Genomic DNA, 54,814 nt, shown 5'->3' on the forward strand with positions numbered 1-54,814 from the left:
CGGCGAGGGCGCGTCCGAACGGATCAGCAGCAGCCCGCTGTCCGGGTCCGCGAGCAGCAGCCGGTCGTCGCTCGCCTCGGTGATCTGGAGCAGCGGCGACACCTCGCCGCCCCGCTCCAGGTCCACCGCCACCGTCTTCACCGGCCCGTCGCCGAGCCGCCGGTCCAGGGCCAGCATCCGCCCCGTACGGTCGAGCCAGACCCCGCCCGCGCAGTGGCCCGGGAGCTCGGCGACCCGCTCGGGGCCGAAGGCGCCGCCCGCCACCAGCCAGAGCGTGGTGGACTCCGGGCCGATGTGGCGCGCGTAGGCGCAGATGCCGTCCGGGGACGGCGGCAGCAGTTCCACCGGGCCGTCGCCGGGCGCCTCCACCGAGCCGAGCCGCAGCTCGCCGGTGCCGGGGCCGGTCGGGTACAGCAGCGAGAAGGTGTGCCGCCGCCCGTCCACCCGGCGGCACACCAGGACCCGCCCGTCGGCGAGCGGCAGCAGCCGCGCGTCGCGCTCCTCGGGCTGGTCCAGGGGGAGCGGCACGGCGTACGGCTCCGGGCCGTCGAGGGTCCAGCGCTCCGCGTACAGGGCGTCCCCGGAACCCGCGAGCCGGGCCGCGTACGCGCCGTTCGCGGTGATCGTGAAGCCCGCCGGGGGGTGGACGGCCGTCCCCTCGTGGTCGCCGTCCCCGGCCGTGGTCTCGATGGCCAAGGCTGTCATCGACTCGTCACCTCCGGCCACGAAGCTAGTTTTCGCACTTCCAGCCGAACAACACGAGCCCACGCACTTCACACATATGGATGGCGGTGTGCCGGTTCGATTGAGCGGAAGGGGCCGGTTGTGCTGACGGGGCCGGGGGTACGTAAGGTAAGGCCAACCTAAGCGGACCCTGTGGCTCCGCTGGGGAACGTCCGTACGCGTCGCCCCACCTCGACGTCCGCCATCGAAGAGGAGCCCCTCGATGTCCCTCCGCCGCCGCGGCACCGCCGCCGCCGTCGCCCTCGCCGCCGCGCTCTCCCTCGCGGCCTGCGGAGGCGGCGACGACTCCGCCGCCGCCAAGAAGGAGGACACGGCGAAGAAGAAGGACGTCGCCACCGGCGGCAAGGACTTCGGCGACGCGGCCGCCAAGACCGCGGCCCTGGGCACCGACGCCAAGCCCGGCCAGTTCCCCCGCACCCTCACCCACGCCATGGGCACCAGCGAGCTGAAGGCCGCCCCGAAGCGCGTCGTCGTCCTCGACGTCGGCGAGCTCGACAACGTCGTCTCCCTCGGCGTCCAGCCCGTCGGCTACGCCCCCTCCGAGGGCGACGACGGCATCCCCGGCTACCTCGCCAAGGACGCCGGCGCCCCCAAGTCCGTCGGCACCATCAACAACCTCAACCTGGAGGCCATCGCCAACCTCCAGCCCGACCTCATCCTCGGCAGCCAGCTGCGCGCCGCCGACAAGTACGACGAGCTGTCGAAGATCGCGCCGACCGTCTTCTCCATCCGCCCGGGCTTCACCTGGAAGGAGAACTACCTCCTCAACGCCGCCGCGCTCGACAAGACCGCCGAGGCGAAGGAGAAGCTCGCCGCGTACGAGACGAAGGCGAAGCAGCTCGGCATGGACATCGGCCCGAACAAGCCGACCATCTCCATGGTCCGCTACCTCCCGGGCAAGATCCGCCTCTACGCGAAGGCGTCGTTCATCGGCACCATCCTGGAGGACACCGGCCTGCCGCGGCCGACGAACCAGCAGGTGAACGACCTCGCCGTCGAGGTCAGCCCGGAGAAGATCGACCAGGCCGACGCCGACTGGATCTTCACCGGCGTCTACGGCGACGCCAAGGCGACCAAGAAGGACGCCGCCCAGGGCAACCCGCTCTGGAAGAACCTCAAGGCCGTCAAGGCGGGCCAGGCCAAGGACGTCCCGGACGAGACCTGGTACCTGGGCCTCGGCGTGACCGCGGCGAACAGCGTCCTCGACGACCTGCGCGCCGACCTGGTGAAGAAGTAGGGGCCCGACCCCCGGGTCGTCGACGGGCCAGGACGGCGGGGGACGGAGGACAGGTAGCCTTTCCTCCGTGCCCCGTCTGTCTGAAGTCATCGCCGAGCTCGACGCCCTCTGGCCGCCCCAGCGGGCGGAGCAGTGGGACGCCGTCGGCACCGTCTGCGGCGACCCCGACGCCGGGGTGACCCGCGTCCTCTTCGCCGTCGACCCCGTCCAGGAGATCGCGGACGAGGCCGTCGCCCTCGGCGCCGACCTGATCGTCACCCACCACCCGCTCTACCTGCGCGGGACGACGACGGTCGCGGCCGGCCACTTCAAGGGCCGCGTCGTGCACACGCTGATCAAGCACGACATCGCGCTGCACGTCGCCCACACCAACGCGGACACCGCGGACCCCGGCGTCTCCGACGCCCTCGCGGGCGCCCTCGACCTCCGCGTCACCGGGCCGCTCGTCCCCGAGAACAACCTCGGCCGGATCTGCGAGCTCGACCAGCCGGAGACCCTCGCCGCGTTCGCGGCCCGCGCCGCGAAGCGGCTGCCCGCCACCGCGCAGGGCATCCGGGTCGCCGGCGACCCGGACATGACCGTCCGCCGCGTCGCCGTCAGCGGCGGCTCCGGCGACAGCCTCTTCGACGCGGTGCGCGCCGCCGGGGTGGACGCCTTCCTCACCGCGGACCTCCGCCACCACCCCGTCTCCGAGGCCACCCAGCACTCTCCGCTGGGCCTCGTCGACGCCGCCCACTGGGCCACCGAATGGCCCTGGTGCGAGCTGGCCGCCGCCCAGCTCGACGAGATCTCCGACCGCCACGGCTGGGACCTCCGCGTCCACGTCTCGAAGACGGTCACCGACCCCTGGTCCTCCCACCACACTTCCTCTGGAGCCCCCAACTGAACGCCGCGCCCGCCGACCAGATCCGCCTCCTCGACGTCCAGGCCCTGGACGTCCGCCTCCAGCAGCTCGCCCACAAGCGCAAGGCGCTGCCCGAGCACGCGGAGATCGAGGCGCTGACCAAGGACCTCACCCAGCTGCGCGACCTGCTCGTCGCCGCGCAGACCGAGGAGAGCGACTGCGCCCGCGAGCAGACCAAGGCCGAGCAGGACGTCGACCAGGTCCGCCAGCGCGCCGCCCGCGACCAGCAGCGGCTCGACTCCGGCGCCGTCTCCTCCCCGAAGGACCTGGAGAACCTCCAGCGCGAGATCACCTCGCTCGCCAAGCGCCAGGGCGACCTGGAGGAGATCGTCCTGGAGGTCATGGAGCGCCGCGAGTCCGCGCAGGAGCGCGTCGCCGAGCTGACGCGGCGCGTCGAGGCCGTCCAGGCCAAGGTCGACGACGCCACCACCCGCCGCGACACCGCCCAGGCCGGTCTCGACGAGGAGGCCACGGGCGTCGCCAAGGAGCGCGAGGTCGTCGCGGGCACCGTCCCCGCCGACCTCCTCAAGCTGTACGACAAGCTCCGCGAGCAGCAGGGCGGCGTCGGCGCGGCCCGCCTCTACCAGCGCAAGTGCGAGGGCTGCCACATCGAGCTCAACATCACCGAGCTGAACGACGTCCGGACCGCCGCGAAGGACGCGGTCGTGCGCTGCGAGAACTGCCGCCGGATCCTGGTCCGCACGGCGGAGTCCGGCCTGTAATGCGCGAGCTCGTGGTCGAGGCGGACGGCGGCTCCCGGGGCAACCCCGGGCCCGCCGGTTACGGGGCCGTCGTCCTCGACCCGGCCACGGGCGAGATCCTCGCGGAGGCCGCCGAGTACATCGGCGTCGCGACCAACAACGTCGCCGAGTACAAGGGCCTCATCGCGGGCCTCCGCGCCGTCCTGGACCTGGCGCCCGACGCCACGGTCCGGGTCAGGATGGACTCCAAGCTCGTCGTCGAGCAGATGTCCGGCCGCTGGAAGATCAAGCACCCGGACATGAAGCCGCTCGCGGCCGAGGCGTCCCGCGCCTTCCCGCGCGACCGCGTCAGCTACGAGTGGATCCCCCGCGAGCGCAACAAGCACGCCGACCGCCTGGCCAACGAGGCCATGGACGCGGGCAAGCGCGGCGAGCAGTGGGCCCCCCGCGACACCTCCGCGGCCCGGGTGGCGGCCGCCCTGCCCCCGTCCGGCCCCCCGGGCGACGCGGCAGCCGGCGCGGCCCGCGCCCGGGCGGCCTTGTCGGCGGCGACCGTCGCGTCCGGCACCGTCGCGTCCGGCACCGTCGCGGCTGCCGTGTCCGAATCGTCGCCCGCCGCGCCCGCCGCCCCCGCGCAGGGCCCCGTGCCGGCCGTCGCGGGCCCCGTGCCCGACATGGCCGCCCCCGCCACCTTCGTGCTCCTCCGGCACGGGGAGACCGCGCTCACGCCCGAGAAGCGGTTCTCGGGGAGCGGGGGGTCCGACCCGGAGCTCTCCGAGGCGGGGCGCCGTCAGGCCGCCGCCGTCGCCGAGGCGCTCGCCGCCCGCGGCACGATCCAGCACATCGTCAGCTCCCCCCTCACCCGCTGCCGCCAGACCGCCGACGCCGTCGCCGCCCGCCTCGGCCTCGACGTCGTGATCGAACAGGGCCTGCGCGAGACCGACTTCGGCGCCTGGGAGGGCCTCACCTTCGCGGAGGTCCGCGCGCGGTACCCGGAGGACATGGACGCCTGGCTCGCCTCCCCGGCCGCCGCCCCCACCGGCGGCGGCGAGAGCTTCGCCTCCGTGACCCGCCGCGTCGCCGCCGCCCGGGACCGCCTGGCCGCCGCCCACGCGGGCCGCACGGTCCTCGTCGTGAGTCACGTCACGCCCATCAAGACCCTGGTCCGGCTTGCCCTCGGCGCCCCGCCGCCGTCCCTGTTCAAGTTCGACCTGTCGGCCGCCTCCCTCTCCGCCGTCGCCTACTACGCCGACGGCAACGCCTCCGTACGCCTCCTCAACGACACCTCCCACCTCCGCCGCTAGCGGCGGCCAATTCACTCGCGCCACCCGCCGTCGACCCGTCACCATCCGGGTATGAGCTGGCACTTCACCACCGATCTCCGCGCGTTCCTGGACGCCGCGGGCCCGCACCTCGCCGCCGAACCGGCCCGCAACACCGCCGTGCTGACCACGATGGAGGGAGCGGAGCTCCTCGGCTGGTGGACCGGCCCGGACGGGACCACCGCGACCGGCGTCCTCGTCGCGGCCCCGCTCGCCGACCTCACCTTCGGCGTGGTGCCCGTGGAGGCCGCCGCCGCGCTGGTCCTCCCGGCCGGCGCGGCACCGGCCACGCTGCGCGGCGAGCGGGCGGCGGTGGAGGCGTACCTCGCCGCCTCCGGGCTGCCCTGGGAGCCCGTCATGGACATCCGGCTCTTCCGCCTCGACGCGCTCACCCCGCGGGACCCGGCACCGGCCGGCCGCGCCCGCCCCGCGCGCGCGGCGGACCTCCCGCTGCTCGGGCCCTGGACCGCCGACTTCGCCGTCGTCCACCGCTACGCACCGCAGGACGACTACACCGACTTCCTCACCGAGCGGATCACCGAGGACCGCCTCCACGTCTGGGAGGCCCCCGACGGCCGTCCCGTGGCGATGGCCGCCCGCTCCCGCACGGTCGAGGGCCAGTCCCGCGTCCACCTCGTCTACACCGCGCCCGCCGAACGCGGCCACGGATACGCCGCCGGCGTCACCGCCGCGATCAGCCGCGCGGCCGCCGCCTCCGGCGCGACGGAGGTCGTCCTCTTCACGGACCTCGCCAACTCCACCAGCAACGCCCTGTACCAGCGCCTCGGCTACCGCCCGGTCTCCGACCACCTGGGCGTCCGCTTCACGGAAGGCGCGGCCTAGCGGGCGAGCTGCGCCGCCTCCCGCGCCAGGGCCTCCACCCGGCCCCAGTCGCGGGCGGCGAGGGCGTCCGGCGGCAGCATCCAGGTGCCGCCGACGCAGGCGACGTTGGGGAGGGAGAGGTAGGAGGGGGCCGAGGCGGCCGAGATGCCGCCGGTCGGGCAGAAACGGGCCTGCGGCAGCGGGCCCGCCAGGGACTTCAGGTACGGGACGCCGCCCGCCGCCTCCGCCGGGAAGAACTTCAGCTCCGTGACGCCCTCCTCCAGGAGGGACAGCACCTCGGAGGCGGTCGAGACGCCCGGCAGGAACGGCACGCCCGACTCCCGCAGCGCCCCGAGCAGCCGCCCCGAGCACCCCGGGCTCACCAGGAACCGCGCCCCGGCCCGTACCGCGTCCGCCGCGCCGGCCGCCGAGACGACCGTGCCCGCCCCGACCACCGCCTCCGGCACCTCGGCCGCGACCGCCCGCACCGCGTCGAGCGCGGCGGGGGTGCGCAGGGTGATCTCGATCAGCGGCAGCCCGCCGGCCACCAGCGCCCGCGCCAGCGGCACGGCGTCGGCGGCGTCCTCGACGACGACGACCGGGACGACGGGGACGTGCGGGGCGAGCGCGAAGAGACCGGGCATGGCCTCATCCTGACCGGCACCGCCACCCCACGCAACGACCGTTGCGGAGAATGCAACGGACCTCAGTGGATCTCGTCCACCAGCACGTCCAGGCCCCCCGCCTTGGCCCCCGTCTCCACCACGTACCCGAGGTCCCGCACCGCCTCGACCAGCTCCTCCGGCGTGCCGGGCGCCGCGCCCGACTCCAGCAGGCTCCGGACGATCCGGCCCTTGGTCGCCTTGTTGAAGTGGCTGACCACCTTCCGGGTCGGCGCGTGCAGCACCCGTACCGTCGCGGTCCGCGCCGCCACCTCGCCCTTCGGCTTCCACGCCGACGCGTACGCCGACGAGCGCAGGTCGAGCACGAGCCCGTCCCCGGCCGCCTCCGGCAGCACCGAGGCCATCGCGCCCCGCCAGTGCGCCCCCAGCGCGCCGAGCCCCGGCAGCTTCACCCCCATCGAGCAGCGGTACGACGGGATCCGGTCCGTCACCCGCACCGCGCCCCACAGTCCGGAGAAGACGAGCAGCGCGTCCCCGGCCCGCTTCCGGGCCGCCGCGTCCAGCGTCGCCAGGCCCAGCGCGTCGTACAGGACGCCGGTGTAGATCTCCCCGGCCGGGCGGGCGCCCGCCGTGCGCAGCCCGACGTTCTTCGCGACCTCGCCCCGCAGCCCCTCGCTCAGCCCGAGCACCTCGCGCGCCTTCTCCTCGTCGGCGGCGCACAGCTCGACCAGCTCGTCCAGGACCGCCGCCCGCGCCTCCGCGAGTCCCGGCAGCGAGAGCGACTCCGGCTTGAGCGGCGTCCCGGACCCGGAGGGCGCCTTGCCTTCGGAGGGCGGCAGCAGCACGAGCACGGTGGTTCTCCTTACGTACGTACGCGAACGGGGATGCGGCCCCGACAAGCCAGCGTACGAGGTGCCGGGCCCCCTCCCGCCCCCTACGCTCGGTTGCATGCCCCGACGCCACATCCACGTGACCGGCGCGGCGGAGGCTCCGCTGCGGGCCGCGCTGCGCGCACTGCGCACCGAACTCGGGGTGCCGGAGGGGTTTCCGGCCGCCGTGCTCGCCGAGGCGGAGGCCGCCGCGAAGAACCCCCGCCTCCCCGCGTACGACGCCACCGACCTGCCGTTCCTCACCATCGACCCGCCCACCTCCACCGACCTCGACCAGGCCATGCACCTGGCGCGGCGGGCGGACGGCGGCTACCGCGTGCACTACGCCATCGCCGACGTCGCCGCCTTCGTCGCCCCCGGCGGGGCGATCGACGCCGAGGCGCACCGGCGGGTGCTCACCCTCTACTTCCCCGACGGCAAGGTCCCCCTCCATCCGCCGGTCCTCTCCGAGGGCGCCGCGAGCCTGCTGCCGGGCGAGCCGCGCCCCGCGCTGCTCTGGCGGATCGACCTCGACGCCGAGGGCCGGCGCGTCGCCACCGACCTCCGCCGGGCCCTCGTCCGCAGCCGCGCCAAGCTCGACTACGCCACCGTGCAGCGGCGGATCGACTCCGGCACCGCCGAGGAACCCCTCGCCCTGCTCCGCGACATCGGCCGGCTCCGCGAGGAGCGCGAGATCGAGCGCGGCGGGATCTCCCTCGACGTCCCCGAACAGGAGATCGTCGAGGTCCCCGGCGACCACACCTACACGCTCGCCTACCGGGCGCCCCTGCCCGCCGAGAGCTGGAACGCGCAGATCTCCCTGCTCACCGGCATGGCCGCCGCCGACCTGATGACCGCCGCCGGCACCGGCGTCCTGCGCACCCTGCCGGTCGCCCCCGACGGGGCCGTCGCCCGGCTGCGCCGCTCCGCCGAGGCGCTCGGCGTCGCCTGGCCGCACCACGTGCCGTACGCGGAGGTGGTCAGGAACGCCGACCCCACCGATCCGCGCCAGGCCGCCTTCCTCCAGGAGTGCACCACCCTGCTCCGCGGCGCCAGCTACACCGTCTTCACCGACGGCCGGCTGCCCGACCCCGCCGTGCACGCGGCCGTCGCCGACGAGTACACCCACTGCACGGCGCCGCTGCGCCGGCTCGTCGACCGGTACGCCTCCGAGCTGTGCGTCGCCGCGGTGGCCGGGACCGAGCCGCCGGAGTGGGTGCGGGCCGCGCTGCCCGGCCTGCCCGACACGATGGCCGCCGGTTCGCGCCGCGCCAACACGGTGGAGCGGGAGTCCGTCGACATCGTGGAGGCGGCGCTGCTCGGCGACCGGGTCGGCGAGCTCTTCGACGCGTACGTGATCGACGTCAAGGAGCGCGAGCCGTCCGTCGGCACCGTCCACCTCGACGACCCGGCCGTCGTGGCCCGGGTCGAGGGCGGCACGGCCCCGCTGCCGCTGGGGGAGTGGCTGCGGGTCAGGCTGTCGGCAGCGGATCCCGGCCGGGCGAAGGTGCTGTTCGCGCCCGCGTGACCGCGTCCCTGAGCGCCTCGTACAGCGCCTTGGGGTCGTCCGCGTGCAGCCGTACGGTCGTCACCGGCCGGACCCCGCCCAGCAGCCCGACCACCTCCACCGGCTCGCTCAGCTCCAGGGTCACCGAGGTCTGCGAGCCGACGGCGAGGTTCAGCTCGCCGTCCTTCTTCTCGTGGGTGAAGCGGTTCTCCCGGCGGACGGCCGCGATCCGCTCCAGCGGCACGTCCACGTCCACGTGGGCCGCCTGCCGGGCCCGCAGCCGTCCGCCGCCCAGCACGTGCGGCCGGGTCACGGAGGCGGCGTGCAGCCCGAGCACGAAGAGGACCGTGTACACGTCGAGGACGAGGACGACCGCGTGGACGACGGGCCACCCGGCAAGCAGCCACGACATGCCGACGCACTCGACCAGGCAGACGAAGGCGAAGCCGTACATGAGCGCGGCCTGGTCCCGCGCGTGCGGGAAGGCGCCCTCCGCGCCGGCCGTCCCGTGCGGCCGCCGCGCCACCCACCGCCCCAGGCTCGCCATCAGCGCCAGCTCGTGCCCGATCAGCCGCAGCACCCGCTCCGGTACGAGCTCCGCCAGCGCCTCCCGCCGCGTCAGCCCCCGCCGCCGCAGCCGCAGCCACACGACCGCCTCGGCGGCGAGCAGCACGGCCATCACCAGCTCCGCCCCGCCGAGCACGGCCCCCGGTATCCGCACCCCGCCGAGCAGCAGCACGAAGACCACCAGCTCGGCGGGGAGCGCGGCGTACGCCACCGCGCGCAGCGCCCGCAGCACGGGCCCCCGCTCACTCCCCGCCATGCCCCTCACCTCCCTCGGAAACTCCCTCGAAGCGTTCCGCCACCAGTTCCAGGCCCCGGCGCACGGCGGCGGACTGCGCGGGCGCCAGATCGGCGAAGAAGACGTCGGCGAGCCCGCCGGACCCCTCCGCGGGCAGCTCGAAGCGGCCGATCCCGTCCGGCAGCACCCCGGCGAGCGCCCGTGCGGCCTCCTCGACCCGGGGGTCGTCCACCGGGGCGTCGGCCAGCGCGTCGAGCAGCCCGTACACCTCCGCGGCGCTCCCGGAGACCTCGTGCATCAGCCCCATCAGCCGCGCCCGCTTCTCCGGGGGCACGACCGTGTCGAGCAGGGCGAGGATCTCCCGGTCCTTCACCGCCATCGGCGAGTCCGGCAGCTCGCCGACGCCGGCGAGCAGCGCGGCCAGCTCCGGCGACACGGGCCCCTCGGCGGTGAGCCGTCCGCCCCGGGCCTCCGCGAGGAGTCCGGAGAGCCGCGCCCGCCGCTCCCGGATGACGGCCTCCTGCCGGGCGAGGTCGTCGTCGAGCTCCTCCAGGACCTCCACGAGCTCCCGGCCCGCGTCGTCGGCGAGCACGTCCCGCACCTCGTCGAGGCCGAGCCCCAGCTCGGTCAGCCGCCGCACCCGCGCGAGCAGCACGGCGTCCCGGATGCCGTACTCCCGGTAGCCGTTGGGCAGCCGCGCGGGCTCGGGCAGCAGCCCCAGACGGTGGTAGTGCCGCACCGCCCGGGGCGTGACCCCGACGAGCGCGGCGATCTCGCCGATACGCATGACCTCAGTAGAAACCCTGACGCTACGACAAGGTCAAGCGGCGTCCGTTCCGGCGGGTAGCATGGTCGGCACGGCAGACGAGCCGGGCGGGCGGCCGCGTGGAGATCCCCGGATCTCCCCGAGGAACGTCCGGGCTCCACAGAGCAGGGTGGTGGCTAACGGCCACCCGGGGTGACCCGCGGGACAGTGCCACAGAGAACAGACCGCCGGGAGCTTCGGCCCTCGGTAAGGGTGAAACGGTGGTGTAAGAGACCACCAGCGCCTGAGGTGACTCAGGCGGCTAGGTAAACCCCACCCGGAGCAAGGTCAAGAGGGGACACCCCGGTGTCCCTGCGCGAATGATCGAGGGCTGCTCGCCCGAGTTCGCGGGTAGACCGCACGAGGCCGGTGGCAACGCCGGCCCTAGATGGATGGCCGTCACCCCGACGACCGCGAGGTCCCGGGGTACAGAACCCGGCGTACAGCCCGACTCGTCTGCCCCCCAGGCCCCCGGCCTGCAATACTGCAGGCCAGGGGCCTTTTCTCATGGAATCGTGGGCGTCACCTCACCCCGTTCCGTACCGGCTCTCACCGGACCTCGCGGCTATGAGGGTGAAGTCGGAGGCTTCCGATGTCTGCCGGTCCCGGGGCCGAGCTTCGGTGTTGCCTCACGGGTGGAGGCGACCTCGGTGTGGGGAAACAGGATGCGTCGTGCTTCCGCGAGGTTCGCCGCGAAGCCGTACGGTTCCCACAGATGGCCGTTCCACCGCTGGATCGCACGGGGAGCGTCGGGGTTCAGATGCGATGCCCTCGGGCCGTCGCCGGTGACGAGGGGTACGGCGCGGAGCTGCCCGATCCTCGCGTCGCGACGCTCGGCCCACTGGGAGAGCGGTTCGTCGTCCATGTCCGGAGCGTAGTGGGTCAGGTGATCCGGTGTTCCCAGCGTAGGGAGGGCGCCTGGTCGATCCAGTACCGGTGGGACGTGGGCGTCACGTGGAGCCGTACGGAGTCGATCTCCGGTGCCCCGGCGCCCTGCCAGGCGACGAGGGAACGTTCCACGTCGTCCCACAGGGCCACCGGACCGCCTTGGCGGACGGTCCAGTGCTCGCCGTCGGCGAGGAACTCGGCGAACGACTCCTTCTCCGGATCGAACAGGTACCGCAAGGGCGAGCCGTCACCGCCCGTCGCGCGGACGAACTGAACGCCGGGCGCCGCCAACTGCGCGAGGAAGGCGGGCATCCACTCCTCCAGGACAAGAGGAGACACCCGAGTGCGCCGCTCACCGTCCGCGTACGCGGTCCGGGCGGAGAGATCGCCGGCCGCGGGGGCCACGGCCTGGGCGCGCGCCTGCATGAAGGAGGAACGCCCGACGAACGAGCGCACTCGGACTGGCCGGCCGGTCGAATTCGGGATTCATCGGCAAGAAGCTGGACGGGCTTCGGGGGCGTCTTGCCCCGCTCATGTCCGATGACCGAGTCTCGACTCTTGATCACCGAATCGCAGCGCTTCCGCGCATCGCATGACGAGAGGGACACACGCATGAATGACGGCCGGATCTTCCGCGAGGCGTGGATCGACGGTGTGAACAAGCATTACCCCGGCGAGCCCAAGCCTGGCTACGTCACGCCGTGGGACGACACGCCCGCGTGGGAGCGCGAAGCGGCCACCGCCGTGTACGGGCAGGTGCGCGACTTCATCGAGGTCAGCGGCGGGCATGCGGCGAGGCTCACCCGCGAGCAGAAGGGCCGATTCGTCGCGATCTGCTGGACCGCCCAGATGTTCAGGCACTTCGAAGACCCGAAGCCCGGATATGTCGCCGACTGGTCCGACCTGCCGGACTGGCAGCGGGAGACGGACGCGGACATCTTCGAACGCATCGAAGGGACCGTCTGAATCTCAGGAGCGACGACGTCCCCGTCGCTGCCCCTCGTCAGGGCCCCCACGGGGGCCCTTTCGCATGGGCCGGGGCCGGGTCTCAGATCAGGATCTCCAGCGTCCAGTGGGGCGCGCGGTCGTCGGTGCGGACGACGATGGGCTTCGGGGCGGGGGACGGGTCCTCGAAGAGGTCGCGGCCGAGGGCGAGGCCGTTCTGCGAGATGACGTAGGTGCCGGTGCCGAGGGCGGCGAGACCGGTGACGGTGGCGGTGCCGTCGGGGGTGACGCGCTGGAGGCGCCAGACCGAGGCGGCGGAGTCGTCGGGGCGGACCAGGGCGGGAGCGCGGTCGGTGCCGGGGGCGGTGACGCGGTCCTCGGTGCCCTTGACGGTGAGGCGGAAGCCGCCGTCGGCCTCGCCGACCGCCCACTCGGCGGTGCGGTGCTCGTCGACCAGGAAGCCGACCAGCCTCCCGTCCAGGACCCCGACCGGGGCCCCCTTCGCGTACAGCTTGACGATCCGGTCCTGCTCCGACATCGCTCCTCCAGCGGGAAGGCGGGCTTGGGGTCCCCCCGATACTGCCCGGGGCGCGCCCCGGGGAGCCGGAGGCTGCCGCGGGGCTCGCCCGACTGGCCCATCCCGGGCGCCGGAGCGGGGCGGGCCGCCGTCCGGCGGGTACGGGTGGGCCATGACCATTCCCGTGGACCGGCTCACCGAGCCCGCCGTGCGCGCCTTCGTCGCCGCGCTGAACGCCAACGACCGTGCCGCCTTCGACGCCGCCCTCGCGCCCGGCGCGACCATGTCCGACGACGGGTCCGAGCGGAACCTGCGGGAGTGGACCGAGCGGGAGGTGTTCTCCTCGAACGGCCGCATGGAGGTGGAGAGCGAGGAGGAGGGCGGGCTCGCCCTCGCCGCCACCTACAGCAACGACACCTGGGGCGCCATGCGCACCGTCTGGCGGTTCACCGTCGAGGACGGGAAGGTGGCGCGGTTCGAGACCGGCCAGGCCCCCGTGGAGTGAGCGGGGCCGGGTGAGCGGGGCCGGGTGAGCGGGGCGGCGCGAGCCGTCAGCCGCGGCCGATGTAGGGCATCGTCGTGGCCATGACCGTGGCGAACTGGACGTTCGCCTCCAGGGGCAGGGCCGCCATGTGGACGACCGTCGCGGCCACGTCCGCCGCGTCCATGACCGGCTCCGCCGCCAGTTCGCCGCCGGCCTGGAGGATGCCGGTCTGCATGCGGGCGGTCATCTCGGTGGCCGCGTTGCCGATGTCGATCTGGCCGCAGGCGATCCGGTACGGGCGGCCGTCGAGCGACAGCGACTTCGTCAGGCCCGTCATGGCGTGCTTCGTCGCCGTGTACGCGATCGAGTGCGGGCGCGGCACGTGCGCCGAGATCGAACCGTTGTTGATGATGCGGCCGCCCCGCGGGGACTGCTCCTTCATGGCCCGGAAGGCGGCCTGCGCGCAGAGGAACGCGCCCGTCAGGTTGACGTCGACCACCGACCGCCAGGTGTCGTAGGACAGCTCCTCCACCGGCGTGCCGCCGCCCGCGAACGTCCCCGCGTTGTTGAAGAGCAGGTCGACGCGGCCGAAGTGGTCCCGTACGGCGTCGAAGAGGGCCGTCACCGCCTCCGGTGACGTCACGTCCGTCGGGACGCACACCGTCCGGCCGGAGGGCAGGCCCTCCGCCGTCTCCTCCAGGGGCGCGAGCCGGCGGCCCGCCAGCGCCACGGACCAGCCCGCCTCCGCGAGGGCCCGCGCCACGCTCCGGCCGATGCCCGAACCCGCTCCCGTCACCACTGCGACGCCCATGCCGAACCACAACCTTCCAGCTTCGTGTCGCCCCCGGCCGGGCAGCGTACGCCAGACGCGTGCCCCATGAACTCATCCGTCCGACACGTGGATGACCTGTCCCCGACAAGGGGATGTCGCCCCGCCCCCCTCGAATACCGACGGACACCAACCGTCAGGGGAGGGGCACATGACACCCGCACAGCAGCACAGTGACGAACTGCGCGCCGCCGCGCGCCACTTCGGCCGCCGCCGGTTCCTCACCACGGCCGGCGCCGCCGCGGCGCTCGCCTTCGCCGTCCAGCTGCCCGCCGCCGGCACGGCCGCCGCCGCCGAACTGGACGCGCGCCGCATCACCGAGGACCCGTTCACCCTCGGTGTCGCCTCCGGCGACCCGCTGCCCGGCTCCGTCCTGCTGTGGACCCGGCTCGCCCCGCGCCCCTTCGAGCCCGGCGGCGGCCTCCCGGCCGAACGCGTCTCCGTCCACTGGGAGCTCGCCCGCGACGAGCGCTTCACCCGCACCGTCCGGCGCGGACGCGCCACCGCGCACCCGGAGTTCTCCCACACCGTGCACGTCGAGGTCGAACACCTGGAGCCGGGGCGGGAGTTCTTCTACCGCTTCCGCGCCGGGGACTGGGTGAGCCCGGTCGGGCGGACCCGCACCGCGCCCGCGCCCTGGGCACGCCCCGCGCGGCTGCGGCTCGGCGCCGTCTCCTGCCAGGCGTACCACGACGGGTACTTCACCGCCTACCGGCACCTCGCCGACGAGGACCTCGACGTCGTCCTCCACCTCGGCGACTACCTCTACGAGTACGCCGTCAACGCCACCGGCGGCGCCCGCGCCCACACCGACCGCACCCTCCCCGCCGTCTTCAACCGCGAGACGGTCACCCTGGAGGACTACCGGCTCCGCTACGGCCTCTACAAGACCGACCCGGACCTGAGGGCCGCGCACGCCGCGCACCCCTTCGTCGTCACCTGGGACGACCACGAGACCGAGAACAACTACGCGGGCGGCATCCCCGAGAACTCCGTCCCGTCGGAGGAGTTCCTGCTCCGCCGCGCCGCCGCCTACCGCGCCTACTGGGAGCACCAGCCCCTGCGCGCGCCCCAGCGGCCCGAGGGCCCGGACATGAGGCTGTACCGGCGGCTGGGCTTCGGGCGGCTCGCCCAGTTCGACATCCTCGACACCCGCCAGTACCGCTCCGACCAGGCGTACGGCGACGGCTGGCAGGTCCCGGGCCCGCTCTCCGAGGACCCGGCCCGCACCATGACCGGCGCCGCCCAGGAGCGGTGGCTCCTCGACGGCTGGCGCGCCTCCGACGCCCGCTGGAACGTACTGCCCCAGCAGGTCGTCTTCGCCGAGCGCCGCGACCGCTCCGCCGCCGACTTCAAGGTCTCCATGGACTCCTGGGACGGCTACCCGGCCTCCCGCGCACGGCTCCTGGCGGGCGCCGAGGCCGCCGGGGTGGAGAACCTGATGGTGCTGACGGGCGATGTCCACGTCTCGTACGGCCTCGACATCAAGGCCGATTTCCGCGACCCGGGCTCCCGGACCCTCGGCACCGAGATCGTCACCACCTCGATCTCCAGCGGCAAGGACGGCGCCGACCGCCCCGCCACCTACGACAAGCTCATGCAGGCCAATCCGCACCTGCGGTTCTTCAACGGCCGGCGCGGCTACACCACCGTGACGCTCGGCGAGGAGAGCGCCCGCGCCGACTTCCGTACGGTCCCGTACGTGACGACGCCGGGCGCCCCGGTCACCACCGCCGCCTCCTTCGTCACGGAGGCCGGCCGTCCGGGTCTCACACCCGCGTGAGCTCCGCCTCCTGCGGATAGCGGACGCCGACGCGGTCCCGTACCGCGTCGAGCGTCCGCATCACGGCGAGCGTGCCGTCCAGCGGGACGAGCGGCGACTCGGTCTCCCCGGCCCGCAGGCAGCGCATCACCTCGGCGGCCTCGTGCCGCAGCGAGTGCGGGTCGTCGGCGTTGGTGAACTCCTCCGGCTCGGCGCCCTCCCGGTACAGCGTGAACCGCTCGGGGAAGAAGAAGCCGCGCGGCACCTCGATGCGGCCCTTCGTGCCGGTCACGGCGGCGGTCAGCGGGGTGTCCGCCTCCAGGGAGCAGGACAGCAGCGCGGACGCCCCCGAGTCCGACCAGCCGAGCAGCATGCCCGTGTTCAGGTCGACGCCCTCCGGGGAGATCCGCGCGTGCGCCTGCACCGAGTCCGGCTCGCCGAGCAGCAGCTGGGCGAAGGAGACCGGGTAGACGCCGAGGTCGAGCAGGGCGCCGCCGCCGACGGCCGGGTCCCGCAGCCGGTGGTCGGGGCCGAAGGGGCCCGCGAGCCCGAAGTCGGCCTGCACGGTCCGTACGTCCCCGATCGCGCCGTCCCGGACCAGCCGCGCGAGCCGGCGGACGAGCGGGTTGCAGTACATCCACATGGCCTCCATGAGGAAGAGGCCCCGGTCCCGGGCGAGGGAGACCAGCTCCGCCGCCTCGCCGGCGTTCAGGGTGAAGGCCTTCTCGCACAGGACCGCCTTGCCGGCCTCCAGGGCGCGGCCCGCGGCCTCCCGGTGGGCGTGGTGGGGCGTCGCCACGTACACCACGTCCACCTCGGGGTCGGCGAAGAGGCCGTCCCAGCCGCCGTACGCCCGCCCGATCCCGAACCGGTCGGCGAAGGCCCGCGCCGACGCCTCCGTACGGGACGCCACCGCCACCACCTCGGCGCCTTCCAGCTCCGCCAGGTCCGTCACGAACCGCTCGGCTATGCCGCCGGTCGCGAGCACGCCCCACCGCACCACGTCGTTCACGTCATCCACGTCCGTCCACCCCAAGGGTCTCGATCCGCCCCGCCGAGCTGAGAGCATAGGCAAGGATTCAACGAAAGGGAGCAGTCGATGCCGGAGAGCGGCCAGAAGACAACACAAGAACACATAACCGCAACCCCGGAGGCCGTTCCCGCCGTCGCCCGGGGGGCGGGGCTGCTCGTCACCCTCGTCCTCGGCGGACTCACCGCGCTCCCGCCGCTCTCCATGGACATGTACCTGCCGGCCCTGCCGGAGGTCACCCGCTCGCTGACCGCCCCCGCCGCCACCGTCCAGCTCACCCTCACCGCCTGCCTCGCCGGCATGGCCCTCGGCCAGCTCGTCGTCGGCCCGATGAGCGACAAGTGGGGCCGCCGCAGGCCGCTCCTCGTCGGCATGGTCGTCTACGTCCTCGCCACCGCCGTCTGCGCCTTCGCGCCCAGCGCCGAACTCCTCATCGCCTTCCGGCTCCTCCAGGGCCTCGCCGGAGCCGCCGGCATCGTCATCGCCCGGGCCGTCGTCCGCGACCTCTACGACGGCGTCGAGATGGCCCGCTTCTTCTCCACCCTCATGCTGATCTCCGGCGTCGCGCCGATCATCGCGCCGCTCATCGGCGGACAGATCCTGCGGATCACCGACTGGCGGGGCGTCTTCCACGTCCTCGCCGTCATCGGCGTCCTCCTCACCGTCGTCGTCTGGCGCTTCCTCCACGAGACGCTGCCGCCCGAGCGGCGCCAGGAGGGCGGCGTCGGGCAGGCCCTGCGGACCATGCGCGGGCTGCTCGCCGACCGCGTCTTCACCGGGTACATGCTGGCCGGCGGGCTCGCCTTCGCGGCCCTCTTCGCCTACATCTCGGCCTCGCCGTTCGTCGTCCAGGAGATCTACGGCGCCTCCCCGCAGACCTTCAGCCTCCTCTTCGGGCTCAATTCCATCGGCCTCGTCGCCGTCGGCCAGATCAACGGCAAGCTGCTCGTCGGCCGGGTCAGCCTCGACAAGGCGCTCGGCTGGGGCCTCTCCGTCATCCTGCTCGCCGCGACGGCGCTGCTCCTGATGACCACCGGCGTCTTCGGCGAGGTCGGTCTCGTCCCGATCGCCGCGGGCCTCTTCGTCCTGATGTCCGCGATGGGCCTGGCGATGCCGAACACCAACGCGCAGGCGCTCATGCGCACCCCGCACGCGGCCGGCTCCGCCTCGGCGCTGCTCGGCACCTCGTCCTTCCTGATCGGCGCGATCGCCTCGCCGCTCGTCGGCATCGCGGGCGAGCGGACGGCCGTCCCCATGGCCGTCGTCCAGCTCACCTGCGCCGCCGCCGCCCTCACCTGCTTCCTCCTCCTCTGCCGCCCCTGGCGCTCCGCCGCCGCCTGACCCCTGGCGGGACGCATGCCGACGTCGGAACGGCGGCGCCTAGACTGGGTCGGTGAACGTGTCTGGTGCTTCTGGTGAAACCCTGCGGACCGCCCTTGCCGGGGTGCTCGGCGGGCTGCCGCCCTCGCAGGCCGCGAAGTCCGTCGAGCGGCTGATCGCGCACTACCGGGGCACGACCCCGACCGACGCCCCCGTGCTGCGGGACCGTGCGGACGTCGTCGCGTACGCCGCGTACCGGATGCCCGCGACCTTCGAGGCGGCCCGCTCCGCGCTCGACGCGCTGCGGGACGCCGCCCCGGAGTGGGCGCCGGGGACGCACACCGACATCGGCGGCGGGACGGGCGCCGCGAGCTGGGCCGTCGCCGACGTGTGGGACGGGCAGCCGCCGCGTACCACCGTCCTCGACTGGGCCGAGCCCGCCCTCGCCCTCGGCCGCGAACTGGCCGGCGGCGTCCTGGACGCCGAGTGGCGGCGCGAGCGGATCGGCACCGCGCTCCGGCTCGCGGAGACCGACCTGGTCACCGTCTCGTACGTGCTCAAGGAACTCACCGAGGCGGACCGCGCCGCGCTCGTCGCCGAGGCGGCCAGGGCCTCCACCGGCGCCGTCGTCATCGTCGAGCCCGGCACCCCGGACGGCTACGAGCGGATCATCGCCGCCCGCTCCGTCCTGATCGACGCCGGCTTCACCGTCGCCGCGCCCTGCCCGCACAGCGGCGCCTGCCCGATCGAGCCGGGCACCGACTGGTGCCACTTCGCGGCGCGGGTCAGCCGTTCCTCCCTGCACCGGCAGGTGAAGGGCGGCTCGCTGCCGTACGAGGACGAGAAGTACGCGTACGTCGCCGCCACCCGGTTCCCCGTGAGCCCGGCGCCCGCCCGCGTCGTCCGCCGGCCGCAGACCCGCAAGGGGCTCGTCCTCCTGGACCTCTGCGCCCCCGAAGGACTGGAGCGGGCGACCGTCACCAAGCGTCACGGGCCCCTGTACAAGCAGGCCCGTGACGCCGAGTGGGGCGACTCCTGGCCCCCGGCGGAGGAGGCCTAGGGGCGCAGCTCCTGGGTGCAGCACTTCACGCTGCCGCCGCCCTTGAGCAGTTCGCCCAGGTCCATGGGGTGGGGGCGGAAGCCCCGCGCCCGGAGCGGGTCGAAGAGCCCGGTCGCCGTCTGCGGGAGCAGCACGTGCCGGCCGTCGCTGACCGCGTTGAGCCCGAACGCCGCCGCGTCCTCCTCGGTCGCCAGGAGCGCGTCGGGGAAGAGGCGGGCGAGGACGGCCCTGCTGCCGGGGGAGAAGGCCCCGGGGTAGTACATGACCTCGTCGGCGGCCTCGTCGAGGACGCAGAGCGCGGTGTCCAGGTGGTAGTAGCGCGGGTCCACCAGCTCCAGGCCGATCACGGGCCGCCCGAAGAACTCCTGGGCCTCGCCGTGGGAGAGCGGGCTGGAGCGGAAGCCGGTGCCGGCCAGGATCCAGGAGGCGGTGACGGCGAAGTCGCCCTCGCCCTCGTTGACGTGCTCGGGCTCGCGCAGGTCGGTCTCGGCCCAGCCGTTGCGGCGGAACCAGGCGCGGTGCGCGTCGGCCTCTGCGGTCCGCTCCGGGTGGGCGAAGCGGGCGCCGAGCACCCGCCCGCCGACGACGGTCGCGCCGTTCGCCGCGAAGACCATGTCCGGCAGCGCCGGGTCGGGGTCGAGGAGTTCGACGGTGTGCCCGAGGGAGAGGTAGCGGTCCCGGAGGTCCTCCCACTGGGCGAGGGCGAGCGGCAGGTCGACGGGCTTCGTCGGGTCCATCCACGGGTTGATGGAGTACGTCACCGTGAAGTGCGCGGGTGGGCACATCAGGTAGCGGCGGGGCGAGGACTCGCGCGGAGTGGAGCGCAATCGGGCCTCCTCACGGACGTCGGCCCGCCGGTGGCGGGCCGTGGATCGGTGGAGCCATGGTCCGCTTTCGGGGCCCCGCGCGCAGTGGACCGTTCGGGTGGTTCGCTTTCCGTACACGCGATCGACATCCGGGGGGCCGGCCGCCGCCCCGCGACCCCTCCCCGCACCAGTCGACGAGACGCTCCGTCTCGCCCCTGGTAGATTCGGCGCCATGTCCGAGACCAAGGCCCCCGACGCCTCCCGCCGCAGCGAGCGCTCCCGGCGCGCCATCTTCGACGCCGCCCTCGCCCTCGTCTCCGAGACCGGCTACGCGAAGACCACCGTCGAGGGCATCGCCGCCCGCGCCGGCGTCGGCAAGCAGACCATCTACCGGTGGTGGCCCTCCAAGGCGGCCGTGCTCCTCGACGCCTTCCTCGACCTCGCCGCCCGCGCCGCCGAGGAGGCCGGCGCCGACCCCGGGCAGACCGAGCTGCCCGACACCGGGGACCTCGCCGCCGACCTCCGGCTCGTGCTGCGGGCCACCGTCGACGAGCTCAACAACCCCCGGTACGACGCCCCCACCCGGGCGCTCGCCGCCGAGGGCTCCACCGATCCCGCGCTCGGCGCCCGCTTCACCGAGGCGCTCCTCGAACCCCAGCTGCGGGTCTTCGCCCGGCGCATCGAGGCGGCCCGGGCGGCCGGGCAGGTCGATCCGGCCGTCGACGCGCGGCTCGCCACCGAACTCCTCGTCGGGCCGCTCCACCACCGCTGGCTGCACCGCACGGGCCCCCTCACCCACGCCTACGCCGACGCCCTCGTCGACCACGCGCTGCGCGGCCTCACGCCCCGGCCGTGACGAGCGTGAGCGTCGTCACCGGCCCCTGGTTCCCCACTCCGGTCACCCGGGGAGCAGGATGGTGGGACCATGGGCAGAGCCGAACGGGCGAGCATGAGGTGTGAGGGGATAGATGGGCGACGGCATCGGCCGCTACCGCGGCACGGAGAGCAAACTCGCACAGTGGCTGCGCAGGCGCCCCAAACGGACCGCGGCCGACGACGGGAACACCCGCGAGACGCTGCTCCTGGCCATCGCCGCCGCCGGACTTCCCCTGGCCCCCGCCGCCTACCCCGTCGGCTACAGCTGTTCCTGTGAGCGGATCGGCTGTCCCACCCCCGCCCGCCACCCGGTCTCCTTCGCCTGGCAGACCCAGTCGACCACCGACCGCGCGCAGATCGAGCGCTGGGTACGGAACGAGCCCGCGGCGAACTTCGTCACCGCCACCGGCATGGTCCACGACGTCCTCGACGTGCCGCTGGCCGCCGGCCGCGCCGCCCTCGACCGGCTCCTCGCCGAGGGCGTCGAGGTCGGACCGGTCGCCGAGTCCCCCGACAGCGCGGGCGACGGCGGCCGGATGCTCTTCTTCACCGCCACCCGCGGCACCCCCGAGGACGAGGACGAGTGGTGGCCCTGCGAGCTGGACTGCCATCCCGAGACCATGGACGAGCATCCGGGCCTGCGCTGGCACTGCCGCGGCAGCTACGTCCTCGTCCCGCCCGCCCGGCTCCCCGGCGACGAGGCCGGCCACCCGGTCGTCGGCTGGGTCCGCGGACCCGAGCACGCGCTGCCCGACCCGCTGAACCTCCTGGAGACGCTCACCGACGCCTGTGCCCGGCACGCGGCCGAGCGGGAGGCCGAGGGCGAGGAGCACCACGCCCACGACGTCGCCTGGCCCCTCACCCGCTGACCCGCCCGCCCCGTCGGCCGGGGTCGCGTCACGAGCCCTCGACGCCGACCACGCCCTGGAGCCGGCCCGCGAAGACGACCGCGTCCTTCGCCGTGCCCGCCGGCTTCACCAGGACGACCTGGCTCGACACCCACTCCTTGGTCACCGTGTTCACGATCTCGCCCTTCATCAGGGCCTTCAGCTCCGGGCCCACCTTCGGGCGGTAGCCCTTGGCGGTCGTCTGGCGCTCGAAGTGGCGGCTGGCGAAGAAGACCAGCGCCCCGCCGTCCTTCGTCGCGAGCGCCAGCGGCGCGAAGTCGCCCGCGTCGGCGGCGCGGTCGATCCACTGGGTCGCCAGGCCCGGCCGCGAGGCCGTACGGGCCCGCTTCTCACGCCACTCGCTGGTGTGCGCGCCCGCCGCGAAGGGACTCGTACCGCCGTCCTTGAGGTACGCGGCGTACCGCTCGCTCAGCACGCCGGGGGCGACCGCCACCGCGTCGGAGCCGGCGGCCAACGCCACCTCGTCGCCCTCCTCCTCGGCGAACTCGGGCACCTCGTCCCGGCCGAGGATCACCAGGTGGGCGGCCTTCCACGGCTGCTCGGGGCCGTTCTTGACGAAGGCCACCAGCCAGCGGTTGTCCGCCTGCTGCGTGCCGTCGTCGCGGTTGGAGTCGGTGTCGGCGACGAACCAGCGCGGCCAGCCCGCCTTCCTGGGGACCAGGAAGCGGGGGTCGCGCAGCTCCAGCGGCTCGTGGTCCGGATTGCCCTCCGGCCGGGTCACCGACTTCGACTTCAGGCCCGCCTGGTTGATCGCCCCCAGCGCGCCGGTCACCTGGGCGGCGTCGAGCGACGGGTCGTTGGCCTTGTCGGCCCGGTTGAACGCGGTGACGAAACCGGCGAGCGCCGCCGAGGTCTCCTCGGGCGTCGCCCCCGGCACGACCGCGGTCTCGCCGTGGACGGTCACACAGCCGCTCGCGGTCAGCGCCACGACGGTCGCCGCGGCGACGGACGCCAGGGCCCGGGAGGGCCGCCGTCCCCGCCGTACCTCAGACCGCCGGGTCTGCCGCTCCAGCCTCAGCCTTCTCATCGGTCGCCTTCTGCTTCTCCACGCGCTCGGACGGACCCGACCCTATCGGGGCGAGGAAGAGCGCGAGCGTCGGGACCAGATACAGCGCCCACACCGTGACCTGAAGGACCGTCGGGTCGGGCTGGAAGTTGAAGACGCCCTTGAGGAGCGTGCCGTACCAGCTGTCCGGCGGGACCGTCGCCGAGACGTCGAAGGCCTTGTCGGCGAGACCGCCGAGGAAGCGGGCCTCCTGGAGGTCGTGCACGCCGTACGCGAGGACGCCCGCCGCGACCACGACCAGCATCCCGCCGGTCCAGGTGAAGAACTTCGCGAGGTCGATCCGGAGCGCGCCCCGGTAGAACAGCCAGCCGAGCAGCACCGCCGTCAGCAGGCCGAGCACCACGCCGGCCAGCGGCGCGTGGCTGCCGTCGGAGGAGGCCCGCACCGACGCCCACACGAACAGCGCGGTCTCCAGGCCCTCCCGGCCCACGGCCAGGAAGGCGGTGGCGACCAGCGCGCCGGTGCCCATGGCCAGGGCCGCGTCCAGCCTGCCGTGCAGCTCCGCCCTCAGGTGCCGGGCGGTCTTCCTCATCCAGAAGACCATCCACGTCACCAGGACCACGGCGAGGATCGACAGCGAGCCGCCGAGCAGCTCCTGCGCCTCGAAGGTCAGCTCCTGGGAGCCGAACTCCAGGCCGGCGCCGAAGGCGAGCGCGAGGGCGACGGCCACGCCGACGCCGGTCCAGATCGGCTTCAGGGCGTCCCTGCGGCCGGTCTTCACCAGGTAGGCGATGAGGATGCAGACGACGAGGCTGGCCTCCAGACCCTCGCGGAGGCCGATCAGGTAGTTGCCGAACACGGCGGATACCTCCCAGGGTTACGAGAAAAGGGCGCGGCCCCACCAGTCGTCCGCGTCGCGGACGCCCGGCGGGACGGCGAAGACCGCGGAACCGACGTGCTGGATGTACTCGTTGAGGGCGTCCGCCCTGGCGAGCGCGGTCTGCACCGGGACGAAGCCGGAGCGCACGTCCCGCTGGTACGCGAGGAAGAACAGGCCCGCGTCGAGGCGGCCCAGGCCGTCCGTGCCGTCGGTGAAGGAGTAGCCGCGGCGCAGCAGCATCGCGCCGCCGTTGGCGTCCGGGTGGGCGAGCCGCACGTGCGAGTCCGGCTTCATCGCCTTGAGGAACGGCTCGTCGTGCTCCTTCGCCTTGCCGACGGGCGCGCCCTCCTTCTTGTCGCGGCCGAAGATGTCCTCCTGCTCGGCGAGCGGGGTGCGGTCCCAGGTCTCGACGTTCATCCGGATCCGCCGGGCGACCAGGTAGGAGCCGCCCGCCATCCAGGCGCCGCCGCCGGTGGCGTCCTTCGCGCCGACCCAGACGTGCCGGTCGAGGGCGGCGGTGTCGGTGCCGGAGACGTTCCGGGTGCCGTCCTTGAACCCGAAGAGGTTGCGCGGGGTCTGCGCGTCCGGGGTCGTCGAGGACGTCTTGCCGAAGCCCAGCTGGGACCAGCGGACCGCGACCGTGCCGAAGCCGATCCGGGCGAGGTTGCGGATCGCGTGCACCGCGACCTGCGGGTCGTCGGCGCAGGCCTGCACGCACAGGTCGCCGCCGCTGCGCGCCGGGTCGAGGTTGTCGCCCGGGAACCTGGGCAGCTCCACCAGGGCCCCGGGCCGTCTGTCCTTCAGCCCGAACCGCCCGTCGAAGAGCGAGGGGCCGAAGCCGACGGTGAGGGTGAGCCGGGACGGCTTGAGGCCGAGCGCCTCGCCGGTGTCGTCCGGCGGCGCCTCCGGGACGCCGCCGTACGCGCCCTCGCCGACCTCGCGGCCGGCGGTCATCCGCTCGGCGGCCCGGGTCCACTCCTTCAGGAGCTTCACCAGCTTCTCGCGGTCGTCGGTGGTGACGTCGAAGGCGGCGAAGTGCAGCCGGTCCTGGACGGCGGTGGCGATGCCGGCCTGGTGCGGGCCGTGGAAGGGGACGGCGGCGCCGCCGTCCGCGACGGGCGCGGTGGCGTCGCCGTCGCGGGTCAGCGCCACGGCGGCGCCGGCGACGGCACCACCGAGGGCGAGACCGCCGCCGGCGGCGAGGACGGTGCGGCGGGCGGGGCCGCCGGTTCCGGCGGTCACTTGACGACTGCCGCGGCGAGCTTGGAGAGCGGCTCGGCCAGCGCGTTGACGCCGTCCGACAGCTTCTTGCGCTCGGCGTCGCCGACCTTGTCGTACGAGGTGAAGTCGTAGCCGGTCCTGTCGGCGCGGTACGTGTCGAGCAGCGTGTTCAGCGCGGCGAACTGCTTGTCCAGTTCGGCGACGAGCGCGGCGTCGTTCTTCGCGGCGACCGGCTTGAGCAGGTCGAAGGACTTCTGGGCGCCCTCGACGTTGGCCTTGAAGTCGACCAGGTCGGTGTGGGAGTAGCGCTCCTCCTCGCCGGTGACCTTGCCGGTGGCGACCTCGTCGAGGAGCTCCTTGGCGCCGTTCGCCATCGAGGTGGGGGTGATCTCGGCGGTGCCGACCCGCTTCACCCAGTCCGCCAGGTCCTTGTCGAGGAGGTCGGCGAGCTGCTTCTCCCGCGCGGTGATCTTCTTGTCCTGCCAGAGCGCCTTCTCCAGGCGGTGCCAGCCGGTCCAGTCCTTCGCCGGGTCCTGGCCCTCCTCCAGGCCGTCCTCGCGGACGTCGACCTTCGGGTCGATGTCGCCGAAGGACTCGGCGACCGGCTCGGTGCGCTCCCAGCCGATGCGGGAGGGGGCGTACGCCTTCTTCGCGGCCTCCAGGTCGCCGGCGCGGACGGCGTCGGTGAAGACCTTCACCTTCGGCAGCGTCTCCTCGGCCTGGGCCTGGACGTACTGGCGGTACGCGGCGACGGCGGCGTCCATCTCGGGCGAGCGCTTCGGGGCGGAGACGTCGCCGCCGGTGAGGGTGACGGCCTGGCGGATGCCGGCGCCGGTCATGCCGGGCTTGCAGACGATGGCGTACGAGCCGGCCTTGATCTCGGCGGTGAGCGTGGCCTTGGTGCCGGGGCCGATGTTCTCGCGCTCGGTGACGATCCGGTCGTCCGGGTAGAGGACGTAGACCTCGGTGACCTTGGAGCCGCGGTTCTCCACGTTCAGCGTGACGTGGCCGGCCGGGAACTCCTTCTTCGACACCTCGCAGGAGTCGTCCTTGGCGGTGACGGTGACTCCGTCGCCGTCCGCCTTGGCGTCGCTCTTCGCGGTGCATCCGGTGACGGCGGCCAGGACGGCGGCGCCCGCCAGGGCGGTGACGGCGGTGGTGCGGACGGCTCGCATGAGGGCTCCAGAACGGGCGATCGGACGGTGGGTTGCCGCTGAGGCGGACCTAACTTAACCGAGGCTTACCTCAGTCAAACCCCCTCGTCCAGTGACGTGACTCTCACGTCCGGCGGATCGGACACGGGGTGGTCACGGACGAGCCATGACCGCCCCATCGCCGGGTCAAGCACCGGTCAAGCGGGGTGGTTTGTGCCGTTTTGGCCTCATGGGGCGTCCCGGCGCGGCACGACCTGGGGGACGCCCGTCCGCGGGTGCGGGAAGACCTCCACCGGCTGCCGGTAGACCCGGCTCAGCAGCTCCTCGCCGAGCACCTCGGCGGGCGGCCCGTCGGCGGCCACCCCGCCCCCGTGCACGACGCCCACCCGGTCCGCGTGCGCCGCCGCGAGCCCCAGGTCGTGCAGGACGACGACCACCGCGTCCCCCGCCGCCGCCCGTTCCCGGCAGACCCGCAGCACCAGTTCCTGGTGGCGCAGGTCGAGCGCGGCCGTCGGCTCGTCGAGCAGCAGCAGGCCGGTCCGCTGGGCCAGCACCCGGGCCAGGGCCACCCGGGCCCGCTCGCCGCCGGAGAGCGCGGAGAACGGCTGCGCGGCGAACTCCGCGACCTCGGTCGCGGCCATCGCCTCCGCCACCGCCGCCTCGTCCTGTGCCTCCCGCCCGGTGCCCGCCCACGGGGCCCGGCCCATCCGGACCACCTCCGCGACCGGGAACGGGAAGGACAGTTCGGCGGACTGCGGCAGCACCGCCCGCCGCAGCGCCAGTCCGGGCGCGCTCCAGTCGCCGGCGGCCCGGCCCCCGATCCGTACCGTCCCCGCCTCGGGCGCGAGGTCCCCGGCGAGCACCGACAGCAGGGTCGACTTCCCGGCGCCGTTCGGCCCCACCAGGGCCAGCACCTCCCCGGCGCGCACCGCGATCCGGGCCCCGTCGAGCACGGCCCGCCGGCCGCGCACCACCCGCACCCCGTCCGCCTCGGCGACCAGCCCGCCGGGCTCCACCGGGTCCGGCAGCTCCCTCGTACGCCTTCCGAACACGCCGATCACGCCCAACCACCCTGCTTCCGACGGGTCCTGCGGAGCAGCCAGAAGAAGAACGGGCTGCCGATGAGGGCGGTGAGGACGCCCAGGGGGAGTTCGGCGGGGGCCGCGAGGGTGCGGGCCGCCAGATCGCCGGCGACGAGCGCGACCGCGCCGCCGAGCGCGCTGCCGGGGATCAGGAAGCGGTGCCCGGGGCCGTTCGCCATCCGCAGCACGTGCGGGACGACCAGGCCGACGAAGGTCACGATGCCGGAGACGGCGACCGCCGCCGCCGTGAGCAGCGCCACCACCAGGATCAGCGCGATCCGCAGCCGCTCCACCTCCACGCCCAGGTGCCGGGCGGGCCGTTCGCCGAGCGCGAGCAGGTCGAGCCGGCGCGCGTACAGCGGGGCGACGGCCAGGCCGAACAGCGCGCACGGCAGCACCGCGAGCACCTTCGGCCAGGTGGCCTGCGCCAGCGAACCCAGCTGCCAGAAGGTGATCTGGCTGATCTGCGCGTTGTCCGCGAAGAAGATGAAGAGGCCGATGAGCGCGCCCGCGAAGGCGGTCACGGCGATGCCGGTGAGGATCAGGGTGACGACCTCCGTCCGGCCGCCCGAGCGGGACATCGCGTACACGGCGACCACCGTGACGAGCCCGCCCGCGAAGGCGAAGGCGGACACCGTCCAGGTGCCGAGGAAGCCCGCGCCGAGCACGATCGCGCCGACCGCGCCCACGGCCGCGCCGGAGGAGACCCCGATGACGCCGGGCTCGGCGAGCGGATTGCCGAAGACGCCCTGCATCAGCGCGCCCGCGCAGCCGAGGGAGGCGCCGACGAGGAGGGCGAGGACCACCCGGGGCAGCCGGATGTTCCACAGCACGCTCTCGGCGGTCCGGTCGAGCGCGTGCCCGCCCAGACCGGTCCGGTGCCGCACGGAGGCGAGGACGTCGCCGAGCGGGATGTCGTACGCGCCGATGCCGGCGGACACCAGGGCGAGCAGCAGCAGCGCGGCGAGCAGTCCGCCGGTGAGCAGCGCGGTGCGGCCCCGGCGCTGGGGCGCGGACTCCCGCGCGGCCGGGAGGACGGGCCGCTCCTGGAGCGCCGTCACCGGGTGCCCCCGTACAGCTGGTCCACGAGCGAGGCGAGCACCCGGTCGGTGCGCGGCCCGTAGTTGAGCAGTACGCCGTCGTCGACGGAGACGACCCGGCGGCCGGCGCCGGCCGGGGTCTCGGCGACGCCGGGGATCTTCACCAGTCCGTCGACCCCGCCGACGGACTGGAGCCCCTTGGTCATGACGAGGATGGCGTCCGGCGCGGCCTGGGCGAGGGCCTCGCTGGTGATCGGGGTGAAGTCCTTGGTGAGCCCGGACTCCTTGCCCGCGTCGACCGCGCCGGCCGCCTCCAGGAGCGAGCTCGCCCCGGACTCGGCGCCGCCGAGGAGGTAGACGGCGGCCGAGCCGCGCACGTAGAGGAAGGCCACGCGGGGCTTCTCGGCGCGGGCGGGGATCTTCTCCCGTACGGCGGCGATCCGTTCGCCGGTCCGCTCGCGCAGTCGTGCGCCGGAGGCGGGGACGCCGAGCGCGGCGGCCACGTCGTCGATGCGGTCGTCGACGTCGCCGAGGTCCTTGGCCGCCGGGACGACGACGAGCGGGACGCCCGCGTCGCGGATCTGGGCGATGGCCTCGGCCGGCCCGGTGGTGGACTCGGCGAGCACGAGCGTCGGCTTGAGCGAGAGGACGCTCTCGGCGGACACGTCGTGGGCGCGGGTCACCACCGGGAGGTCCGCGGCCTGTTCGAAGGTGGCGGTGACGTCCCGGGCCACCACCCGGTCGCCGAGGCCGAGGGTGAAGACGAGCTCGCTGAGCGAGCCGCTGAGCGGCACGATCCGCTCGGCCGAGGCGACCGTGACCTGCCGGCCGTCGGCGGAGGGGACGGTGACGGGGAGTCGGGGGGAGGCGGGGGAGGGGAGCGGTTCGACCCGGTCGGGGTCGGCCGCGGCCACCGCGCCGGGGGCGGCCTTCGGGGCGCCGCCGCCGCATCCGGTCGCCGTGAGGGCGAGGGCGATTACTGCTGTCAGCGCTCCCGCGAGGCGAGTTCTGCGCACCGGACACCGTCCTGTCGTTCCGCTTCGGAGGTTCGTCACCCGGCGTTCGGGGGGAAGGGTTCCCGCCGGGACCGGATGTAGCTTAGGTTAGCCTTACCTCACCTGCTAGCCCTCGGAGGGGTGCTCCATGCTGCTGTCCAGACCCTGCCGCGCACTCGCCGTGACCCTGTTCGCGGCCCTGCTCGCCGCCCTCGTCCCGGCCGCCGCCGCCCATGCGGAGAGCCGGCCGGTCCAGGGCGGGAGGCTCGACTGGGGCATCAAATCCTCCTTCCAGGGCTACGTCACCGGGCCCATCGCGCAAGGCAGTTGGAGCCTCACCGGCGGCGCCGCCACGGTCGGCTCCCAGTACCGCTTCCACTCCGCGCAGGGCGCGTACGACCCCGCCACCGGCGCCTTCGAAGCCGCCTTCTCCGGCGGCGTCCACTTCACCGGACACCGCAAGGCCGACGGCACGAACGAACTCGACCTCACCATCGGCCGGCCCCGGATCCGGATCCAGGGCGGCGCCGGCACCCTCTACGCCGACGTGACGAGCAAGGCCAAGGGCAGCGGCGCCCTGACCGTCCGCTCCCAGGTCCCGCTGGCCACCCTGAACCTCGGCGGCGTCGACATGCGCGGCGCCACCGGCCCCGTCTCCCTCGCGAACGTCCCCACCACGCTCACCGCCCAGGGCGCGACCGCCTTCGCCGGCTACTACCCGGCGGGCACGGCGCTCGACCCGCTGAGCCTCACGGTCGACGTGCGCACGGCGACGCCCTCCGCGACGCCGTCCTCGGCAGCGCCCACGGCCTCCCCGAAGGCGAAGGCGAAGGCGAAGCCGACGGCGACGGCGGGTGCCGCGCTGCACACCGCCGCCGTCGACTGGGGCGTGCGCCGCACCTTCCGCGAGTACGTCACCGGCACCATCGCGCAGGGGAAGTGGACGCTCGCCGACGGCGCCCAGGACGGCGGAGCCCTCTTCCGCTTCCCCTCCGGCAAGGGCACGTACGACCCGGCCGCCGGCACCCTCGACGCCGCCTTCGCCGGCAGCGTCCGCTTCACCGGCACCCACCTCGACCTCACCCTCGGCGAGGTCACCGTCCGGGTGACCGGCGGCACCGGCACCCTCGCCGCCGACGTCACGAGCTCCGGGAAGACCGAGAAGGCCGTCCCCCTCGTCACCTTCGCCGCCGGCCGGCTCCCCCCGAAGGACGGCCTCGCCGTCGTCACCGAGGCACCCGCCACCCTCACCGAGGGCGGCGCCCGCGCCTTCGGCGGGATGTACAAGGCGGGCACCGCGATGGACCCGGTCTCCCTCGCCGTCTCCGTCGACGAGACCGCCGCGCTCCCGGCCCTGCCCGACCTCGGCAGCGAGCCCACCGCCGCGGCCACGCCCTCCGCGAAGCCCTCGCCCTCCGCCTCCGCCTCCACCGCGCCCGCGCCGGTGACCGCCTCCTCCTCCTCCTCCTCGGACTCCGGCGCCCCCGTCGGCGTCTACGCCGGCATCGGCGCGGGCGTCCTCGCCGCCGCCGCGATGGCGTACGCCCTCCTGCGCAGGCGCCGTACCGCGGAGACGGCAGGGGTGGCAGGGGTGGCAGGGACGCCCGAGACGCCCGAGAGCGGCGAGGCGTCCAAGCCCACCGACTGACCTCCACCCCCGAAGTCCCCAAGTCCCCAAGTCCCCAAGTCCCGAAGTCCCCAAGTCCCCAAGTCCCCAAGTCCCCAAGTCCCGAAGTCCCGAAGTCCTCCGCACGGGCCCGCGCAAGACGCCCGTGCGGCGGCACCCCGCACCCTCGTGCGCTCCCGTACATCCCCGTACACCCCCCGAACCCCCCGTTCCCGCCTAGGAGACCCCCGACATGGCCACCCGTACGCGCCGCCCCGTCACTCTGGCCGCCGCCGTCACCACGGCCGCCGCCCTCGGCGCCGGCGCCCTGACGCTCGCGCTCCCCGCGGCGGCCGCCGACACCCCGGCCCCGCCCCTGCCGCTCGTGGACGGGACCCTCGACTGGGGCATCAAGCAGTCCTTCCGCACCTACCTCGCGCAGCCCTTCGCCAAGGGCAGGACGACGACGGAGGGCGGCGCGACCCAGGCCGCGGGCAACGGCGTCTTCACCTTCGTCGACGGCGCCGGCACCTACGACACGACCGGCCACGCGACCGCCACCGCCTTCAAGGGCGGCGTCCACTTCGAGGCCCACGAGGGCGTCCTGGACATCCGCATCTCGGACGTCCGGCTCAAGACCGCCGGTTCGGCCGCGCCGACCGGCGAGATCACCGCCGACGTCGTCACCAAGGAGAAGGACGGCTCCTTCACCACCCGCGACGACGTCTCCTTCGCCGCGCTCGACATGAGCGGCGTCCGGCCCGGCCAGGGCGCCGGCGGCGCGATGGTCTTCAAGGACATCCCGGCCGAGCTCACCAAGGACGGCGCCGCCGCCTTCGCGGGCTTCTACAAGGAGGGCGACGCCCTCGACGCCGCCACCCTCACCGTGAAGGCCGGCGCCCGCCCGACCACCCCGCCCACCACGCCGCCGCCCACCACCACGCCGCCCACGACCCCGCCGACCACGCCCCCGACCACCACGGCCCCGACCACCACCGCCCCCACGACGACCGCGCCGACCCCCACCGCGACCGCGACCGCGACCGCGACCGCCACCGCCACCGCGACGGCGACCGCCACCGCCGAGGAGCCGGGCGTGGTCGCCGGGCGGCTCACCTGGGGCGTCCTGGAGCGCTGGCGGGTGTACGTCTCCGAGCGCTGCGGCGGCACCGTCACCCCGGCCGCCGGTGCCGCGAAGTCCGGCTCCGCGTACGCCTTCCAGGTCGACGAGGCCGAGCTCGACGCGGACGCCCGTACCCTCACCGCCTCCTTCACCGGCCGCGTCGACTTCGTCTGCGCCGCGCACGGCATCGACTGGCGGATCGGCGGCGTGAAGCTCTCCGCGAGCGGCACCACGGGCACCCTCACCGCCGACGTCACCACCGCCTCCGGCACCAAGAAGGCCGTGCGCTTCGCCGAGCTCGACCTGACGAAGGCGGACTGGACCCCGAAGGACGAGGTCGTCACCCTCGCGGCCCTGCCCGCGAAGCTGACCGTCGACGGCGCCGCCCTCTTCGCCGCCCCCGGCGGCGCGTCCTCTTACGACGCCGGCCTCGCCCTGGACCCGGTGACGGTCTCCCTCGCGCTCGACGAGGACGCCGTCCTCCCGACCGCCGGCACCGGCACGACGGGCTCCACCGGCACCACCGGCTCCACCGGCACGACCGGCACGGGGACGACCGGTGCGGGCACCACCGGCGCCGGCACGGTCGGGGGCGCGGGCACGGCCGGCGGCGCCGGGACCGCCGGCGGCTCCGGTGTCCTCGCCGCCACCGGCTCCTCCGCCCCCACCGGCCTCCTGGCCGGTGCCGCCGCGCTGATCGTCGCCGCCGGCGGTGCGGTCGTCGTCGCCGCCCGCCGCCGCACCGGCACCGGCACCGAGGCCTGACCGCGCCGACAGGGCCGTACCCCGGGACGAACCGAGGTGCGGCCCTGTCGCATGCCCCTGGATGGTTCAATTCCGCCATGAACACGACTGGCGAGACCGGCACCGGCACCGAGATCGACGTCCTGCGGGTCTTCTGCGCGGGCGACGGGCGCCACGGCAACGCCCTCGGGGTCGTCCGCGAGGGGCGCACCCACCCCGACGAGGCGTCCCGGCAGGCGCTCGCCAAGGAACTCGGCTTCAGCGAGACCGTGTTCGTCGACGACCCCGAGCGGGGCATCGTCGACATCTACACCCCGGGCCTGCGGCTCCCCTTCGCCGGACACCCGCTCGTCGGCACCGCGTGGCTGCTCGACCTGGAGGTGATCTGCCCGCCCGCCGGAGAGGTGTGGGTGCGCGGCGACGGCGAGTTCACCTGGATCGAGGCCCGCGCCGCGTGGGCCCCGCCGCGCACCCTGCGGCAGTACGCCTCCGCCGCCGAGGTCGACGCCCTGGAGGTGCCCGAGCCGGGGGAGTGGATCTACGCCTGGGCGTGGGAGGAGGAGGCCGCGGGACGGGTCCGGGCGCGCGCCTTCCCCGGCCGCGGCGACGGCATCGACGAGGACGAGGCCACCGGCGCGGCGGCGCTGCTGCTCACCGAACGCCTCGGCCGGGCCCTGAACATCACGCAGGGCCGGGGGTCGCAGCTGCTCACCGCCCCCGGCCCTGACGGCATCGTGGAGTTGGGCGGACGGGTCCGCCTCGAAAGAACGCTGATGCGCTAGCGGCGCCGGGCGCTCACGCGCTCACGCGCTCAGCGGGAACTCGCCGCCCAGCTCGCGGAAGACGGCCGTGTTGAAGGCGAAGGCCCGCTTGCACTCGTCGACGATCCGCTGCTTCTCCAGGTCGTCCGCGTTCACCCCGTCGAGGAGTTCGCGGTAGGACCGCTTGAACGCGGCCGGGTTGCCGATCGCGTCGAAGACGTAGAACCGCACGCCGTCGCCCTTGCGGTCGAAGCCCCAGGTCCGCTCGGCCTTGTCGCGGATGATCTGACCGCCCGACAGGTCGCCGAGGTAGCGGGTGTAGTGGTGGGCGATGTAACCGGCCGGCCAGGTGCGGGCGCACTCGGCGACCCGCGCCGCGTACGCCTCGGTGGCCGGCAGCGCGGAGAGCCCGGCACGCCACTCCGGGCCGCGCAGATGGGCGAGGTCCGCCTCCAGGGCGTCGGTGCGGAAGAGCTCGGGCTGTATGAAGGGCCCGGCGACCGGGTCCTCGCGCAGCGCCTCCGCGCCCTCCTCCAGGGCCCGGTACACGAACCAGAGCTGTTCCGTGTAGCGGGCGTAGGCGTCCACGCCCAGCCGTCCGCCCAGGAGGTCGCCCATGAAGGACGAGGTCTCCGCCTCCGTGTGCTGCTCGTGCGAGGCGGTGCGGATGAGGGTGGAGAAGGGCGTGTCCAAGGCGTGCCTCCGAGACCGATGGGGCGGGAACCAGTCGACCCGATTTTGCAAGGTTAGGCTTACCTAAGTCAACTGGTTTCCCGACGACCTGTCGGTAAAGGTTGTACCCCCGAGGGGGGTCAGGGCAACGTAAGGACGTCCGCTCCCGTCTCGGTGACCACGAGCGTGTGCTCGAACTGGGCGGTCCGCTTGCGGTCCTTGGTCACCACGGTCCAGCCGTCGTCCCACATGTCGTACTCGTGGGTGCCGAGCGTCAGCATCGGCTCGATCGTGAAGGTCATGCCGGGCTGGATGACGGTGGTGTGGTGGGGCGAGTCGTAGTGCGGCACGATCAGGCCGGAGTGGAACGACGTGTTGATGCCGTGCCCGGTGAAGTCCCGCACCACGCCGTAGCCGAAGCGCTTGGCGTACGACTCGATGACCCGGCCGATGATGTTGATCTGGCGGCCCGGCTTCACCGCCTTGATCGCGCGGTTCAGCGACTCCCGGGTGCGCTCGACGAGCAGCCGCGACTCCTCGTCGACGTCGCCGCAGAGGTAGGTGGCGTTGTTGTCGCCGTGGACGCCGCCGATGTACGCCGTGACGTCCAGGTTCACGATGTCGCCGTCGCGCAGCACCGTGGAGTCCGGGATGCCGTGACAGATGACCTCGTTGACCGAGGCGCACAGCGACTTGGGGAAGCCCCGGTAGCCGAGGGTCGAGGGGTAGGCGCCGTGGTCGCACATGTACTCATGGGCGACCCGGTCGAGCTCGTCGGTGGTGACGCCCGGGGCGATGTGCTTGGCGGCCTCCTCCATCGCCTGCGCGGCGATGCGGCCGGCGATCCGCATCCGTTCGACGGTGTCGGAGTCCTGCACCTCGGGCCCGGTGTACGGGGTGGGTGCGGACTTCCCGACGTACTCGGGGCGGCGGATCGAGCCCGGGACGGAGCGGGCGGGGGAGAGCTCCCCCGGTACGAGAAGCGACTGGCCAGACATGCCAGCGAGTCTAACGACCGCGTCTGGGGCAGCATGGTCCCGAAGGAAGGAGCCGACGACCATGGCCCTGTTCAAGAAGCGCGCGGCCCCGAAGCCGGGCGAGTGGTACTACTGCCTGGAACACAAGAAGGTCGAGGAAGGGCCCGAGTGCCCGGCGAAGAACCGATTCGGCCCCTACGCCACCCGTGAGGAGGCCTCGCACGCCATGGAGACCGCCCGCGAGCGGAACCTGGAGTGGGAGACCGACCCGCGCTGGCACGACGCGCCAGGCCCGGCGGAGGAGCGGGACTGACGGCACCGGGCAGGGGTCCGGGCCCGGGACGCACCCCGTCCGGGCCCGGTCACGCCGCCCCGGCCGTGGCCGCCGCCTCCTGCTGGGCCTTGCGGCGCAGCGCGTCCTCGTCGGTGCCGGAGTCGTAGCGGAGCAGCTTCGGCAGGGCCAGGCAGAGCACGCCGACCGAGGCCACGCAGGCGACGCCGCCCGCCCAGACGGCGGTACGGGTCCCGGTCCAGCCCGCCATCACGCCCGCCCGTACCTGGCCGAGCTGCGGGCCCACGCTGTACGAGAGCACCTCGATGCCCGCGAGCCTGCCGCGCAGCTCCTCCGGGATCGTCTGGTTCCAGATCGTCGAGCGCCCGAGCCCGCTCAGCATGTCGCCGGCGCCCGCGAACGCCAGGCACAGCAGGACCGGCCACACGTTCCCGAACCAGCCCGCGCCCGCGATCGCGAGCCCCCAGCCGGCGGCGCCGCCCGCCACGAGCAGCCCGTGCCGCCGCACCCGGGAGGTCCAGCCGCTGGTCAGCCCGACGACCAGTGAGCCGACGGAGCCGGCCGCGTACATGAGCCCGAGGGACCACGGGGCGTCCAGCTCGTCCGCGAGGAAGGGGAAGACGGCGTTCGGGAAGGCGAAGACCATGGCCGCCAGGTCGATCGCGTACGTGCCGAGCAGCACCGGCCGCGACCAGGCGTACCGGGCGCCCTCCGCGATCGACCGCAGCGAGGGCTTCTCCGCGTCGCGCGCGGGCGGCGCGGGGGAGAGGCGCCGGCACATCAGCACCGACACCGCGAAGCCGGCGAGCGTCACCGCGTACGCCGGGGCGTGGCCCGCGTAGGCCACCACCACGCCCGCGACCGACGGGCCCGCGATGGCCCCGATCTGCCAGCGCAGCGAGTTCAGCGCGGCCGCGGCCGTCTGCTGCTCGTGCGGCACGATCCGGGCGAGCAGCGAGTCCAGCGCGGGCCGCTGGAGCCCCGCGAGCGCGGACACGCCCGCGGCGACCACGTACAACGGCCAGAGGAGCGGCTCGCCCAGCAGCGAGTTCAGCAGCAGGAGCAGGGCGAGCAGCCCGAGGCCGGCCTCGGTGCCGACGATCACCCGCCGCCGGTCCACCGCGTCCGCCAGCGCCCCGCCGTACAGCCCGAACACCACCAGCGGCACCAGCTCCACGGCGCCCATCGCGCCCACGGCGAGCGGCGAGTCCGTCAGCTCCTTGATCTGCAGCGGCAGCGCCACCATCGCCATGGCACTGGCGAAGTACGTGACCAGCCCCTGCCCCCACAGCAGCCGGAAGTCACGCGAGGACCGCCACGGAGAGGTATCGGGCAGCACGCCCACCAGCCACGCACGCAAAGAAGAAGCCACGGAACCCCATGCTCGGCGCGCCCCACCCCCCAGGCAACCGATTTCCACCCGCACCGCCCCGGCGGGACGGCGGCGGGGTCACCAGCGGGCGGGGGGCGGGGACGTCAGGTGGTCGGCCAGGAGGGCCAGCCGGTCCCGGAAGCGGTGGCCGCGCGGCGCCGGCAGCCGGTTCTCGCCCGCCGCCGCGCTGACGAGATGCTGCACCGTGTCCAGATCGAGGCCCGCGTCCGACGCGACCGACAGCGCCTCGTGCGCCAGGCCCCGCACCTCCGCGTCGCCCCCGTCCAGCGACAGCACCGTCGCCCCCGCCCGCCGCGCGTCGTGCACCCGCTGGAGCAGGTCCGCCTCCGGGCATGCCGGCGCCACCACCAGCAGGGCCGTCCCCCGGCCCGCCGCCTCCAGGCGGTCCAGGCCCACCGCCAGGTGCGGCGGGCCGCCGGGCCTGGCCCGGTGGCGCACCAGGGTGGGGGCCAGCTCCGGCAGGCCCGACCAGGCCGCCTCGTCCACCAGGTGCGCCGCCAGGTGCCACGGCTCGTACGCCTCCGTGCCCACGAGCAGCAGCGCCCCCCGGCGCGGCGCCACCGACGCCCGCAGCGCCCCGGCGAAGCGGCGCGCGGCGGCCGGCCACTCCGTCCCGGCGAGCACTTCCCGCAGCAACGCGACCCGTACGGCATCCATGGCGCCGCATCCTGCCCCAGCCGCCCGCCCACCCGCCGCCGGTATCCGCCGATCCACCCGAACGGGTCCCGAACCGGTGGGTAGGGTCGGCCCATGACTGACTCGACTCCGCATCCGAACCCGCCCGCCGCCGCCCCCCGCCCCGCGAAGGACCCCTGGGACCTGCCCGACGTCTCCGGGCTCGTCGTCGGCGTCCTCGGCGGCACCGGCGACCAGGGCCGCGGCCTCGCCTACCGCCTCGCCGCCGCCGGCCAGCAGGTGATCATCGGCTCCCGCGCCGCCGACCGCGCCGAGGCCGTCGCCGCGGAGATCGGCCACGGCGTCGAGGGCGCCGACAACGCCGAGTGCGCCCGCCGCAGCGACGTCGTCATCGTCGCCGTGCCGTGGGAGGGCCACGCCAAGACGCTGGAATCGCTGCGCGAGGAGCTCGCCGGCAAGCTCGTCGTCGACTGCGTCAACCCGCTCGGCTTCGACAAGAAGGGCGCCTACGCCCTCAAGCCCGAGGAGGGCTCCGCCGCCGAGCAGGCCGCCGCGCTGCTCCCGGACTCCCGGGTCGCCGCCGCCTTCCACCACCTCTCCGCCGTCCTCCTCAAGGACACCTCCATCGCCGAGATCGACACCGACGTGATGGTCCTCGGCGAGGAGCGCGCCGACGTCGAGATCGTGCAGGCGCTGGCGAGCCGCATCCCCGGCATGCGCGGCGTCTTCGCCGGCCGGCTGCGCAACGCCCACCAGGTCGAGTCCCTCGTCGCCAACCTGATCTCGGTGAACCGCCGCTACAAGGCCCACGCGGGCCTCCGCGTCACCGACATCTGAGCCGACGTCCGAGCCGGTGTCCGAGCCGGGGCCGCCACGCGGGGCGGAGCCGGAGAACGGACGCTTCGGGGCATGGGGGACACTGGTCGGGCACCGTCAGCCGTATCCGACAGGAGCCGACCCCCATGCCCCGTCTCGCCCTCTACGCCCTCGTGGTCTGCGCCCTGGCCGTCGCCGCGGCCGTGATCTCCTTCGTCAACGGCAGCTTCATCGGCGTCGTCTGGGTCCTCCTCGCCGGCCTCTCCTCCAACATGGCCTGGTACTACCTCCGCCGCGCGAAGGCGGAGAAGGCCGCGGAGGCCGAGGCCGAGGCCGTCCAGGCGTAGAGGGGGGCAGGCCTGGAGCGTCCAGGCCTAGAGCGGGCAGTGCTCCGGCGTCCCCTCCCAGAAGCGGTACAGCGCGGAGCCGCAGGAGCGGGCCTCGTCGCCGACGCCCAGCGCCCGCATCAGCGCGTCGACCGCGTCGAAGAAGGCGCCGTTGACGGCCGGCACGAAGAGCAGCGCGATCACGACGAAGAAGCCGTACGGCGCGTACGGCTCGATCCGCCGCTTCAGCCCGTACGACAGCCAGGGCTCCACGATCCCGTAGCCGTCGAGCCCCGGCACCGGCAGCAGGTTCAGGAGCGCCGCCGTGACCTGGAGGAACGCCAGGAACGCCAGCGCGTACCGGAAGGCCGCCGGCACCCCGTCGAGCGCGCCCAGCCAGAACGGCGCCGTGCACACCACCGCGAACAGCACGTTCGCCAGCGGGCCCGCCGCCGAGATCAGGCTGTGCTTCCAGCGGCCCCTGATCCGGCCCCGCTCGATGAAGACCGCGCCGCCGGGCAGACCGATCCCGCCCATGATCACGAAGAGCACGGGCAGGACCACGCTGAGGACGGCGTGGGTGTACGCGAACGGGTTCAGGCTCAGATAGCCCTTGGCCCCCACCGTGACGTCCCCGCCGAACAGGGCCGTGCGGGCGTGCGCGTACTCGTGCAGACAGAGCGAGACGATCCACGCCGAGGTCACGAAGAGGAAGACCGCCACCCCGGGGAGCGCGGCGAAGTCCGTCCACACCGCCCATCCGGTGACCGCCATGACGGCGAGCACCGCCAGGAAGACGGGACTGATCCGGCGCTCGCTGCGGCGGACGGCGGCCGAAGTCATCACGGGCTCCCCCGATCCGGGACTGGCTGTGGTGGAGCGAGAACGTACCGCTCCCGACTCCGGTTCCCGCCCCGCCTCCCGCCTCCGCTCCCCTGGGGTTCCCCCGCCGACCGGCGTCCGGGGGGCGCTCGCGGAGAATGGGGGAGTGCGTTACTGCCTCCTGGGACCGACCCGTGTGCTGAACGCCGACGGGGCCGAGCTGCCCGTCGGCGGGCCGCGCGTGCGCGCCCTGCTCACCGCCCTCGCCCTCCGGCCCGGCCGCGCCGTGCCGGTGACCGTGCTCGTCGACGAGGTCTGGCACGGCGACGAGCCGCCCGCCGACGCCGTCGCCGCGCTCCAGGCGCTGGCCGGGAGGCTCAGGAAGGCGCTCGGCAGGGACCGGGTCCCGTCCGCGGACGGCGGCGGCTACCGGCTCGGCGCGGCCCGCGAGGACGTCGACCTCTACCGCTTCGAACGGCTCGCCGCCGACGGCTCCGCCGCGCTCGCCGCCGGGGACCCGGGCCGGGCCGCCGCCCTCCTCGACGAGGCCCTGGGCCTCTGGGCCGGGCCCGCCCTCGCCGACCTGCCCGACCGGCACGCCGAGGCCGCCCGCTGGGAGGCCCGCCGCCTGGACGCCCGGCGCGCCCGGTTCGACGCGGCGCTCGCCCTCGGCCGGGCCGCCGACGTCCTTCCCGAGCTCACCGCCCTCTGCGCCGGCCGGCCGCTCGACGAACCCCTCCAGGCCCTGCGGATCCGCGCCCTGCGCGACACCGGCCGCGCCGCCGAGGCCCTCGCCGCGTACGAGGAGGTCCGCCGGACGCTCGCCGACCGGCTCGGCACCGGCCCGGGCCCCGGACTGCGCGCCCTCCACGAGCGGCTCCTCGCGGCGGAAGCGCCGGCTTCCGCTCCCGTACCCGCCCCCCTCCCCGCCGCCGCACGCCGGAACGGCCCCGCCTCCGGCAATCTGCGGGCCCGGCTCACCTCGTTCGTCGGGCGCGAGGAGGAGATCGCCGCCCTCCGGCAGGACCTGGGCACCGCCCGGCTCGTGACCCTCCTCGGGCCCGGCGGCGCCGGCAAGACCCGGCTCTCCCAGGAGGCGGCCGAGCGGGCCGCCGGCGCCTGGCCCGACGGCGTCTGGGTCGCCGAACTCGCCCCGGTCCGCGACCCGGAGGCCGTCCCCGAGGCCGTCCTCGCCGCCCTCGGCGCCCGCGAGACCGTGCTGCGCGGCGCCGGCGCCGAGGAGCTCCGCACCGGCGGCGACCCCCTGCACCGCCTCGTGGAGCACTGCGCCGGACGGCGGATGCTGCTGCTCCTGGACAACTGCGAGCACCTGGTGGACGCGGCGGCCCGGCTCGCCGAGACGGTCCTGGCGCGCTGCCCCCACGTACGGGTCCTCGCGACCAGCCGGGAGCCGCTGGGCGTGCCGGGGGAGCGGCTGCGGCCGCTCGGTCCGCTGCCGGAGGAGACGGCGCTGCGCCTGCTCGCCGAGCGGGGCGCGGCGGCGCGGCCCGGTTTCGACGTGGCCGGGGACCCGGAGGCGGCGGGGGAGATCGTGCGGCGCCTCGACGGGCTGCCGCTGGCGATCGAGCTGGCTGCGGCGCGGCTGCGGCTGCTGTCGCCCCGGCAGATCGCGGACCGGCTCGACGACCGCTTCCGGCTGCTGACCTCGGGCGCGCGGACGGTGCTGCCGCGCCAGCAGACCCTGCGGGCGGTGGTGGACTGGTCGTGGGAGCTGCTCGACGAGCCGGAGCGGGCGGTGCTGCGGCGCCTCGCCGTCTTCACCGGCGGCTGCGACCTGGAGGCGGCGGAGGCGGTCTGCGCGGGCGCGGAGGGGGCGGAGGTCCTCGGTGCGCTGGGCGCGCTCGTCGACAAGTCGCTGGTGGTGTCGGCGCCGGAGGAGTCCGGGATGCGGTTCCGGCTCCTGGAGACGGTGGCGGAGTACGCGGCGGAGCGGCTGGACGAGGCGGGGGAGCGGGCGGCCGTCGAGCGGGCCCACCTCACGTACTACCGCGAGCTCGCCCGCACCACCGACCCCGGGCTGCGCGGGCCGGGCCAGCTCGCCGCCATGGTCCGGCTGGACGCCGAGTACGGCAACGTCCGCACCGCGCTCGCCCGGGCCGTCGCCGCCCGCGACGAGGACGAGGCCCTGGTCCTCGTCCACGCCCTGCTCTGGTACTGGCAGCTGCGCGACCTGCGCTCCGACGCCCTCCACGGGTTCCGGGCGGTCGCCGCCCTGGGGCCCGATCCGTTCGCCCCGCCCGCCGCGCCGCTCGTCCCGCTCCACGAGCCGTGCACGGCCGCGCCGCCGCCGCTCTCCGAGGAGCAGCGCTGGGAGGCCCGGCGCGGGGTGCGGCTCGGCGAGCTGATCAACATGGACCACGAGACCGCCCGCTGGACGAGCCCCGAGGGGCAGGCCCGGCTCGGCGAGATCACCGCCGTCTACCGGCCCGGGCTGCCGCAGACCTGCCGGCTCCCCGGCTCCTTCGCGGTCTTCGCCGTGCTGATCATGGGGGAGCCCGAGCGGCTGCACGAGCTCCTCGACGTCACCGTGGAGGCCTGCCGCCGGTACGGGTACGCCTGGGAGCTGGCCCACATCCTGCACATGCGCGCCAACATGCGGGCCAACCGGGGCCAGTGGGCCGACTCCGCGATCGCGGACGCCGACGAGAGCCTGGCGCTCTTCGAGGGGCTCGGGGACGCCTGGGGCGCGGCCGAGGCGCTCTCGGCCCGGGGCGAGGCCCACGAGCGCCTGCTCGCCTACGACGAGGCCGCCCGGGACTTCGCCGCCGCCATCGGCTACGCGGAGAAGATCGGGGCGCCCTCGCAGCGGACCCTGCTGCGGGCCCGGTACGCCGACACGCTGATCGAGGCGGGCCGGACCGAGGAGGGCGAGGCGATCCTGCGGGAGATCCTGGACGACCCCGGCACGGGCCACGAACCCCAGCTCGGCGCGCGCCTCTTCCTCGCGCTCGCGCTGGGCCGGACCGGCCGGGCCGCCGAGGCCCGCACCCATCTGACGGCCCTCCTGGCGGAGTTCGGCAGCGAGACCCTCGCGGTCTTCGAGGGGTTCACCCTCGGCACCCTGGCCTGGATCGACGTCCTGGAAGGGAAGTACGCCGACGGGCTCGCCCGGATCGCCTCCGCGTACGAGCGGTCCCTGGGTCCGCTGTCGCTGATGGTGGTGCCGCAGATGCCCGGGGTCCATCTCGTGGTCGGGGCCTGGGCGCTCGCCGGGCTCGGGGGCGAGGCGGCCCGGACGGCGGCCCTGCTCCTCGGCGCGCGGGACGCCCTCGTGCCCGACGGGCACCGGGAGCCCGGCCTGGAGCGGGAGAACCTGGCGCGGGCGACGGAGCTGGCCCGCGCGGCGCTGGGCGCGGACGCCTTCGAGGCCGCGCACGCCGAGGGCGGCGGCCTCTCCGCTGAGGAGGCCGCCGCCCTGCTCGGCGGCGCCGCCGACGCGATCAGTGAGCGCGCCGAGTCCTGATCCCCCGTCATCGGGGGCGGCGGCTCAGGTCTTCTTGCGGAACTTGGAGACCGCGAGCGGCGCCGTGACGACGGTGATGGCCAGCGCCCAGCCCAGCGTCATCCACACCGAGTGGGCGACCGGGCCGCCGTTGATGAGGTTCCGGGCCGCGTCGGCGAGGTTGGAGAGCGGGTTGTAGTCCGTGAAGGTCTCCAGCCAGCCGGGCATCGTCGTCGTCGGGGCGAAGATCGAGGAGCCGAACTGGAGCGGCATCAGGACCAGCATCGCCATGCCCTGGACCGCCTGCGCGGACTTCAGGCTCAGGCCGAGCAGGATGAAGATCCACATCAGGGAGGCGCCGAAGACCGCCGACAGGCCGATGGCGGCCAGCAGGTGGAGCACCGAGGTGTGGATCGACAGGCCCAGCAGGAAGCCCATGCCGAGGAGGATCGCGGTGGCGATCATCATCCGGCCGAGCTCGACGACGATCTTGGCGATGAGGACCGAGGAGCGGGCGATCGGCATCGTCCGGAAGCGGTCCATCACCCCCTTCTTGAAGTCGTCGTTGATGCCCACGCCGACCCCCATGGCGATGTTCATGCCCATCATCGCCATCAGGCCGGGCGTCACGTAGTTCACGTAGACGTCGTTGTTGCCCTTGCCGGAGATCGCGCCGCCGAAGACGTACACGAAGAGCAGGATGAAGATGATCGGCATGAACACGGCGTCGAACATCGACTCCGGGTCCTGCTTGATCTGGAGGGCGTTGCGCCGGGCGAGCGCGCCGATGTGGCGGAGGTTGGCCCGCAGGCCGATGCGGCCCTCGGCGTCGGTGCGGACCGGACGGGCCGGCGCCCGGTCCGGGGCGCCGACGGGGGACTTGGTGACCGTGGTCGTGCTCACGCGGCGACCTCCTCGGTGATCTCGTCGGAGACGGCGGTCTTCTGGCCGGTGATGGCCAGGAACACCTCGTCCAGGCTGGGCAGATGGGTGCCGATGTGGGCGATGCCGAAGCCGCGCGCGCCGAGCAGCGCGACCACGGCCGTCAGCTGCTGGTCGGTGAGGATCGGGACGTACAGCGCGCCCTCGTCGGGCACCACGGTCGCGCCGGCGACGCCGTCGAGACCGGTCTCGCGGAGCGCGGCCGCCATCGCGGGCAGCTGCTCCGGGTCGACCGGGCGGACCTTCAGGGTGCGGCCGCCGACCTTCGCCTTCAGCTCGTCGACCTCGCCCTGGGCGATGACCTTGCCCCGGTCGATGACGGTCAGCTCGCTCGCGAGCTGCTCGGCCTCCTCCATGTACTGGGTGGTGAGGAGGACGGTGACGCCCTCGGAGACCATCCGCTTGACCTCGTCCCACACCTCGTTGCGGGTGCGGGGGTCGAGGCCGGTGGTCGGCTCGTCCAGGTAGAGCACGGCCGGCTGCCCGATCATGGAGGCGGCGAGGTCGAGGCGGCGCCGCATGCCGCCGGAGTAGTTCATCGCCGGGCGCTTGGCGGCCTCGGTGAGGGAGAAGCGCTCCAGCATCTCGTCGGCGCGGCGGCGGGCGTCCGCGCGGGACAGGTCGAGCAGCCGCCCGATCATGTAGAGGTTCTCGAAGCCGGAGAGCTTCTCGTCGACGGAGGCGTACTGGCCGGTGAGGCCGATGGTGCGGCGCAGCTGCCGGGGCTGGCGCACCACGTCGTAGCCGGCGACGGTGGCGGTCCCGGCGTCCGGGACGAGGAGGGTGGAGAGGCAGCGGACGAGGGTGGTCTTCCCGGCGCCGTTGGGCCCGAGGACGCCGAGGACGGTGCCCTCGCGGACGTCCAGGTCGACCCCGTCCAGGGCCTTCGTCTCGCCGAAGTGCTTCACGAGGCCCCGGACCTCGACGGCGTTGGTCTGTGATCGCGTCATGCCCCCATGGAACAGGGCGCCGCTGACAGTCTTCCGACAAACGGCCTACAGACGGACGACAGCCCGCCGATGGGGGAAGTCGGCGGGCTGTCGGTGGTGCCGGAGGTGGCCTAGTGGAAGGTGTGCTCCTCGGCGGGGAACGACCCGCCGGCCACGTCCTCGGCGAAGGCGCGGGCGGCGTCGCCGAGCGTCTCGCGGAGGTTGGCGTACTGCTTGCTGAAGCGCGGCACCTTGCCGCCGGTGAGCCCGGCCATGTCGGTCCAGACGAGGACCTGGGCGTCGGTGTCGGGGCCGGCGCCGATGCCGATGACCGGGATGTCGAGCGAGCGGGTGATCTCGGCGGCCAGCTCGGCCGGGACCAGCTCCAGGACGAGCGCGAAGGCGCCCGCGTCCTGGGCGGCCTTGGCGTCGCGCAGCAGCCGGTGCGCGCCCTCGTCGGAGCGGCCCTGCACCCGGTAGCCCATGGTGTTCACGGACTGCGGGGTGAGGCCCAGGTGCGACATGACGGGGATGCCGGCCTGGACCAGCATCTCGGTCTGCGGCAGCGAACGCTCGCCGCCCTCCAGCTTCACGGCCTGGACGCCCGCGTCCTTGACCAGCCGGGTGGCGCTGCGCAGGGCCTGGACGGGCCCTTCCTGGTACGAGCCGAAGGGCAGGTCGCCGACGACGAGGGCGCGCTTGGTGCCCCGGACGACGGCGGCGGAGAGGAGGGCCATCTCGTCCATCGTGACGGGCACGGTGGTGTCGTAGCCGAGGTGGCAGTTGCCCATGGAGTCGCCGACGAGGATCACCGGGATGCCGGCCTCGTCGAAGACGGAGGCGGTCATGGCGTCGTAGGCGGTGAGCATGGGCCACTTCTCGCCGCGGGTCTTGGCGGCGGCGATGTCGTGCACGGTGAGACGGCGCGAGCCCTTGCCTCCGTACAGCGTCCTGGTGCTGTCGGCGGGCGGTTTCTGGGCAGCCTGAAGCGTCATGGTGAACGGCTCCTTGTGTCATCTCGAGGCGCCCTGACGGCGTCCCCGGACCACATCCATGGTGGCACTTCGCCGGGTGGGCGGGGAAGTGGGCCGGAGTGGCGCTGTTCACACCGGACGGTTTTTCAATACGAGACGGACTCGTATCGAAACGGCTCTAGAGTGGTGCCATGCCAGAGCCGTCCCCCTCCTCGCCGCCCTCGCCGCCCCCCGCCTCCGTGCCCGAGGCCGTCCACCGCCGTCGCTGGGCCATCCTCGGCGTGCTCATGCTCAGCCTGCTGATCGTCGTCCTCGACAACTCGATCCTGAACGTGGCGGTCAAGACGATCGCCTCCCCGGACCCGGTCGGGCTCGGCGCCACCCAGAGCGAGCTGGAGTGGGCGATCAACTCCTACACGCTCGTCTTCGCCGGCCTCCTCTTCGCCTCCGGTCTCCTCGGCGACCGGTTCGGCCGCAAGAAGTCCCTCCTCGCCGGCCTGGCCGTCTTCGGACTCGGCTCCGCCCTCGCCGCCTTCTCCGGCTCGCCGGGCGAGCTGATCGCCCACCGGGCCGTGATGGGCCTCGGCGCGGCCTTCGTCATGCCGGCCACCCTCGCCGTCCTCATGAACGTCTTCGAGCGCGACGAGCAGCCCAAGGCGATCGGCATCTGGGCCGGCGGCGTCGGCCTCGCCATCGCGATCGGCCCGATCACCGGCGGCGTCCTCCTGGAGCACTTCTGGTGGGGCTCGATCTTCCTCGTCAACGTGCCGGTGGTGCTCGTGGCCCTGGCCCTCATGGCCTGGCTGGTCCCCGAGTCCAAGGACCCGGCGCCCGGCCGGATCGACCTCGTCGGCGTCCTCCTCTCCGTCCTCGGCCTCGTCCTCCTCGTGTACGGGATCATCCGCGGCGGCGAGCGGGCGTCGTTCACCGAGCCGGGGGTCCTCGTCCCGGTCCTCACGGGCCTCGCCGCCCTCACCGCCTTCGTCCTGTACGAGAAGCGCAGCGACCACCCGGCGCTCGACGTGTCGTACTTCCGCAAGCCGGTCTTCTCGGCCGCCGTCGCCGCGATCGCCCTGGTCTTCTTCGCCCTCATGGGCGTGACCTTCTTCTCCGCCTTCTACCTCCAGAGCGTCCGCGGCTACAGCGCGCTCGACTCCGGGCTCCTCCTGCTGCCGCTCGCCCTCGCGCAGATGGTCTTCGCGCCCCGCGCCCGGCTCGCCGTCGCGCGCTTCGGCGCGCGGGCGGTCTGCGCCTGCGGCATGGCCGCCGTCGCCCTCGGCCTCGGCGCCTTCGCCTTCTTCGACGCGGACACCCCGGTGTGGGTGATGGCCCTGGTCTTCCTGGTGCAGGGCGCGGGCATGGCGCACATCATGCCGCCGGTCACCGTCGCGATCATGCAGTCGCTGCCGCGCGAGAAGGCGGGCTCGGGCTCCGCGATCAACAACACCTTCCGGCAGGTCGGCGGCGCGCTCGGCGTCGCGGTCCTGGGCTCGGTCCTCTCCTCGGTCTACCGGAGCGAGATCGAACCCCACCTCGCCGCCCTGCCGCCGGCGGTGCGCACCACCGCGGGCGAGTCCCTGGAGGCCACCCTCGCGGTCGCGGAGAAGCTCCACGCCGACGCCCTCACGGCCCCCGCCCACCAGGCCTTCCTCGACGCCATGCACATCACCGCCTTCGCCTCGGCGGCGATCGCCGCCGTCGGCACGCTGGTCGTCGCCGCCTTCCTGCCCGGCCGCACCCCGCCCCCGGGCGCCCCGACCCGCGCCGCCCCGGAACCGGCGGCCCCGGCCCACCGCTGAGCCCCCTCGGGAGGGGGCCGGTGCCGGGGCCCACGGACCCGGTGCGATTCCGGCCGGGCCCGGCCCCGCCCGGCCGGGTCCCCGCCCGTGCCGGGCGAGAATGGGGGCGACGGCCTTCCCATGACGACGACGAGAGGCGGCGTGCGTGTCCCTGGCGGACGGCGAGAACCCCGGAGCTCCGGGCGGCGACCCCGGCCCGGCGTCCGGTACGGCCTCCGGGCCGGAGACCGGGACGCCGTCCGGCGCCGAGGCGGGCGGTGACGGGGGAGCGCGCCGCGGGCGGCCCCGCAGCGAGGCCGTGGAACGGGCGATCTTCGACGCCGTGATCGGGCTCCTGGAGGGCGGGGTGCCGCTGGGGGACATCTCCATCGAGCGGATCGCGCGGACCGCGGGGGTCGGGAAGGCGACGATCTACCGCCGCTGGGCCGGCAAGGAGGACCTGCTGGTCGAGCTGATCCGGTCCGTCGAGCCGCCCGACCCCGAGCTCCCGGGCGTCTCGGTGCGCGACGACCTCGTGATGATGCTGGAGTTCATGCGGCGGCGCGGGCTCGCCAAGCGGTCGTCCGCGCTGCTGCGGAACATGTTCACGCAGATGCAGGCGTACCCGAGGCTCTGGGACCAGTACCACCGCACCGCCATCGAGCCCCGCCGCCGTCGCGGCATCGAGGTCCTCCAGCGGGGCGTCGCCACCGGCGAGGTGCGCGCCGACCTCGACCTGGACCTGGTCAACGACCTGTTCATCGGGCCGCTCCTGCTCCGTACCGTCCTCCAGCCGGACGCCGACCTCTCGCCCGACTTCCCCGCGCGCGTCGCGGACGCCATCCTCGACGGGGTCCGGCCGAGGGACTGACCCCGCCCGACCCGCACGAATGTGCGCGTTCTGTCACAGCCCGCCCGAACCGGCCTCCGGCCGGAACCCCGCCACACGCCGCGTCCGTCCTTGGGGGAGTGCGCGGGGCCCCGTATCGCCTAGGGTCGAGCCCGGGTCCCGGAGCACGGACGGCACGGACGGCACGGCAAGACGAGCGAGGGCAGCGATGGCGCGGGTGGACATGACGGGGACGGAGCACGGCGGAACGGGAGGTACCCCTTCCGGGTCCCGCGACCGGTTCCGCTCCGCCCTCGGCCGCCTCCGACGCGACCCGGGGATCTGGCGCCGCGGCATCGTGCTGGCGCTCTGCGCCCTCGTCCTGACGCTCCTGATGGCCTTCCACGCCCAGATCCCCAACCGCGTCGGCAACCTCGGCAGCCTCACCGAGACCTTCCTGCCCTGGCTCGGCCTCTTCGTGCCGGTCCTGCTCCTCCTCGCCCTGCTGCGCCGCTCCGCCACCGCGCTGCTCGCCCTGCTGCTCCCCGCGGTCGTCTGGCTCAACCTCTTCGGCGGCCTCGTCGCCGACAAGTCGGCCTCCGGCGGCGACCTCACCGTCGCCACCCACAACGTCAACGCCGACAACCCCGACCCGGCCGGGACCGCCCGCTCGCTCGCCGGCTCCGACGCCGACGTGCTGGCCCTGGAGGAGCTGAAGGCCGACGCGGTGCCGGTCTACGAGCGGGAGCTGGCGGAGAAGTACCCGTACCACTCCGTCCAGGGGACCGTCGGCCTGTGGAGCCGGCTGCCGCTGCGCGACCCCCGCCCGGTCGACATCCACATGGGCTGGACCCGCGCCATGCAGGCCACCGTCGTCGCCCCCCAGGGCGAGCTGCGGGTGTACGTCGCCCACCTGCCGTCCGTGCGGGTCAAGCTGAACGCCGGCTTCACCGCCAACCAGCGCGACACCAGCGCCAACGCCCTCGGCGAGGCCATCGCCAAGGACCGCGCCCCGCGCGTCGTCCTCCTCGGCGACCTCAACGGCACCATGAACGACCGCGCCCTCAACGCCGTCACCTCCCAGCTGCGCTCCACCCAGGGCGCGGCCGGCGACGGCTTCGGCTTCTCCTGGCCGGCCTCCTTCCCGATGGCCCGCATCGACCAGATCCTGGTCCGGGGCGTCGAGCCGGTCTCCTCCTGGGCCCTGCCGGAGACCGACAGCGACCACCTCCCCCTCGCGGCCCGCGTCACCTTCTGAGCCGCCGGGAGCCGGGCGTACGAGGGACCGTCCGGGATCTGCGACAATTTGTTTCGTAAGAAAACAAACCCCTGGATCCGGAAAGGGTCTCCCACCCATGCCCGTGGCCCTGATAGCCCTGGCCATCTCCGCTTTCGGCATCGGCACCACCGAGTTCGTGATGATGGGCCTGCTGCCCAACGTCGCCGGCGACCTCGGCACCACCGTCCCCACCGCGGGCCACCTCGTCTCCGCCTACGCCCTCGGCGTCGTCGTCGGCGCCCCGCTGCTCACCGCCCTCGGCTCCCGCCTCCCGCGCAAGCGGATGCTGCTCCTGCTGATGGCCCTGTTCACCGTCGGCAACCTCGCCTCCGCCCTCGCCCCCGGCTACGGCTGGCTCCTCGCCGGCCGCGTCCTCGCCGGCCTCCCGCACGGCGCCTTCTTCGGCGTCGGAGCCGTCGTCGCCGCCCGGCTCGTCCGCCCCGACCGGCAGGCCCGCGCGGTCGCCACCATGTTCCTCGGCCTCACCGTCGCCAACATCCTCGGCGTCCCCGCCGCCACCCTGCTCGGCCAGCACCTCGGCTGGCGCGCCACCTTCGTCGTGGTCACCGTCATCGGCCTGGCCGCGCTCGCCGCCCTCGCCCGGCTCGTCCCCGACCTCCCCGTCGACGAGCGCCAGGGCCTCGGCCGCGAACTGCGCGCCCTCGGCCGCCCGCAGGTGCTCCTCGGCCTGCTGACCGCCGTCCTCGGCTTCGCCGGCGTCTTCGCCGTCTACTCCTACCTGGCCTCCATGACCACCGAGGTGATGGGCTTCGGCGAGTCCACCGTCACCGTCGTCCTCGCCCTCTTCGGGATCGGCATGACCGCCGGCGCGCTCGCCGCCGGACCGCTCACCGACCGCGCCCCGCGCCCCACCCTGTACGGCTCCCTGGCCGCCCTCGCCGTCACGCTGGTCGCCTTCCGCTTCACCGTCCACGTGCCCTGGCTGGCCCTGGTCACCGTGGTGGTGCTCGGCGCCGTCGGCTTCATGACCACCACCCCGCTCCAGATGCTGGTCATGGAGAAGGCGAAGGACGCCCCGACCCTCGCCTCGGCCTCCAACCACTCCGCCTTCAACCTCGCCAACGCGGGCGGCGCCTGGGCGGGCGGCGCCGCCGTCGCCGCCGGCTGGGGCTGGACCTCCCCGGCCCTGGTCGGCGCGGCCCTCGCCGCCGTCGGCCTCGCCGTCGCCGTGACCGCCGGTCTCCTCGACCGCAGGGGGAGGACGGCGGAGGGGGCCTCGCACGTCGTCGCGCGAAGCCCCCTCGCCCCCGGGGAACCGGTCAGGACGCCGGTGTCTCCCGCCAGCGGTTCGTGATCGGCAGCCGCCGGTCCTTGCCGAAGCCCTTCGCCGAGATCTTGGTGCCCGGCGGGTACTGGCGCCGCTTGTACTCCGCCGCGTCCACCATCCGCAGCGTCCGCGCCACCAGCTCCGCGTCGAAGCCGGCCGCCACGATCGCCTCCGTCCCCTGGTCCTGGTCCACGTACAGCGCGAGGATCCGGTCCAGCACCTCGTAGTCCGGCAGCGAGTCCGTGTCCACCTGGCCCGGGCGCAGCTCGGCGCTGGGCGGCTTCACGATGGAGTTCTCCGGGATCGGCGGGGTCTGGCCGCGCTCCTCGGCCGCGCGGTTGCGCCAGCGGGCCAGCCGGAAGACGTCCGACTTGTAGACGTCCTTGATGGGCCCGTAGGCGCCGACGGAGTCGCCGTAGAGGGTCGAGTAGCCCACCGCCAGCTCGGACTTGTTGCCCGGGGCGAGGACGAGGTGGCCCTCCTGGTTGGAGACCGCCATCAGGGTCGTGCCGCGCAGCCGGGACTGGAGGTTCTCCTCCGCCAGCCCGGTGAGTTCGAGGGCGGCCATGTACGCGTCGAACATCGGACCGATCGGGACCGTGCGGAAGTGCAGCCCGGTACGGCGGGCCAGTTCGGCCGCGTCGCCCCTGGAGTGCTCCGAGGAGTACTTCGACGGCATCGACACCCCGTGCACCCGGTCCGCGCCCAGCGCGTCGCAGGCGATCGCGGCGACCAGCGCCGAGTCGATGCCGCCGGAGAGGCCGATCACCACCGAGCCGAAACCGTTCTTCGCGACGTACGCGCGCAGTCCGATGACGAGCGCCGAGTAGACCTCCTCGTCGTCGTCGAGCCGCTGCGCGTAACCGCCCGTCAGCTCCGCCTCGGTCAGCGGGAGCGGCTCGCCGGCCGGGCCCTCCAGGACCGCCCGGTCGATCCGCAGCCCGTCGTCCACCACCGTCCCCGGCGCCGGGGCGTCCGGGTCGGCGGCCGGCAGGTCCAGGTCGAGGATCACGCTGCCCTCGGTGAACTGCGGGGCCCGCGCGATGACCTCGCCCGCCGCGTCCACCACGATCGAGTCGCCGTCGAAGACCAGCTCGTCCTGTCCGCCGGTCGAGGCCAGGTAGGCGGTGACGCAGCCGGCCTCCTGGGCCCGCTTGCGGACCAGTTCGAGCCGGGTGTCGTCCTTGTCCCGCTCGTACGGCGAGGCGTTCACCGAGAGCAGCAGTCCGGCGCGGGCGCTGCGCGCCGCCGGCACCCGGCCGCCCTCCTGCCACAGGTCCTCGCAGATCGCGAGCGCCACGTCGACCCCGCGGACCCGCAGCACCGGCAGGGTGTCGCCCTGCACGAAGTAGCGGAACTCGTCGAAGACGCCGTAGTTCGGCAGGTGGTGCTTGGCGAGGCGCAGCACGGCCCGGCCGCGGTGCAGCACCGCCGCCGCGTTCTCCGGAGAGCCGGCCGGGCGGCCGAGCCGGGGCACCGCCCGCTCGGTGCGGTCCAGGTAGCCGACGACCACCGGCACCTCGCCGAAGCCCTCGTCGGCGAGCCGCTCGGCGAGCGCGAGCAGCGCTGCGCGGGAGGCCTCGACGAAGGACGGACGCAGGGCCAGGTCCTCGACGGGATAGCCGGTCAGCGCCATCTCGGGGAAGGCGACGAGATGCGCGCCCTGCCCGACGGCGTGCCGGGTCCAGTGGACGATCGCCTCGGAGTTCCCGGCGATGTCCCCGACGGTGGAGTCGATCTGATTCAGCGCGAGGCGTAGTCGATGCACGCCCCCCAGTGTAATCGTCAAACCGACGCTATGTCCTGGGAACCGCGCCCCGCCCGTGCCCGCGGAACCGTTTCGCCCCGACATGCGAAGAAGGCCCGCCCCGCTGATCATGGGCCCATGACGACCACTGACGATCCGGCGGAGTCGGCCCGGCCCGCCACCGGCGAGGACGTGGCGGTCCTCCAGGACGACGGCACCAAGCGGCAGTTCATCTCCTGGCTCACGCTCGCCTTCATGACCACGGCGTCCGTCGCCTCCCTGCGGCCCGCGCCGACCATGGCCATCTACGGACTGGCCGCGATCTTCCTCTACCTCCTCCCCGCCGTCGTCTTCCTCCTCCCCACCGCCCTCGTCGGCGCCGAACTCGCCTCCGGCTGGTCCGGCGGCATCTACCGCTGGGTCAGCGAGGCCCTCGGCAAACCGCTCGGCTTCCTCGCCGTCTGGTGCCAGTTCGCCATGACGATCGCCTACTACCCGAGCCTGCTCGCCTACGTGGCCTCGACCTTCGCGTACGTCATCGACCCGTCGCTCGCCGAGAACGGCCTCTACGTCGCCGTCGTCATCGTCACCGTCTACTGGGCCGGCGTCTGGATCTCCTCGCGCGGCACCAAGGCCATCGCCGGACTCTCCTCCTTCGGCCTGATCATCGGCACCCTCGTCCCCGGCGTGCTCCTCGTCCTCCTCGGCATGGTCTTCCTCGGCCAGGGCAACCCCTCCGCCCAGCCGATGAGCGCCGACCACTGGCTGCCCCCGTGGACCGGCCTCGCCAGCCTCGTCCTCATCGTCAACAACTTCCTGTCCTACGCGGGCATGGAGATGAACGGTGTCCACGTCTCCTCGCTGCGCGAACCCAAGCGCGAGTACCCCAAGGCGATGTTCCTGGCCACCGGGCTCGTCCTGCTGATCTTCATCCTTCCGGCCCTCGCCATCGCCTGGGTGATGCCGTCCGACCAGCTCAGCCTCACCGCCGGCCTGATGCAGGCCTTCCAGGCCTTCTTCGACCACTTCTCCATCGGCTGGATGACCCGGGTCGTCGGCGTCATGCTGGTCTGCGCCGCCCTCGGCGGCATGCTCACCTGGCTCTCCGGACCCGCCAAGGGCCTCGTCCTGCTCTCCCGCCAGGAGGGCTACCTCCCGCCCGCCTTCCAGAAGTTCAACAAGGCGGGCTCCCCGACCGCCATCATGGTCGCCCAGGGCGTCGTCACCACCCTGATCGGCATCCTGTACGCCTTCAGCGACTCCGTCTCCAGCTCGTACTGGATGTTCTCCGTCATCACCGTGCAGATCTACCTGATCGCCTACCTGCTGATGTTCGTCGCCGTCGTCAAGCTCCGCCGCACCCAGCCCGGCGTCGAGCGCGGCTTCCGCGTCCCCGCCGTCACCTGGGTCGCCTCCATCGGCTTCGTCGCCTCCGTCCTCGCCCTCGTCATCGGTTTCGTCCCGCCCGACCAGTTCGACGGCGAACCGCTCTGGCGCTACCTCCTCGTCGTCGGCGGCGGCCTGCTCGTCCTCGGCCTCCTCATCCCCGCCGCCCTCCTCAGGTTCCGCAAGCCCGAATGGGTCCACCCCGAACACCGGGAACCTTCCGGCACTCCCTGACGTCTGACCCCGTATGCCCGGAAAGGTCACGCGCGCGTCCGCCGCCCTGCTCCTCCTGGGGGCGCTCGCGTACACCGCCTGGGTCCTCGAAGCCTTCGTGCGGACCGGGCTCGACCCGGTCCGCACGTACGTCTCCGAGCTCGCCGCCGCCGACCAGCCGCTCGGCGGCCTCTTCCGCGCCACCGACCTCGCCGCCGGCCTCCTCGTCCTCGCCGGCGCCGTCCTCGGCCTCCGCGCCGCCCGCGCCCCCGAGGACCCCGCGCCCGGCGTCCCCCGCTGGGCCCGCACCGCCCCCGGACCCGCCGGCCGCCGCCCCTGGCTCCTCGCCGGCTGGGCCGCCCTCGCCCTCTTCGGCGCCGCCACCGCCGTCGACTCCCGCCTCCCGCTCAGCTGCGCCGCCACCGCCGACCCCGCGTGCGCCGCCCGCGAGGCCGCCGGACTCGTCCCCGCCACCCACACGGCCCACGCCGTCAGCTCCGGACTCGCCATGACCGGCGCGCTCGTCGCCATGGCCGCCCTCACCCTCGCCGCCCGCCGGTACGGCCTCTGGCCGCTCCTGGCCCGCACCGGGCCGTTCCTCGTCGGCCTCGCACTCGCCGCCACCGCCTGGACCCTCGCCGCCGTCGCCTCCTTCGAGTCCGGCGGAGGCCACGCCGGA

The 54,814-nt window shown here is 74.1% G+C and carries 52 protein-coding genes, 1 other RNA gene and 1 pseudogene (2 of these 54 running past the window's edge); 27 read left to right on the forward strand and 27 right to left on the reverse strand.

The annotated features are described in order from the left end of the window. Positions 1 to 705, reverse strand: partial view of a hypothetical protein gene (locus ABZ621_RS02870; RefSeq protein ID WP_360600029.1) — the 5' portion only. It extends 465 nt beyond the left edge of the window; 705 of the gene's 1,170 nt are visible here — the first part of the coding sequence; its start codon is at positions 703 to 705; its stop codon lies beyond the left edge, outside the window. A gap of 241 nt (positions 706 to 946) precedes the next feature. Here ABZ621_RS02870 and ABZ621_RS02875 point away from each other — a divergent pair, with 241 nt between their 5' ends. From ABZ621_RS02875 to ABZ621_RS02895, 5 genes are all read left to right on the forward strand, one after another. Continuing rightward, positions 947 to 1,981 carry an iron-siderophore ABC transporter substrate-binding protein gene (locus ABZ621_RS02875; protein WP_360600030.1) on the forward strand — a complete coding sequence of 345 codons (1,035 nt, stop codon included), beginning with the start codon at positions 947 to 949 and terminating at the stop codon, positions 1,979 to 1,981. Positions 1,982 to 2,048: 67 nt separating this feature from the next. Then, positions 2,049 to 2,867 (forward strand): Nif3-like dinuclear metal center hexameric protein, encoded by an 819-nt coding sequence (locus ABZ621_RS02880; RefSeq protein ID WP_360600032.1) that lies wholly within the window; start codon positions 2,049 to 2,051, stop codon positions 2,865 to 2,867. After that, the gene (locus ABZ621_RS02885; RefSeq protein ID WP_360600787.1) at positions 2,864 to 3,607 is read left to right on the forward strand and encodes a C4-type zinc ribbon domain-containing protein; all 744 of its coding nucleotides are present in this window, start codon (positions 2,864 to 2,866) and stop codon (positions 3,605 to 3,607) included. The genes ABZ621_RS02880 and ABZ621_RS02885 overlap by 4 nt, the downstream gene beginning before the upstream one ends. After that, positions 3,607 to 4,890 carry a bifunctional RNase H/acid phosphatase gene (locus tag ABZ621_RS02890; RefSeq protein WP_360600034.1) on the forward strand — a complete coding sequence of 428 codons (1,284 nt, stop codon included), beginning with the start codon at positions 3,607 to 3,609 and terminating at the stop codon, positions 4,888 to 4,890. Before ABZ621_RS02885 ends, ABZ621_RS02890 begins: the two co-directional genes overlap by 1 nt. A gap of 51 nt (positions 4,891 to 4,941) precedes the next feature. Then, positions 4,942 to 5,751 carry a GNAT family N-acetyltransferase gene (locus ABZ621_RS02895; protein ID WP_360600036.1) on the forward strand — a complete coding sequence of 270 codons (810 nt, stop codon included), beginning with the start codon at positions 4,942 to 4,944 and terminating at the stop codon, positions 5,749 to 5,751. On the opposite strand, the gene eda is transcribed toward ABZ621_RS02895, so the two are convergent. Together eda and yaaA are read right to left on the reverse strand one after the other, a co-directional pair. Further along, entirely contained in the window at positions 5,748 to 6,374 is a 627-nt protein-coding gene (gene eda, locus ABZ621_RS02900) for a bifunctional 4-hydroxy-2-oxoglutarate aldolase/2-dehydro-3-deoxy-phosphogluconate aldolase (RefSeq protein ID WP_360600038.1), read from the reverse strand. The genes ABZ621_RS02895 and eda overlap by 4 nt on opposite strands. 62 nt (positions 6,375 to 6,436) lie before the next feature. Beyond that, positions 6,437 to 7,204: a peroxide stress protein YaaA gene (yaaA, locus tag ABZ621_RS02905; protein WP_360600040.1), complete on the reverse strand. Its 768-nt coding sequence runs from the start codon at positions 7,202 to 7,204 to the stop codon at positions 6,437 to 6,439. Between the two features lie 97 nt (positions 7,205 to 7,301). Here yaaA and ABZ621_RS02910 point away from each other — a divergent pair, with 97 nt between their 5' ends. After that, entirely contained in the window at positions 7,302 to 8,750 is a 1,449-nt protein-coding gene (locus tag ABZ621_RS02910) for an RNB domain-containing ribonuclease (protein WP_360600042.1), read from the forward strand. Here ABZ621_RS02910 and ABZ621_RS02915 read toward each other — a convergent pair. Further along, the gene (locus tag ABZ621_RS02915; RefSeq protein ID WP_360600044.1) at positions 8,695 to 9,552 is read right to left on the reverse strand and encodes a hypothetical protein; all 858 of its coding nucleotides are present in this window, start codon (positions 9,550 to 9,552) and stop codon (positions 8,695 to 8,697) included. The two genes, ABZ621_RS02910 and ABZ621_RS02915, sit on opposite strands and share 56 nt — an antisense overlap. Then, complete coding sequence (locus tag ABZ621_RS02920) at positions 9,539 to 10,318, reverse strand: MerR family transcriptional regulator (protein WP_360600046.1); 780 nt, start codon at positions 10,316 to 10,318, stop codon at positions 9,539 to 9,541. The genes ABZ621_RS02915 and ABZ621_RS02920 overlap by 14 nt, the downstream gene beginning before the upstream one ends. A gap of 78 nt (positions 10,319 to 10,396) precedes the next feature. On the opposite strand from ABZ621_RS02920, the gene rnpB reads away from it, so the two are divergent. Further along, positions 10,397 to 10,795, forward strand: an RNA gene (rnpB, locus tag ABZ621_RS02925) — RNase P RNA component class A. A gap of 106 nt (positions 10,796 to 10,901) precedes the next feature. Here the strand turns inward: rnpB and ABZ621_RS02930 are convergent. Next, positions 10,902 to 11,201: a DUF6087 family protein gene (locus ABZ621_RS02930; RefSeq protein ID WP_360600048.1), complete on the reverse strand. Its 300-nt coding sequence runs from the start codon at positions 11,199 to 11,201 to the stop codon at positions 10,902 to 10,904. Positions 11,202 to 11,218: 17 nt separating this feature from the next. After that, positions 11,219 to 11,668: pseudogene (locus ABZ621_RS02935) on the reverse strand (methyltransferase); the annotation flags it as partial. A 168-nt stretch (positions 11,669 to 11,836) separates the two neighbouring features. Between ABZ621_RS02935 and ABZ621_RS02940 the strand changes: the two are divergent. Beyond that, entirely contained in the window at positions 11,837 to 12,190 is a 354-nt protein-coding gene (locus ABZ621_RS02940; RefSeq protein WP_360600789.1) for a hypothetical protein, read from the forward strand. An 82-nt stretch (positions 12,191 to 12,272) separates the two neighbouring features. On the opposite strand, the gene ABZ621_RS02945 is transcribed toward ABZ621_RS02940, so the two are convergent. Next, positions 12,273 to 12,707 (reverse strand): hypothetical protein, encoded by a 435-nt coding sequence (locus tag ABZ621_RS02945; protein ID WP_360600050.1) that lies wholly within the window; start codon positions 12,705 to 12,707, stop codon positions 12,273 to 12,275. A gap of 151 nt (positions 12,708 to 12,858) precedes the next feature. On the opposite strand from ABZ621_RS02945, the gene ABZ621_RS02950 reads away from it, so the two are divergent. Next, positions 12,859 to 13,191 (forward strand): nuclear transport factor 2 family protein, encoded by a 333-nt coding sequence (locus ABZ621_RS02950; RefSeq protein ID WP_360600052.1) that lies wholly within the window; start codon positions 12,859 to 12,861, stop codon positions 13,189 to 13,191. A gap of 46 nt (positions 13,192 to 13,237) precedes the next feature. Here ABZ621_RS02950 and ABZ621_RS02955 read toward each other — a convergent pair whose 3' ends face one another. Beyond that, positions 13,238 to 13,981 carry an SDR family oxidoreductase gene (locus ABZ621_RS02955; RefSeq protein WP_360600054.1) on the reverse strand — a complete coding sequence of 248 codons (744 nt, stop codon included), beginning with the start codon at positions 13,979 to 13,981 and terminating at the stop codon, positions 13,238 to 13,240. Positions 13,982 to 14,150: 169 nt separating this feature from the next. Here ABZ621_RS02955 and ABZ621_RS02960 point away from each other — a divergent pair, with 169 nt between their 5' ends. Next, positions 14,151 to 15,782, forward strand: a complete 1,632-nt coding sequence (locus ABZ621_RS02960; RefSeq protein ID WP_360600056.1) for an alkaline phosphatase D family protein — start codon at positions 14,151 to 14,153, stop codon at positions 15,780 to 15,782. Here ABZ621_RS02960 and ABZ621_RS02965 read toward each other — a convergent pair. Then, positions 15,769 to 16,782, reverse strand: a complete 1,014-nt coding sequence (locus ABZ621_RS02965; RefSeq protein ID WP_360600058.1) for a Gfo/Idh/MocA family oxidoreductase — start codon at positions 16,780 to 16,782, stop codon at positions 15,769 to 15,771. The genes ABZ621_RS02960 and ABZ621_RS02965 overlap by 14 nt on opposite strands. A gap of 78 nt (positions 16,783 to 16,860) precedes the next feature. On the opposite strand from ABZ621_RS02965, the gene ABZ621_RS02970 reads away from it, so the two are divergent. Both ABZ621_RS02970 and ABZ621_RS02975 read left to right on the forward strand, forming a co-directional pair. Beyond that, the gene (locus ABZ621_RS02970) at positions 16,861 to 18,132 is read left to right on the forward strand and encodes a Bcr/CflA family multidrug efflux MFS transporter (RefSeq protein ID WP_360600060.1); all 1,272 of its coding nucleotides are present in this window, start codon (positions 16,861 to 16,863) and stop codon (positions 18,130 to 18,132) included. A 52-nt stretch (positions 18,133 to 18,184) separates the two neighbouring features. Continuing rightward, positions 18,185 to 19,171: a small ribosomal subunit Rsm22 family protein gene (locus ABZ621_RS02975; RefSeq protein WP_360600062.1), complete on the forward strand. Its 987-nt coding sequence runs from the start codon at positions 18,185 to 18,187 to the stop codon at positions 19,169 to 19,171. On the opposite strand, the gene ddaH is transcribed toward ABZ621_RS02975, so the two are convergent. Then, positions 19,168 to 19,998: a dimethylargininase gene (gene ddaH / locus ABZ621_RS02980; protein ID WP_360600063.1), complete on the reverse strand. Its 831-nt coding sequence runs from the start codon at positions 19,996 to 19,998 to the stop codon at positions 19,168 to 19,170. The genes ABZ621_RS02975 and ddaH overlap by 4 nt on opposite strands. A 211-nt stretch (positions 19,999 to 20,209) precedes the next feature. Here ddaH and ABZ621_RS02985 point away from each other — a divergent pair, with 211 nt between their 5' ends. Next, positions 20,210 to 20,833 carry a TetR/AcrR family transcriptional regulator gene (locus ABZ621_RS02985; RefSeq protein WP_360600065.1) on the forward strand — a complete coding sequence of 208 codons (624 nt, stop codon included), beginning with the start codon at positions 20,210 to 20,212 and terminating at the stop codon, positions 20,831 to 20,833. Between the two features lie 112 nt (positions 20,834 to 20,945). Then, positions 20,946 to 21,722, forward strand: coding sequence for a bifunctional DNA primase/polymerase (locus ABZ621_RS02990; protein WP_360600067.1), 777 nt, complete (start codon positions 20,946 to 20,948; stop codon positions 21,720 to 21,722). Positions 21,723 to 21,750: 28 nt separating this feature from the next. Here ABZ621_RS02990 and ABZ621_RS02995 read toward each other — a convergent pair whose 3' ends face one another. The 7 genes from ABZ621_RS02995 to ABZ621_RS03025 all read right to left on the reverse strand — a co-directional run bounded on the left by ABZ621_RS02995 (position 21,751) and on the right by ABZ621_RS03025 (position 29,160). Beyond that, positions 21,751 to 22,716, reverse strand: coding sequence for a hypothetical protein (locus ABZ621_RS02995; protein WP_360600791.1), 966 nt, complete (start codon positions 22,714 to 22,716; stop codon positions 21,751 to 21,753). A gap of 31 nt (positions 22,717 to 22,747) precedes the next feature. Further along, positions 22,748 to 23,626, reverse strand: coding sequence for an iron uptake transporter permease EfeU (gene efeU / locus ABZ621_RS03000; protein ID WP_360600068.1), 879 nt, complete (start codon positions 23,624 to 23,626; stop codon positions 22,748 to 22,750). Between the two features lie 18 nt (positions 23,627 to 23,644). Then, on the reverse strand, positions 23,645 to 24,889 hold the full coding sequence (gene efeB, locus ABZ621_RS03005) for an iron uptake transporter deferrochelatase/peroxidase subunit (RefSeq protein WP_360600070.1): 1,245 nt from the start codon (positions 24,887 to 24,889) through the stop codon (positions 23,645 to 23,647). Next, positions 24,886 to 26,043, reverse strand: coding sequence for an iron uptake system protein EfeO (gene efeO / locus ABZ621_RS03010; protein WP_360600072.1), 1,158 nt, complete (start codon positions 26,041 to 26,043; stop codon positions 24,886 to 24,888). The genes efeB and efeO overlap by 4 nt, the downstream gene beginning before the upstream one ends. Before the next feature lie 206 nt (positions 26,044 to 26,249). After that, positions 26,250 to 27,074, reverse strand: a complete 825-nt coding sequence (locus ABZ621_RS03015; RefSeq protein WP_360600793.1) for a heme ABC transporter ATP-binding protein — start codon at positions 27,072 to 27,074, stop codon at positions 26,250 to 26,252. Between the two features lie 5 nt (positions 27,075 to 27,079). After that, positions 27,080 to 28,165, reverse strand: coding sequence for an iron ABC transporter permease (locus ABZ621_RS03020; RefSeq protein ID WP_360600074.1), 1,086 nt, complete (start codon positions 28,163 to 28,165; stop codon positions 27,080 to 27,082). After that, on the reverse strand, positions 28,162 to 29,160 hold the full coding sequence (locus ABZ621_RS03025; protein ID WP_360600076.1) for an ABC transporter substrate-binding protein: 999 nt from the start codon (positions 29,158 to 29,160) through the stop codon (positions 28,162 to 28,164). The genes ABZ621_RS03020 and ABZ621_RS03025 overlap by 4 nt, the downstream gene beginning before the upstream one ends. 127 nt (positions 29,161 to 29,287) lie before the next feature. Between ABZ621_RS03025 and ABZ621_RS03030 the strand changes: the two genes are divergently transcribed. The 3 genes from ABZ621_RS03030 to ABZ621_RS03040 all read left to right on the forward strand — a co-directional run bounded on the left by ABZ621_RS03030 (position 29,288) and on the right by ABZ621_RS03040 (position 33,394). Then, positions 29,288 to 30,787: an HtaA domain-containing protein gene (locus ABZ621_RS03030; protein ID WP_360600078.1), complete on the forward strand. Its 1,500-nt coding sequence runs from the start codon at positions 29,288 to 29,290 to the stop codon at positions 30,785 to 30,787. Positions 30,788 to 30,998: 211 nt separating this feature from the next. Then, complete coding sequence (locus tag ABZ621_RS03035) at positions 30,999 to 32,633, forward strand: HtaA domain-containing protein (protein ID WP_360600080.1); 1,635 nt, start codon at positions 30,999 to 31,001, stop codon at positions 32,631 to 32,633. Positions 32,634 to 32,710: 77 nt separating this feature from the next. After that, a complete protein-coding gene (locus ABZ621_RS03040) occupies positions 32,711 to 33,394 on the forward strand; it encodes a PhzF family phenazine biosynthesis protein (protein WP_360600082.1) in 684 nt (227 codons plus the stop codon). 21 nt (positions 33,395 to 33,415) lie between these two features. On the opposite strand, the gene ABZ621_RS03045 is transcribed toward ABZ621_RS03040, so the two are convergent. Continuing rightward, entirely contained in the window at positions 33,416 to 34,066 is a 651-nt protein-coding gene (locus ABZ621_RS03045; RefSeq protein WP_360600084.1) for a biliverdin-producing heme oxygenase, read from the reverse strand. Between the two features lie 119 nt (positions 34,067 to 34,185). Further along, a complete protein-coding gene (gene map / locus ABZ621_RS03050) occupies positions 34,186 to 35,043 on the reverse strand; it encodes a type I methionyl aminopeptidase (RefSeq protein WP_360600086.1) in 858 nt (285 codons plus the stop codon). Positions 35,044 to 35,104: 61 nt separating this feature from the next. On the opposite strand from map, the gene ABZ621_RS03055 reads away from it, so the two are divergent. Next, on the forward strand, positions 35,105 to 35,335 hold the full coding sequence (locus tag ABZ621_RS03055) for a hypothetical protein (RefSeq protein WP_360600088.1): 231 nt from the start codon (positions 35,105 to 35,107) through the stop codon (positions 35,333 to 35,335). Positions 35,336 to 35,384: 49 nt separating this feature from the next. On the opposite strand, the gene ABZ621_RS03060 is transcribed toward ABZ621_RS03055, so the two are convergent. Together ABZ621_RS03060 and ABZ621_RS03065 are read right to left on the reverse strand one after the other, a co-directional pair. Further along, a complete protein-coding gene (locus tag ABZ621_RS03060; RefSeq protein ID WP_360600090.1) occupies positions 35,385 to 36,686 on the reverse strand; it encodes an MFS transporter in 1,302 nt (433 codons plus the stop codon). Between the two features lie 78 nt (positions 36,687 to 36,764). Next, on the reverse strand, positions 36,765 to 37,364 hold the full coding sequence (locus ABZ621_RS03065) for a hypothetical protein (RefSeq protein WP_360600092.1): 600 nt from the start codon (positions 37,362 to 37,364) through the stop codon (positions 36,765 to 36,767). Between the two features lie 93 nt (positions 37,365 to 37,457). Between ABZ621_RS03065 and npdG the strand changes: the two genes are divergently transcribed. Further along, on the forward strand, positions 37,458 to 38,180 hold the full coding sequence (gene npdG / locus ABZ621_RS03070; protein ID WP_360600094.1) for an NADPH-dependent F420 reductase: 723 nt from the start codon (positions 37,458 to 37,460) through the stop codon (positions 38,178 to 38,180). A 125-nt stretch (positions 38,181 to 38,305) separates the two neighbouring features. Next, positions 38,306 to 38,506 (forward strand): hypothetical protein, encoded by a 201-nt coding sequence (locus ABZ621_RS03075; protein WP_360600096.1) that lies wholly within the window; start codon positions 38,306 to 38,308, stop codon positions 38,504 to 38,506. A 27-nt stretch (positions 38,507 to 38,533) separates the two neighbouring features. Here the strand turns inward: ABZ621_RS03075 and ABZ621_RS03080 are convergent, their stop codons facing one another. Further along, entirely contained in the window at positions 38,534 to 39,328 is a 795-nt protein-coding gene (locus tag ABZ621_RS03080) for a site-2 protease family protein (protein ID WP_360600098.1), read from the reverse strand. Between the two features lie 145 nt (positions 39,329 to 39,473). Here ABZ621_RS03080 and ABZ621_RS03085 point away from each other — a divergent pair, with 145 nt between their 5' ends. Beyond that, a complete protein-coding gene (locus ABZ621_RS03085; RefSeq protein ID WP_360600100.1) occupies positions 39,474 to 42,791 on the forward strand; it encodes a BTAD domain-containing putative transcriptional regulator in 3,318 nt (1,105 codons plus the stop codon). 24 nt (positions 42,792 to 42,815) lie between these two features. Here ABZ621_RS03085 and ABZ621_RS03090 read toward each other — a convergent pair whose 3' ends face one another. The 3 genes from ABZ621_RS03090 to panB form a co-directional block, all read right to left on the reverse strand. After that, on the reverse strand, positions 42,816 to 43,673 hold the full coding sequence (locus tag ABZ621_RS03090; protein ID WP_360600102.1) for an ABC transporter permease: 858 nt from the start codon (positions 43,671 to 43,673) through the stop codon (positions 42,816 to 42,818). Next, positions 43,670 to 44,662, reverse strand: coding sequence for an ATP-binding cassette domain-containing protein (locus ABZ621_RS03095; protein WP_360600104.1), 993 nt, complete (start codon positions 44,660 to 44,662; stop codon positions 43,670 to 43,672). Before ABZ621_RS03095 ends, ABZ621_RS03090 begins: the two co-directional genes overlap by 4 nt. A 110-nt stretch (positions 44,663 to 44,772) precedes the next feature. Beyond that, a complete protein-coding gene (gene panB, locus ABZ621_RS03100; protein ID WP_360600106.1) occupies positions 44,773 to 45,636 on the reverse strand; it encodes a 3-methyl-2-oxobutanoate hydroxymethyltransferase in 864 nt (287 codons plus the stop codon). Positions 45,637 to 45,806: 170 nt separating this feature from the next. Here panB and ABZ621_RS03105 point away from each other — a divergent pair, with 170 nt between their 5' ends. From ABZ621_RS03105 to ABZ621_RS03120, 4 genes are all read left to right on the forward strand, one after another. Continuing rightward, the gene (locus ABZ621_RS03105; protein WP_360600108.1) at positions 45,807 to 47,414 is read left to right on the forward strand and encodes an MFS transporter; all 1,608 of its coding nucleotides are present in this window, start codon (positions 45,807 to 45,809) and stop codon (positions 47,412 to 47,414) included. A 298-nt stretch (positions 47,415 to 47,712) separates the two neighbouring features. Next, entirely contained in the window at positions 47,713 to 48,264 is a 552-nt protein-coding gene (locus ABZ621_RS03110; protein ID WP_360600795.1) for a TetR/AcrR family transcriptional regulator, read from the forward strand. A gap of 187 nt (positions 48,265 to 48,451) precedes the next feature. Further along, positions 48,452 to 49,480 (forward strand): endonuclease/exonuclease/phosphatase family protein, encoded by a 1,029-nt coding sequence (locus ABZ621_RS03115; RefSeq protein ID WP_360600109.1) that lies wholly within the window; start codon positions 48,452 to 48,454, stop codon positions 49,478 to 49,480. Between the two features lie 97 nt (positions 49,481 to 49,577). Beyond that, complete coding sequence (locus ABZ621_RS03120) at positions 49,578 to 50,816, forward strand: MFS transporter (protein ID WP_360600111.1); 1,239 nt, start codon at positions 49,578 to 49,580, stop codon at positions 50,814 to 50,816. On the opposite strand, the gene ABZ621_RS03125 is transcribed toward ABZ621_RS03120, so the two are convergent. Next, on the reverse strand, positions 50,782 to 52,557 hold the full coding sequence (locus ABZ621_RS03125) for an NAD+ synthase (protein WP_360600113.1): 1,776 nt from the start codon (positions 52,555 to 52,557) through the stop codon (positions 50,782 to 50,784). The genes ABZ621_RS03120 and ABZ621_RS03125 overlap by 35 nt on opposite strands. Before the next feature lie 117 nt (positions 52,558 to 52,674). Between ABZ621_RS03125 and ABZ621_RS03130 the strand changes: the two genes are divergently transcribed. Beyond that, the gene (locus ABZ621_RS03130; protein ID WP_360600115.1) at positions 52,675 to 54,156 is read left to right on the forward strand and encodes an APC family permease; all 1,482 of its coding nucleotides are present in this window, start codon (positions 52,675 to 52,677) and stop codon (positions 54,154 to 54,156) included. A gap of 13 nt (positions 54,157 to 54,169) precedes the next feature. Continuing rightward, positions 54,170 to 54,814: the 5' portion of a DUF998 domain-containing protein gene (locus tag ABZ621_RS03135; protein ID WP_360600117.1), read on the forward strand. It continues 129 nt past the right edge of the window; only the first 645 of its 774 coding nucleotides appear in the window; it begins with the start codon at positions 54,170 to 54,172; the stop codon falls past the right edge of the window.

This window comes from Streptomyces sp. NPDC007863, from assembly GCF_040633895.1.
Lineage (GTDB): Bacteria > Actinomycetota > Actinomycetes > Streptomycetales > Streptomycetaceae > Streptomyces.

Excerpts from the sequence above, each read along its gene's own strand:
- ABZ621_RS02875 (WP_360600030.1), top strand. The coding sequence starts at position 947 with ATGTCCCTCCGCCGCCGCGGCACCGCCGCCGCCGTCGCCCTCGCCGCC.
- ABZ621_RS02890 (WP_360600034.1), top strand. The coding sequence starts at position 3,607 with ATGCGCGAGCTCGTGGTCGAGGCGGACGGCGGCTCCCGGGGCAACCCC.
- ABZ621_RS02895 (WP_360600036.1), top strand. The coding sequence starts at position 4,942 with ATGAGCTGGCACTTCACCACCGATCTCCGCGCGTTCCTGGACGCCGCG.
- eda (WP_360600038.1), bottom strand. The coding sequence starts at position 6,374 with ATGCCCGGTCTCTTCGCGCTCGCCCCGCACGTCCCCGTCGTCCCGGTC.
- ABZ621_RS02910 (WP_360600042.1), top strand. The coding sequence starts at position 7,302 with ATGCCCCGACGCCACATCCACGTGACCGGCGCGGCGGAGGCTCCGCTG.
- ABZ621_RS02915 (WP_360600044.1), bottom strand. The coding sequence starts at position 9,552 with ATGGCGGGGAGTGAGCGGGGGCCCGTGCTGCGGGCGCTGCGCGCGGTG.
- ABZ621_RS02920 (WP_360600046.1), bottom strand. The coding sequence starts at position 10,318 with ATGCGTATCGGCGAGATCGCCGCGCTCGTCGGGGTCACGCCCCGGGCG.
- ABZ621_RS02930 (WP_360600048.1), bottom strand. The coding sequence starts at position 11,201 with ATGGACGACGAACCGCTCTCCCAGTGGGCCGAGCGTCGCGACGCGAGG.
- ABZ621_RS02940 (WP_360600789.1), top strand. The coding sequence starts at position 11,837 with ATGAATGACGGCCGGATCTTCCGCGAGGCGTGGATCGACGGTGTGAAC.
- ABZ621_RS02945 (WP_360600050.1), bottom strand. The coding sequence starts at position 12,707 with ATGTCGGAGCAGGACCGGATCGTCAAGCTGTACGCGAAGGGGGCCCCG.
- ABZ621_RS02950 (WP_360600052.1), top strand. The coding sequence starts at position 12,859 with ATGACCATTCCCGTGGACCGGCTCACCGAGCCCGCCGTGCGCGCCTTC.
- ABZ621_RS02955 (WP_360600054.1), bottom strand. The coding sequence starts at position 13,981 with ATGGGCGTCGCAGTGGTGACGGGAGCGGGTTCGGGCATCGGCCGGAGC.
- ABZ621_RS02960 (WP_360600056.1), top strand. The coding sequence starts at position 14,151 with ATGACACCCGCACAGCAGCACAGTGACGAACTGCGCGCCGCCGCGCGC.
- ABZ621_RS02970 (WP_360600060.1), top strand. The coding sequence starts at position 16,861 with ATGCCGGAGAGCGGCCAGAAGACAACACAAGAACACATAACCGCAACC.
- ABZ621_RS02985 (WP_360600065.1), top strand. The coding sequence starts at position 20,210 with ATGTCCGAGACCAAGGCCCCCGACGCCTCCCGCCGCAGCGAGCGCTCC.
- ABZ621_RS02990 (WP_360600067.1), top strand. The coding sequence starts at position 20,946 with ATGGGCGACGGCATCGGCCGCTACCGCGGCACGGAGAGCAAACTCGCA.
- efeO (WP_360600072.1), bottom strand. The coding sequence starts at position 26,043 with ATGCGAGCCGTCCGCACCACCGCCGTCACCGCCCTGGCGGGCGCCGCC.
- ABZ621_RS03030 (WP_360600078.1), top strand. The coding sequence starts at position 29,288 with ATGCTGCTGTCCAGACCCTGCCGCGCACTCGCCGTGACCCTGTTCGCG.
- ABZ621_RS03035 (WP_360600080.1), top strand. The coding sequence starts at position 30,999 with ATGGCCACCCGTACGCGCCGCCCCGTCACTCTGGCCGCCGCCGTCACC.
- ABZ621_RS03040 (WP_360600082.1), top strand. The coding sequence starts at position 32,711 with ATGAACACGACTGGCGAGACCGGCACCGGCACCGAGATCGACGTCCTG.
- map (WP_360600086.1), bottom strand. The coding sequence starts at position 35,043 with ATGTCTGGCCAGTCGCTTCTCGTACCGGGGGAGCTCTCCCCCGCCCGC.
- ABZ621_RS03055 (WP_360600088.1), top strand. The coding sequence starts at position 35,105 with ATGGCCCTGTTCAAGAAGCGCGCGGCCCCGAAGCCGGGCGAGTGGTAC.
- ABZ621_RS03065 (WP_360600092.1), bottom strand. The coding sequence starts at position 37,364 with ATGGATGCCGTACGGGTCGCGTTGCTGCGGGAAGTGCTCGCCGGGACG.
- npdG (WP_360600094.1), top strand. The coding sequence starts at position 37,458 with ATGACTGACTCGACTCCGCATCCGAACCCGCCCGCCGCCGCCCCCCGC.
- ABZ621_RS03075 (WP_360600096.1), top strand. The coding sequence starts at position 38,306 with ATGCCCCGTCTCGCCCTCTACGCCCTCGTGGTCTGCGCCCTGGCCGTC.
- ABZ621_RS03080 (WP_360600098.1), bottom strand. The coding sequence starts at position 39,328 with ATGACTTCGGCCGCCGTCCGCCGCAGCGAGCGCCGGATCAGTCCCGTC.
- ABZ621_RS03095 (WP_360600104.1), bottom strand. The coding sequence starts at position 44,662 with ATGACGCGATCACAGACCAACGCCGTCGAGGTCCGGGGCCTCGTGAAG.
- panB (WP_360600106.1), bottom strand. The coding sequence starts at position 45,636 with ATGACGCTTCAGGCTGCCCAGAAACCGCCCGCCGACAGCACCAGGACG.
- ABZ621_RS03105 (WP_360600108.1), top strand. The coding sequence starts at position 45,807 with ATGCCAGAGCCGTCCCCCTCCTCGCCGCCCTCGCCGCCCCCCGCCTCC.
- ABZ621_RS03115 (WP_360600109.1), top strand. The coding sequence starts at position 48,452 with ATGGCGCGGGTGGACATGACGGGGACGGAGCACGGCGGAACGGGAGGT.
- ABZ621_RS03120 (WP_360600111.1), top strand. The coding sequence starts at position 49,578 with ATGCCCGTGGCCCTGATAGCCCTGGCCATCTCCGCTTTCGGCATCGGC.
- ABZ621_RS03130 (WP_360600115.1), top strand. The coding sequence starts at position 52,675 with ATGACGACCACTGACGATCCGGCGGAGTCGGCCCGGCCCGCCACCGGC.